Genomic DNA, 56,257 nt, shown 5'->3' with positions numbered 1-56,257 from the left:
CACCTCGTCGTGGCGGCCCGCCGGCGAGCGCGGCTGACCCGGCTACCGTCGAGACGTGATCCGCGACCTCACCGACGCCGAGGCCCGCGCCGCCCTGCTGAAGTGGGCGGCCGTCCCCGAGGGCACGATCCCCGCCTGGGTGGCGGAGATGGACTACGCGCCGCCGCCGGCCGTCACCAACGCGGTCTCCGCCGCGCTGCGGGCGGGCCGCACGGGCTACCCGCACCTCTCCCTCGACGGCGCCGAGGACGACGGCTCGGACACCTCCGCGCTGGCCCACGCCTTCCGCGGGTTCGCCGCGCGGCACTGGGGCTGGGACGTGCCGGCCGGGTCGCTCACCCTCACGCCCGACGTGATCACCGGCCTGCGCGTGGCCGTCGAGACCCTCGTGCCGCCCGGACCGGTCGTGCTGCCCACCCCCTGCTACCCGCCGTTCCGCGAGGTGCTGGCGCTGGCCGGCCGGGAGGTCGTCGCGCTGCCCACCGACCCCGACGCCGCCACCGCGGTGCTCGACCTCGACCGGATCGAGGCCGCCTTCGCCGCCGGCGCCCGCGGCCTCCTGCTCTGCTCGCCGCACAACCCGCTGGGCCGCCGCTGGACCCGCGCCGAGCTCGAGGCCGTGCGCGACCTCGCGGAGCGGTACGGCGCACGCGTCGTCGCCGACGAGGTGCACGCCCCGCTCGTGCTGCCCGCGCCCGGCGGCGCGGCGGCCGGGGCGAGGGGGGAGTTCACGCCGTACCTCGCCGTCGACCCCCGCGGCGTCACCGTGACGAGCGCGTCGAAGGCGTTCAACGTGCCGGGGCTCGCGTGCGCGCACCTCGTCACCCCCGACCCGGACGACGCCGCCGCCCTGCGCGGGGTGCTGCACTCGGCGAACCACGGGGTCTCGCGCCTCGGCGTCGCCGCCGGTGTCGCCGCGTGGAGCGACGCCGACGACTGGCTCGCCGCGCTCGTCGACCGGCTGGCCGCCCAGCGCGCGCTGCTCGGCGACCTGCTCGCCACCCACCTGCCGCGGGCGCGGACGCGGCCGCTCGAGGCGACGTACCTGGCGTGGCTCGACCTGCGGGCGTACGGCGTGGCCGACCCCGCCGCCGCGGCCGCCGAGCACGGCGCCCGGCCGGCGCCCGGCCACGACTACGAACCCGGGCTCGACGGGCACGTGCGCCTCAACCTCGCGACGACCCCCGAACGGCTCGAGGCCCTCGTGGAGCGGATCGCGCGGGCGCTGACGTGACCGCGCCCGGCCTCCCGGGCGAGGTGCGGCGCGGCGCGGACGCCTTCCGCACCGTGCGCGCGGACCGCACGACGGTCCACGCCTTCTCGTTCGGGCCGCACTACGACCCCGCGAACCTCGGGTTCGGCCCGATGGTCTGCCACAACGACGACCGGGTCGCGCCGGGCGGCGGCTACCCCGACCACCCGCACAGCGACCTCGAGATCGTCACGTGGGTGCTCGACGGCGAGCTCACCCACACCGACACCGTCGACGGCTCCCGCGCCGCGCTGGGTGCCGGCACCGTCCAGGTCACCAGCGCCGGCTCCGGCATCCGGCACAGCGAGCTCGTCGACCCCGCGGCCGGCCCCACCCGGTTCCTGCAAGTGTGGCTGCGCCCCGACGAGCCGGGCCGCGCGCCCCGCACCACCCGCACCACCGCCGTCCTCGACGCCGACGGCTTCACGCCGCTGGCCGGCGCGGACGGGCTCCCGCTCGGCACCCGCGGCGCCACGTTGCTCGTCGCGCGGCCGCGGGCCGGCGCACCGCTCCGGCTGCCCGACGCCCCCTTGCTCCACGTGTACGTCGCCCGCGGCGCCGTCACGCTGCCCGAGCACGCCGCCGAGCGCACCGCCCGACACGGGGCCGGGGGGTACGACGCACCCGCGGCGCCAGTCTGGGGGGAGGGAGACGCCTGGCGCCTGCGGGACGCCGGCGAGCAGGTCGTCGTCCCCCGGGACGACGGGACCGAGCTCGTCGTCTGGGCGTTCGACGCCGAGGGCTGACCGGATGGCCGGCCGGCCCCGACCGGTCCGGCTCCCTCCCGGCGGCCACCCCGGCGGCCGCCCCGGCGGCTAGGCCGGCGGCACGCGGTCGCTGCGCAGGTGCTCGTAGATCACGGACGTCTGCACGTCGGCGATCTCGGCGCGCGAGGTCAGCCGGTCGATGACGAACGCGTAGAGGTGGTCGTTGTCGGGGACGGCCACGTGCACCATGAAGTCCGCGCCGCCCGAGGTCACGAACACCCCGACCGTCTCCGGCAGGGCGCTCACCCAGTCGCGGAACGCCTCGATGTTCGCCCGCGACGGCGGGCGGATCCGGACGGCGATGAGGGCCTGCACCGGCCGGCCGATGCTCGCGAGGTCCACGTCGAGGCGCGCGCCCCGCACCACACCGCGCCGCTGCAGCCCCCGGGCGCGGTCGTGCACCGTCGTCGCCGAGACGCCGACCTCGGCGGCGATGTCGCGCAGGCTCCGGCGTGCATCCGTCGCCCAGGCGGCCAGGATCGCCCGGTCCAGCTCGTTCATGTCAGCCACGAGGGCCATTCTCCCTGACGATGTCCGGAGTGGTTGCGGTCTCGTCGCGCGACTTCCTAGCGTCACCGGCGCCCCGCCCGACGACCGACCAGGAGACGACCGTGACCGAGACCGCCACCGCACCGATCGGCGCTGCGCCACCGATCGGCGCCGCCCCGCCGATCGGATTCGGTCCGCACGAGATCGACACCGCGGCCCCGACCCGCGACGTACCGCTGAAGTGGGTGGTCGTCGTGGACGAGACGCTGCCGCCCGGCCGGGCCGTGAACGCCGCGGTCTGCGTCGCCGGGGCGACGGTGGACCGGGTGCCCGGCCTGCTGGGGCCGGCCGTCGACGACGCCGACGGCTCGGCGCACCCGGGGCTGCCGTGGCTGGGCTGCACGGTCCTCGGTGCCGCGCCCGAGCAGCTCGCGGCGGTGCGTGCCCGCGCGGCGGCCCGCGAGGACGTCGCGCTCGTCGACATGCCGACGCAGGCGCAGCACACCCGGGTGTACGACGACTACCTCTTCGCCGTGGGGCGCACCCCGTCGGCGCAGCTCGGCTACCACGCCGTGAGCCTCGTGGGCCCGCGGAGAGTCGTCGACCGCCTCACGAAGGGTCTGCGTCTGCTCCCGTGACCGCCGCCGACGGGTCCTCGGCCCCGTCGGCCTCGGCGAGCCGCTGGTGGAGCCGCTCGCGCACCTCGTCGGGGCTGAGCTGGCCCCGGGCCCGCGCGTCGCGCGCGATGACGACACCGGTGGCGGTCACACCGGCCAGCCCGGCGAGACCGAGCACCTTCCACAGCTTCACGGGACCTCCTGGGGGTAGCGGACGGACGGCGCCATCCTGCCCCGAGGGACCCACGCTCAGCCGAGGGCGGCCGGGTCCATCCACATGACCTCCCAGATGGTGCCGTCGAGGTCGCGGAACGACCAGCCGAACATCGGGCCCTGCTCCTGGGGGTCGCTGGCCGGCGTCGCGCCGAGGGCGAACGCCCGCTCCACGAGCGCGCGCACGTCGTCGGCGCTGTTCGCGGAGAGGCAGTAGAGGGCGCCCGTGCCGCCGGCGGGCGGCGTCGTGCCGTGGAAGGAGTGGAAGTAGCCGGTCTCCAGGAACATGACGGCGGTCAGCGGGTTGAGCTGCACCGACGTGGCGTTGGCGTCGCTGAACGCCTCGTTGATCGTGAACCCGAGCTCGCTCCAGAACGCCCGGGTCGCCGCGGGGTCGGCGACGGGGAGGTTGACGAAGAGCATGCGGTCGGTGGCCTGCTGGGTGGTGGTCACGGTGGTTCCTCTCGGTGGCGGCCCCCTGCGGGCCGGTCACGTGGTCCGACCGGGCGGCCCGCCGCGAATCATCGCCCGTCCGACCGATGATTTCCGGGGCCGGCCGGGGTCATGATGGGAGTCCGACGTCGCCAGACCACCAGGAGCGCCCCGGTGACCATCTCCACCCCGACCGCCACGTCCGCCCCCGCGGAGCCCGTCACGACGGAGCCCGCGACCGCGGAGCCCGGCGAGCTCGACGACTTCGACGCACTCACGGAGCGCTACCGCCGCGAGCTGCTGGCCCACTGCTACCGCATGAGCGGCTCGACCCACGAGGCGGAGGACCTGGTGCAGGAGACCTTCCTGCGCGCCTGGAAGGCCTCGCGCAGCTTCGAGGGCCGCAGCTCGGTGCGCACCTGGCTCTACCGCATCGCCACCAACGTCTGCCTGACCAACCTGGAGAACAAGCCGAAGCGCCCGCTGCCCAGCGCCCTCGGCACCCCCGAGGCCACCGTCGGCGAGCTGGACCCCAATCCCGAGGTGCCCTGGCTCGAGCCGGTCCCGGACGCCGCGGTGGTCGTGGCCGAGCGCGACTCGATCCGCCTCGCCTTCGTCGCCGCCCTGCAGCACCTCCCGGCCCGGCAGCGGGCCGTGCTCATCCTGCGCGACGTGCTGCGCTGGAGCGCCAAGGAGACCGCCGAGGCGCTCGAGACCACCGTGGCCGCCGTCAACTCCGCCCTCCAGCGCGCCCACGCGCAGATGACCCAGCAGGGTCTGACCGACGAGACCGTCGAGGAGTCGCTCAACCCGGCGCAGCAACGGCTGCTCGACCGCTACGTCGACGCGTTCTGGCGCAAGGACATGACGGAGATCGTCAACCTCCTCACCACCGAGGCCAGCTGGGAGATGCCGCCCTTCACCGGGTGGTACGTCGGGGCCGACGTCATCGCGACCCTCATCGGCACCAAGTGCCCGGGCGGCACCTACGACATGCCGATGGTGCGCACCCAGGCCAACGGCGGCGCCCCCGCGTTCGGCCTCTACATGCGCACGCCCGCCGGTCACTTCGAGCCGTTCCACCTGCAGGTGCTCGACCTCGACGGCGACCGCGTGCGCCACGTCAGCGCGTTCTTCGACCAGCGCCTCTTCGAGACGTTCGGGCTGCCCGCCACGCTGCCGGCCGACCACGACCCCCGTCCGCTCGACCCCGCGGGCGTCGCAGGCGTGTCGTGACCGCCGGCGACCTCGTCGTCCCCGGCGAGGTCGAGCTCCTGGAGCGGGCGCTGGCCTGGACGTGCGGGCACCTGGCCCGCGTCCGGCCCGATCGGCTGGGCGCGCCGACGCCGTGCGTCGGGTGGGACCTCGCGGCCCTGCTGGCCCACATGGAGGACGCGCTCGACGCGTTCGCCGAGGCGGCGGCGGGGTTCGTCGTACCGGTCCCGGACCCGCGGTCCGCCGGCCACCCCGTGCCCCGCGTGCCCCTGCTGCAGGCCAAGGCCGCGGCGCTGCTGGGGGCCTGGGCGCGACCGACGCCGCGTGCCGTGCGCACGGGTTCGGTCGCCCTGCCCACCTCCGTGCTCGTCGCCACCGCGGCGCTGGAGGTGGCGGTGCACGGGTGGGACGTGGCGGTCGCGCTGGACCCAGCACCGCCGCCCGCAATGCCCGCCGCCCTGGCCCGGGACCTGCTCGGCGTGGCCGGCGCGACCGTCGTGGCCCAGGACCGCCCGGCCCGCTTCGCCGCGCCCGTGCCGCCACCGCTCGCGGCGACGCCCGGCGAGCGGCTGCTCTGCTTCCTCGGGCGCCACCCGCAGGGCTGAGCGGCGCTCGGCTCGGGGCCCCTGGACCGGCTCACCGACCACCCCGGAGGATCGGGGCATGCAGACGAGCGCCAGCACCGTGATCCGCAGGCCGATCGACGAGGTGTGGGCGGCCCTGGCCGACCACCGGCGCATCTCCGGCTGGGCGCCGGGCCTGCGCGTGAGCGTCGACGACACCGAGGCCACCGCTCCCGGTGAGGTCGGCGCCGTACGGCGCATCGAGGGCGGCCCCGGCCCCGCGATCGTCGAGCGGATCACCGCGTTCGTGCCGGGCCGCCGCCTGGGCTACGAGGCCGTCAGCGGCATCCCGTTCCGCGACTACGCCGGCACCGTCGAGCTCACCGTGCGGGGCCTCGACACGACCGAGGTGCGCTGGGCGCTCTCCGCCACGCGCCGCGTGCCCGTCCTCGAGCCGCTCGCGCTGGCGGCCGTCAACCGCGTGCTGCTCACCCTGTTCTCCCGGGCCACCCGGCGCGGCTGAGCCACCCGGATGCCGTCCGGGCTGCGCCTGGGGGCCCTGCTCGCCTCGTCGCTGGTGGTGCAGGCCGTCGTCTTCCTCGCCCGGCCGGCGAGCACGTACGCCGCCATCGCCGTCGACGTGCCCGCCGCGGCGCTCGGGGCGATCGGGGCCGCGTTCGCGCTGGCGCCGCTGCTGCTCGCCGTACCCCTGGGGTCGGTCGCCGACCGGGTCGGCGAGGGCACGCTGCAGCTGGTCGGCGGGGTCGTGCTCGTGGGCGCCTGCCTCGTGCTGCTCGGGGCGCCGGCCGGGCCGGGGACCCTCGTCGGGGGCAACGCCCTCCTCGGCGCCGGTCACCTCGCGTGCGTCGTGGGGCAGCAGACGCACGTGGCCCACCAGTTCGAGCCGTCGCGGCTCGACGCCGCGTTCGGCTACTACACGTTCGCGGCGTCCCTGGGCCAGGCGCTCGGTCCGCTGCTCATCGCCGGGGTCGGCGGCGCCGCGCTGACGCCGGACACCGACCGGATCTTCGCCGCCGCGGCGCTGCTCGCCCTCCCGCTGGTCCTGCTCGCCCCGGTGCTCGGCCTGCGTCGCCGCCCGTCCGGCGGGGGCCCGGCCGCCGGCGGTGGCGGCGGTCTCGGCGGACTGCTGCGGATGCCCGGGCTCACCCGCGCGCTGGCGACGAGCGCCGTCGTGATCGCCGCGATCGACCTGACCCTCGTCTACCTGCCCGCCCTGGGCGCCGAGCGGGGCCTGGGCGCCGGCACGGTCGGGGCGATGCTCACGGTGCGGGCCGTCTTCTCGATGCTCTCCCGCGTCGGTCTCGGGCGGCTGACGGGCCGCTTCGGTCGCGGGCCCGTGCTGCTGACGAGCATCGTCGCGTCGGCGGGCGGCCTGGCGCTGCTCGCCGCACCGCTCCCCGTGCCGGCGATGTTCGTGGTGCTGGCGGTGGTCGGGCTGGGGCTCGGGGTCGGGCAGCCGCTGACCATGTCCTGGCTGACCCGGCGCGCGCCCGCGGCGCAGCGGGCCCAGGCGGTGACCCTGCGGCTCGCCGGGAACCGCGTCGGGCAGGTCGTCGTGCCGTCCGTGCTCGGCGCGGCGGCGGTCGGTGGCGCCTCCGTCGCGCTCCTGGCGGTGGCCCTGCTGCTCGCCGCGCTGCTGCCCGTGCTGCGCGGGCAGGACCTGGACTAGCGACCTCAGTCCCGCAGCGGGTGCGCCACCTCGTCGGCGCGCATGCGGAACAGGACGACGGCGGCGACCGAGAGCCCCACCGGCAGCAGCCCCGCCGCGACGAACACCGTGGTCAGCCCCACCAGCGTCGCGAGCGGGCCGGCCAGCGCCATCGAGACCGGCATGAGGGCGAGCGACACGAAGAAGTCGAGGCTCGAGACGCGGCCCAGCAGGTGGGGCGGCACCCTGCGCTGCAGGAGCGTGCCCCAGATGACCATCGGAGCGCCGAAGAGCGCGCCGAGCACGAACCCGCAGGCCACGAGCTGCCACACCGCGGTCGCCAGCGCCATGCCGACGAACGGGACGCAGGCGACGCCCCACACCACGTTCATCGTCGTCAGGTAGCGCCGCGGCATCGGGAACGCGGCCATCGTCATCGACCCCAGCGCGCCGCCGATGCCGAACGCGGCGAGCACCGCGGCGTGGTCCCCCGCGTCGCCGCCGAGGCCGTCCTTGACGAGGAACGGCACCAGCACCTCGAGCGGGCCCATCACCAGCAGCGTCATCAGCGAGGCGAAGACCAGCGTGCCGAGCAGCCAGGGCGTGCGCACCATGTAGGCGAAGCCCTCGCGCACGTCGCCGAGCGCCTGGCCCAGCAGCCGCTCCTCGACGGGCTCCTCGACCGACCCCTCGGGGCCGTCGACGCCCTCGGGGGCGAGCAGGCGTCGTACCGCCGTGCGGGGCACGGTCAGCAGCACCAGCAGCCCCACCGCGACGCTCGCCGCGCCGACGCCGAACGCGGCGGACGGCGCGGCCGCGCCGATGACGAGGCCCGCGACGGCCGGGCCGCCGGCCTGCTGCACGAGCGGGCGCACGACGCCCTCGAAGCCGTTGACCGCCATGAGGTGCTGCTCGGGCACGAGAGCGGGCAGCCACGCCGAGTACGCCGGGTAGTAGAACGCCATGCCCATCCCGGTCGCGAACGCGGCGACCGCGAGGTGCCACAGCGCGGCGACGTCGGTGGCGGCGAGCACGGCGACCACCCCGATGCCCACCAGCTCGACGAGCGCGACCACGACGAGCACGTCCTTCTGCGGCACCCGGTCGGCCACCACCCCGCCGAGCAGCGCGGGCAGCAGGATCCCGGCGGCCGACGCGCCGCTGACCAGCGACAGCGCGCCCGGGCCGCCGCCGAGCCGGATGACCTCCCAGACCAGGGCCACCGCCCACGTGCCGCTCGCGAAGGTGGAGAAGACGAGGGCGAGGGCCAGGCGCCGGTACGCCGGGATCCCGAACGGCGCGAGCGCCCGGCCGAGACCGGCGCGCGGCTGGGACGCGGGACTCTCGGTGACGGTGTCGCGCTCGGGGTCCACCCGCCCATCCTCGCCGCCCCGGGTGGCGGACCGCACCCCGATTTGCCGGCCGTGATGAGGTGGGCCCGTGCGCACCCCCCTGCCGGACTACCTGACCGAGGTGCTCGACACCTGCGGCGACGACACCAGCGGCGAGCTCGCGTCGTACATCCCCGAGCTCGCCCACGCCGACCCCGACCGGCTGGCCCTGTCGCTGTGCACGGTCGACGGCACCGGGTACGCCGTGGGGGACGCCGCCGAGGTCGCCTTCACGATCCAGTCGATCTCGAAGCCGTTCGCCTACGCCCTCGCGCTCGCCGACCACGGGCTGGAGGAGGTGTCGACGAAGGTCGGTGTCGAGCCCTCCGGCGAGGCGTTCAACGAGCTGTCCCTCGAGGAGGAGTCCGGGCGGCCGCTCAACCCCATGATCAACGCGGGCGCGATCACCGTGCACTCCCTGCTCGAGGCCGAGCGCCTGCGGCGCGGCTTCGCCGCCTTCGCGGGCCGTGACCTCGAGGTCGACGAGCAGGTGCGCTCCTCCGAGCTCGAGTCGGCGGACCGCAACCGGGCGATCGCCTACATGCTGCGCAACCACGGCATCGTCGAGACCGACCCGCAGGACGTCGTGGCGGGCTACACCGAGCAGTGCTCGCTGCTCGTCACCGTCTCCGACCTCGCCACGATGGCCGCGACGCTCGCCAACGGGGGCGTGCAGCCCGTCACCGGCGAGCAGGTCGTGCCGCGCTGGGTGGCCCGCCAGGTGCTGAGCGTGATGGCGACGTGCGGCATGTACGACGCCGCCGGCGACTGGTTCACCACCGTGGGCATCCCGGCCAAGTCGGGCGTGTCGGGCGGCCTCATCGGCTCCCTGCCCGGCCGGGCCGGCATCGCGGTGCTCTCGCCGCGCCTCGACAAGCACGGCAACTCGGTGCGCGGGGTGCAGGTCTTCGAGCGGCTGTCGGTCGACATGGGCATGCACCTCATGGAGGTGCCGCCGCCCGCGCGCTCGCTGGTGCGCGAGCGCACCACGCTGCCCGGCGGCGAGGACGAGGGCGAGATCTACGAGCTGCAGGGCTCGGTCGACTTCGTCGGCATGGAGCGGCTGCTGCGCGACCTCTCCGACGAGTCGCCCCGCACCTCCGCCGTCGTGCTCGACCTGACCCGGGTGCACGAGGTGCGCGAGGTCGGCCGGCGCATGCTGCTCGAGGGCGCCCGCCGCCTCCACCTCGACGGCCACACCGTCAGCTTCGTGGACCCCGACGGCCTCCTCGCCGAGCTGCCGCAGGGCGCGGGCGACCACGCCGGCGACGAGGACGCCCACGGCGGGGTCGACGGGCACGAGTCGGTCGACGACGACCCGCTGATCGACGTCGGCGGCGGCATCAACGCGCAGGTGCACCGGCGGCGCTGAGCCGCCGCGTGCCCGCCGGCTGCGAGGATGCCCGGGTGAGCGGATACAGCCTCAGCCTGTCCGGCGCGGTCGAGCTGACGCGCACCGGTGACCTCTGGCTCTTCCGGGGGTCCTCCGGCGCCGACCGCGCCATCCGGGCCGTCACCAACGCCCCCGTGAACCACGTCGGCATGGCCGTCGTGCTCGACGACATGCCGCCGCTGATGTGGCACGCCGAGCTCGGCAAGGGGCTGCCCGACGTGTGGACGGGCTCGCACCACCGCGGCGTGCAGCTGCACGACCTGCGCGACGCCGTCGTGCAGTGGTGCGAGCGCTACTCCCAGCACGCGTGGCTGCGCCAGCTCGACGTGCCGGACGCCGGGCCGAGCGGCGTGACGGCCGAGCAGGAGGCCGCCGTGCTCCGCACGATCGCGCGCCTCGACGGCACCCCGTTCCCCGCGACGGCACGGCTGGCGGGGCGCTGGGCCCGCGGCCGGGTACGGCGCACCGCACCCGTCGAGGAGACCTACTGCGCCGAGGTGGTCGCCGCGACGTACCAGGCGATGGGGCTGCTCGACGGCGAGCGGCCGACGAACTACTACGACCCCGGCAAGTTCTGGTCGGGCGACCACCTCGAGCTGCGTCACGGCGCCCGGCTGGGCGAGGAGATCGCGGTCCGGGTCTGAGCCCCGGTCGCGCGCGAACCCGGGCTCAGACCCGCAGCACCAGCACGGCCACGTCGTCCTCGCGGACGTCGAGCCCGTCGACGAGCAGGTCGCACAACGCGTCGGCGCCGAGGTGCTGCCGCCCGGTCAGCGCGGCCCGGAGCCGGTCGGTGCCCACGTCGAGGGTCTCGCCGCGGCGCTCGACCAGGCCGTCGGTGTAGAGCACGAGCGCCGAGCCCGGCTCGAGCAGCAGCACGTGGTCGGCCCGCGGCACGGACGGGTCCACGCCGAGCAGCAGCTCGCCGCCGGTGTCGAGCAGCGACGTGGAGCCGTCGGGGTGCAGCACCACCGGCGGCGGGTGGCCCGCGCGCGACCACCGGACGGTCCAGCGGCCCGTGCCGACCTGCGAGGGGGCCTGGTCGACGTGCGCCACGACCGCCGTCGCGACGGCCGCCACGCCGAGGCGCTCCAGGGCGCGGTCGAGCACCTCCAGCACGCGCCCCGGGCTGTCCTCCACCGCGAACGCCACGCCCCGCACGATGTTGCGGGCCTGCGCCATCGTCACGGCGGCCTCGCTGTCGTGGCCCGCGATGTCGCCGACGGTCAGCACGAGCGAGTGGTCGTCGTGGGGGAAGGCATCGAACCAGTCCCCGCCGATCTGCGCCGTCTCGGTGGCGGGCACGTAGCGGGCCGCGACCTCCGTCCCCGGTACGGCGGCGGGCGGCGTCAGCAGGCTGCGCTGCAGGGCGAGCGAGAGGTGGCGCTCCTGCTCGTGGCGCGCCCGCTCGCTCGCGAGGAGCTCGATGCGGGTGAGGCCCTCGGTGACCACCGTGGCCAGCAGCTGGAGGTAGTCGCGGTACTCCGCGTCGTACGCCAGCCGCGGCGTCAGCCGGCACACCAGCACCGCGTCGTCGTTCTCGGTGCCGAGCGACAGCCACGCCACGCGCTCGCCGTCCACCTCCGCGACGACGGTCCCGCCCTCGGCGGCCGGCGCGTCGGCGGGAGGTACGTCGGGCAGCCCGCCCTCGCCCGGTCCCTCCTCCGACGCGTCGCCCAGGAGCCGCACGTCGGCGTCGGGCAGGTCGGGGGTGCCCGCCAGCAGCTTGCGCGCCACCCGGCGCAGCTCGTCGCGCGACTCGACCCCGACCAGCGCCGTCGTCAGGCGGGTGAGGGTGCCGAGCCGCCGCTCGGTCAGCACGTGCGGGGTGATCTCGACGACGATGTCGAGCACGCCCTCGACGCCGCCGGGACCCGTGACGGGCGAGTAGGAGTAGACGAACCAGCAGTCCTCGAGGAAGCCGTGGCGGTGCAGCGGCACGTGCGCCTCGTCGATGCGGAACGACGGCCCGCCGCCGCGCACCCCCTCCATGAGGGGCCCGATGTCGTGCCAGGCCTCCGGGAAGACCTCCACGGCCGGCACGCCCAGGGCCGCCGGGTGCTTGTCACCGATCAGCTCGACGTACGCGTCGTTGTAGAGGCAGGCGAACTCCTCGCCCCACAGCAGGATGCACGCGAACCGCGTCGAGAGCACCAGGTCGAGGGCGCTGCGCAGGTCCGGGGACCACCCCGCGGGGTCGCCGAGCGGGGTGGCCGCCCAGTCGCGCTCCGCGTAGAGCGCGCGGAGGCCCGCGCTCGGGATCTCGGTGGTCACTGGTGCAATCTAGGCGTAGGCACCTCGTCGCGTCCCCCGTCCGTCAACCGGAGGCCCATCCATGACTGCTCGGTCCCCCCTCGTGCTGCTCCACGGCGTCACCATGAGCGGCCTCGTCTGGCGCGAGGTGCTGCCGCTCCTGGCGGAGCACCACGACGTCCGCACGCCCACGACGATGGGCCACCGCGGCGGCCGGGTGCCGGGCCGGGTGCCCGTCACCATCACCGACCTCGTCGACGACTGCGAGCGGTGGCTCGACCAGGAGGGCCTGGACGCGCCGCACCTCGCCGGCAACTCCCTGGGCGGCTGGATGGCGCTCGAGCTGGCGCGGCGCGGTCGGGCGGCGTCGGTCTGCGCGATCTCGCCGGGCGGCTTCTGGCCGCCGGCCACCTCCGAGGGCGGCGGTCGGCCGCCGAGCGCGGCGCGGGTGCTGCGGCGCTCGGCCGAGCTGGCCCGCCGTACCCGCCACGTCTCCCCGCTCGCCCTGCAGCTGCCCGTCGTGCGGCAGCGCGCCCTCGCAGGCGTCGCCACCCGCGGCTCCCGCGTGCCCGCCGACCTCGCCGTCGAGATCACCCGCGACCTCGTCGCCTGCACCGTGCTCGAGGACGCCCTCGCCACCACCGAGCACGTCGCGGAGATGGACCCGCTCCCCTGCCCCGTCCGTCTCGTCTGGGCGGGCGAGGACCGGCTCTTCCCGCCGCACCGCAACGGCCGCCGCGCCCAGGAGCTGCTGCCCGCGGCCGAGTACGTCGAGCTGCCCGGCCTCGGGCACGTCCCCATGCTCGACGACCCCGCCGCCGTCGCCGAGCAGGTGCTGACCTCGACCGGGGCGCTGGCGAGCGAGGCGTAAGCGCCGCGCTCCCGGGGCTCGACGTGCCGCGGTCGAGCTACCGGTGGTTGAGGTGGCCGCGCCAGCGGCCCTCGAAACCATCCGGAGCTGCCGGGCTCCGGTGGTCGAGGTGGCCGCGCCAGCGGCCCTCGAAACCATCCGGAGCTACCGGGCGTGGTTTCGAGGGGTGCTAGCGCACCCACCTCAACCACCGAGGTGACGCGCACCCACCTCAACCAGCGGGTGCGGGCAGCGCCGGGAACGGCAGCGCCACGCGCACGAACCGCGGGCGGTACAGCAGCGGGTCGGCCAGCACGTCGCCGACGTCGGTGCTGTTGCGGCTGTAGGACACGACGACGGTGCCCGGCTGGGGGAAGAGGTCGGGGTGGGCCAGCGGCATGTAGCGCAAGCGGCCGTCGGCGACGTCGGACGGCAGCTGCGCGACGGGGGCCGTGGCGGTGAACGGGCCCTGCGGGGCGGGCGCCGTCCAGAACACGAGGTCCTGGCCGAGCACCTCGTCGCGCTTGGAGAACGCGTACCAGACCCCGTCGCGCTCGAACACGCTCAGCGTCTGCGACACCCCGCCCACGGAGCCGACGAGCTCGGCGGCCGTCGAGGCGTCCGCCTGCCACGCGAGGCCGTCCCAGTAGGTCCACCGCGCCGGGTCGCCGACGGCGTCGGCGCGCACCCGCGCCACCCGGAGCGCGAACCCGGTGCCGGGGGGCGGGTCGGCGGGGCGCGACGTGCCCCAGAGGTAGAGCCACCCGTCGGCCGCCAGCGACGCGGCCGCGCCCCACATCGGGCTCGTGGTGTCGGCGTCGTCGGCGCCCACGTCGGTGCGCGAGACCAGCTGGGGCGTGCCACCGAGGGGCACCACGAACACCGCCACGGCCGGGCCGAGCGCCTCGAAGCCGAAGGGGTCGTCGGCGTCCACGGTGTGCACGCGCTGGGCCGTGACGGTCACGAGGTCGTAGCCGGGCTCCGCGACCGCCACCACCGACATCGGCCAGTAGCCGACGCGGTCGCCGCGGTCCGGGACGATCGCGCCGTCGTCGCGCGGCAGCACGACGCGCAGGCAGCCGGGCTCCACGAGCAGCATCGAGTTGCGCACGAACCGGGCGCCGTCGCCCTGGTCCCCGCGCAGGGTGTCGCCGAACATCCACACGGTGCGCCCGTCCTGCAGGGTGGCGCTCGCCCCGACGTCGCCGCCCTGGAAGGCCGGGGTGCCGCGCAGCGCGGCGATGCGGTTCAGCCCGTCCACGTCCTGCACCTCGCCGGACGCGACGCACTCGGTCGTCGCCGCCAGGCTCGGCAGCGGCGTGGCCAGCGCCGCCTCGTCGGCCCGCGACCACACGGTCAGCACCAGGGTCGTCGACGTCACCAGCACCAGGGCCAGCGCGGCGAGCTGCGCCCGCCACGCCCGCGGGACGGGTACGGCGCCCACCCCGCCCGTCGTGCCCCCCACGCCCGTCCCGCGCGAGTGCGCGCCCGAGCCGGGCCGCGCGACCGCCCACCGCGCGGCCAGCAGCAGGCCCCACGCCAGCAGGACCGTGCCGCCGAGCACGACGACGGGGCGCGCGAGGTCGGCCCCGTCGAGCCCGGTCGCGGCGGCGGCGTCGGCCCCCGCGCCGACGACGGTCCACCCGCTGATGCCCGCCCACGGCTCGGCGAGCAGCAGCGGGCCGCCGAGCAGCACGAGCGGCAGGGGCAGCACGAGCACCAGGAGCGCGGCGACCAGCAGCCCCCGCAGCCCGGCGAGCGCCTCGCACAGGAGCGTGGCGCCGCCGGCGGCGACGACCACGGCCCCGATGACGAGCGCGAGCGTCCCGCCCCGCGCGTCGGCGAGCACGGCGACGACGGCAGCGGCGGCGAGGGCCGCCGTACCGATCCCGGCCTGGCGGGCCAGGCCGCGCCGCAGGGTGCGGGCGAACGGGCCCCACGCCAGCGAGACGACGAGCACGAGCAGGAACCCGGCCAGCGCCCCCAGCAGCGCGAGGTCGGCGGGGGCGAGGCCGCCGACGTGGGGGCCGCCGCCGGGCACGACCTCCACGGTGCGACCGCGCTGCTCCTCCACGGAGCGCACCAGGGCGACCAGCGCGTCGTCGCGGTCGGGCGCGTGGTCGGGGGCCAGGCGCAGCGTGTCGCGCGTCCCGGCGAGGTCGATCTCGAGCGCGGCGACGGCGCGCCCGGCCTCGAGGGCGGCGCGCGCCGCCGCGGGGTTCTCGGTGGCGCCGGCCCGCACGGGGTGGCCCTCGAGCGCCTCGACCTCGGCGACCAGCTGGGCCGTGACCACGTCGGGCCCGACCAGCAGCACGGGAGCGTCGTGGAGCGCGTCGTCGGAGGCGACCACCGCGCCCACGACCCAGCCGACCGCGACGAGCAGCAGGCCGACGACCAGCGCGACGGTCCCGCCGTGCCCCGCCCGCCGACCTCTGCTCACCGCGTCATCGTGACGTACGGCGCCACGCGCCGCCGCCGCGCGGGATCAGCGCCCCGGCGGGTTCCAGGGCGCGCCGCCCGGGCCGGGCACGGGAGCGGGGCGCTCGTCACGCCGCCGCACGTTCACCGCCGCGAGCGCCAGCACGGAGCCGGCGACCAGGAGGGACCCGCCGGTGACCACGAGGGTCACCTGGCCGCCGCTCTCGTCGGTGCCGGTGCAGCGCTGCGTGACGGTGCCCTCGGGCGGCGGCGCGGGCGTCACGCACTTCTGCTGCGTCTCGGCGTCGAGGTCGGAGTTCAGCTGACCGAACGCGAGCGCGAGCACCACGGCGGCCACGACGAAGCAGAGGCCGCTCAGCACGGCGAGGAGGGTCTTCACGACCCGCATCATGGGCGGGACGGGCGGAAGCGAAACCCCGGGGACGCGAAAGACCCCCGGTCGGAATCCCGACCGGGGGTCTTGCCACACGTGCGCGAGGGGGGAGTTGAACCCCCACGTCCTTTCGGACACACGGACCTGAACCGTGCGCGTCTGCCTATTCCGCCACTCGCGCGTGAAGCCCGGCAACGTTATCCCAGCCCTGCCGCCTTTCCCAAACCGGGCGGCGGCGGCCCCGCCCGGCGGCCCTCGGCGAGGCCGCCGGCAGCACCCCGACCGGCCCCCGGGCCGTCCCCGGAAGCACCCCGACCCCCACCCGATGGCGTAGGTGGACGCACCCCCCATGGTTACGATCGGGCACAGCCCGCGCCCGGTGGGCCGGTCGCGGGTGCCCGCAGACCAGCACGGACGAGACACGACGGCCCCGACGGGGCGCAGGGAGGAGGGTGGATGAGCGGCGGCGGCTTCCAGCGCTTCGAGAACCGGCTCGAGTCGGCGATCTCCGGCGTGTTCGCCCGCGCCTTCCGCAGCGCCGTGCAGCCCGTGGAGATCTCCGCGGCGCTCCAGCGCGAGGTCGACAACAACGCGCAGATCCTCAGCCGCGACCGCCGACTGGTGCCCAACGACTTCCACGTCGAGCTCTCCCGCTCCGACCTGGACCGGCTCGCGCCGTACTCCTCGACGCTGGCCCAGGAGATGGCGGACTCGCTGCGCGACCACGCCGAGCAGCAGTCCTACGTCTTCCCCGGCCCGGTCAGCATCGACTTCGAGCTGGCCGACGACCTGCCGACCGGGCGCCTGCGGGTGCGCAGCCGCGCGCAGGCGAAGGTGACGAGCAACGCGACGAACACCCAGCTGGGGCGGGCGTCGGCGTACCTCGAGGTCAACGGCACCCACCACCCGCTCGCGCCGCCCGGCCTGGTGATCGGCCGCGGCACCGACGCCGACGTCCGTATCAACGACCCCGGCGTCAGCCGGCGGCACATCGAGTTCCGCGTCGCCACCGGCCGCGCCGAGGACGGCAGCCCCCTGCTCGTCTCCGTGCACGACCTGGGCTCCACCAACGGCATGCTGGTGGACGGCCGCAAGCTCGCGCAGTCGCCGGTCGACGACGGCACGCAGGTGCGGATCGGCAACACGACGATGACGGTCCGACTGGTCACGGAGGACGCCTGGTGAGCGAGCTGACCCTGCTGCTGATCCGGTTCGGCTACCTGGCGATCCTCTGGATCTTCGTGCTCGCCGCGGTGTCCGTGGTGCGCGCCGACATGTTCGGCGCCCGCATGCCGGCCGCCGCCGGCGCCACGAAGGCCAAGAAGGCGCCGAAGCAGCAGCCCCCCAAGCGGCGCGGCGCGCCGACCCACGTGCTCGTGGTGCAGGGCGCCAACTCCGGGGAGCGCGCGGAGCTCGACGGCCGCCCCATCCTCATCGGCCGCGGCTCCGACGCCGCGATCCGCCTCGACGACGACTACGTCTCCACCCGCCACGCACGGATCGCGCAGTCGGGCGACCAGTGGTTCGTCGAGGACCTCGGCTCCACGAACGGCACGTACGTCGGCTCCGCGCGGATCTCCCAGCCGACGACGCTCACCCTCGGCGCGCAGGTCCGCATCGGCAAGACGATCCTCGAGCTGCGGAAGTAGGCCCCCCGTGACCACTCCCCCCAGCGGTCCGGGCCGTCCCGGCGACGACGAGCGCACCCGCGAGGTGCCGGTCCTGCGCCCCGACGAGCAGCCCTTCGCCCCCGAGCCCCTCGACGACGCCACCCGCCCCAGCCAGCGGGTGCGGCTCGGCGCCGACGGTGTCGACGGCGCCGGCCACGGCGGCCACGGCGGCCACGGCGGCCACGGCGGCCACGGCGGCCACGGCGACTACCCCGACTACACCGAGATCAGCCCGATGGAGACGACCGGCGAGGTGCCGATGGTGCCGGGCGACCCGGTCGGCCTCCACCTCGACTTCGCCGCCGTCTCCGACGTGGGGCGCGTGCGCAAGGACAACCAGGACTCGGGGTACGCCGGCGCCCGGCTCCTCGCTGTCTGCGACGGCGTGGGCGGCGCGGCCCGCGGCGACATCGCCTCCAGCACGGCGGTCGCGCAGCTGCGCCGGCTCGACGAGACGGCGGCCTCCGACGACCTCCTCGGCCAGGTCGCGGGCGGCCTGCTGCGCGCCCACACCCGCATCGGCGAGCTCGTCGACGACGACCCCGACCTCAACGGCACGAGCACCACGGCGACGGTCGCGCTCTTCGACGGCGCCCGCATCGGCGTGGCCCACGTGGGTGACTCCCGCGCGTACCTCTACCGCTCCGGCGAGATCACGCAGCTGACGAAGGACCACACCTTCGTGCAGAGCCTCATCGACGAGGGCCGCATCACCGAGGACGAGGCGCGCACGCACCCGCACCGCAACCTCATCCTCAAGGCCCTCGACGGGGTGCACGAGACCGACCCCGACCTGTTCACCGTCGACGTGGCCCAGGGCGACCGGCTGCTGCTGTGCAGCGACGGCGCCTGCGGCGTGCTCGACGACGCCCGGCTCGCCGACATCCTCGGCACGGGTACGCCGGACTTCGCCGCCGTGGAGCTGGTCCGCGCCAGCCTCGAGGCGGGGAGCACCGACAACGTGACCTGCATCGTCGCCGACGTGACGACGCAGGCGGTCGACACCGAGCCCCAGCTCGTGGGCGCAGCGGCCGAGCTGCCGCGCCGGGCCCTCGCCGGCGGCGCCGCGGGCATCACCGGCCTGTTCCGCGGCCACCGCTCCGGCGACACCGGCGAGATCGAGCCCGTCCCGGCCGACCTGCCGGAGTCGGTCGGCTTCGTCATCCCGTCCGACCCCATCGACCCGGAGGCGGCGCGCTACGCACCCCTGCCCCCACGTCGGTTCGTGTGGGTCAAGCGCCTCTTCCTCACCCTCGTCGCCCTGGGCCTCCTCGCGGCGGCGGCGGGCGCGGCGTACGCCTGGAGCCAGCGGCAGTACTACGTCGGCGAGCACGAGGGGAAGGTCGCGATCCACCGCGGCCTGACCACCGACCTGCTGGGCATCCCGCTCTCGGAGCCCTACGAGACGAGCGACGTCGAGGTCGCCGACCTCAGCGACTCCGTCGCGTCCCGGCTCGAGGAGGGCATCGCCGCCGACGACCTCGCCGACGCCGAGGAGCGGGTCGCCGCGTTCGCCGCCGACGCCGCCGACGCCGCCGAGGCGGACGAGCCCGACTCCGAGCCGACCGACCCGACGCCCGGCGCCCCGACGGCGCCGTCGACCCCGTCGGCCCCCGGCGACGACGCCACGAAGCCGCCGACGACGCAGACGGACGAGACCGGCACCACCGACACCGCGGCGGGCGCGGGGAGCGCGGCGCTCCTCGGCGCCGGGACCGGGCGATGAGCGACAGCGGCGCCACCCCGGCCTTCGTGCACCGTCCCCGCCGGGGGGCGGAGCTCTTCCTGCTCCTGCTGTCGCTGTCCGTCGGGGCGGGTGCGTACGCCGCGGTCGGCCTCGGCATCGAGGGCACCATCCCGGCCGACATGGTCGGCTACACCGGCTGGCTGGCGGCCCTCATGATCGCGGCGCACGTGGCGATCCGGATGACGGCGCAGTACGCCGACCCGGTCCTCCTGCCCGTCGTCGCGGCGCTGAACGGCCTGGGCCTGGCGGTCATCCACCGCCTCGACCTGGCCGACGACTCCGGCTTCGCGCGCCAGCAGCTCATCTGGATGACGCTGGGCGTGGCTCTGTTCATCGCGACGATCACCCTGCTGCGCGACCACCGGCTCCTGCAGCGCTACACCTACACCTCGGGCCTCGTCGCCATCGCGCTCCTGCTGCTGCCGCTGCTGCCGTTCATCGGCACGACCATCAACGGCGCCCGCATCTGGATCAACGTCCTCGGCTTCAGCTTCCAGCCCGGCGAGATCGCCAAGATCCTGCTCGTCGTCACGTTCTCGGGCTACCTGGTGCTGCACCGCGACGCCCTGGCGCTGGCGGGCCGGCGGGTGCTGTTCGTCGACCTGCCCCGCGGGCGCGACCTCGGCCCGATCCTCGGCATGTGGCTCATCAGCCTCGGCATCCTCGTCTTCCAGCGCGACCTCGGCTCGTCGCTGCTGTTCTTCGGCCTCTTCCTCGCGCTGCTGTACGTCGCGACCGAGCGCGCGGGCTGGCTGCTCGTCGGCGGCACGCTCTTCGCCGCGGGCGCCTTCTTCGGCTACCAGGCGTTCGGCCACGTGCGGAACCGCTTCGAGATCTGGCTGCACCCCTTCGACTACGTCGACCGCACGCCGGGCTCCTACCAGCTGGTCGAGTCGATGTTCGGCATGGCGTGGGGCGGGCTGCTGGGCCGCGGCTTCGGCGAGGGCCGGCCCGACCGGATCCCCTACGCGGAGTCCGACTTCATCCTCGGCGCCATCGGCGAGGAGCTCGGCCTGACCGGCGTCATGGCCGTCATCCTCATGTTCGGCGTCATCGTCGAGCGCGGCCTGCGCACCGCGCTGGTCTGCCGCGACGGGTTCGGCAAGCTGGTCGCCACCGGGCTGGCCGGCATCGTCGCCCTCCAGGTCTTCGTCGTCATCGGCGGCGTCACGACGCTCATCCCGCTCACCGGCCTCACCACGCCGTTCCTGTCGTACGGCGGGTCCTCCCTCGTCGCGAACTGGGTGCTCATCGCCCTGCTGCTGCGCATCTCCGACCAGGCGCGGCGCCCGCTGCCGAGCATGGAGGACGCGTACGACGGGCCCGACGCGGGCGCGGACGAGGCCACGCAGGTCGTGAAGGTGGTCAAGGCATGAACAAGCCGATCCGCACCGTGGGCGTCTTCTGCCTGCTCCTCTTCGTCGCGCTGCTCGCGCAGGCCACCAACCTGCAGTTCTTCCGCGCCGAGTCGCTCAACGACCGCGCCGGCAACGGCCGGGTGCTCGAGGCCCGCTTCGCCGCCCAGCGCGGCTCGATCGTCGCGGGCGACCTCGCGATCGCGGAGAGCGTGCCGGTCGACGACCGCTACCGCTTCCAGCGGCAGTACCCGGTGCCGCTGCCGTACGCGCACCTCACCGGCTGGTTCTACTACGGCAACCAGACGATCCTCGAGCGCTCTGAGAACGCGGTGCTCTCCGGCGACGACCCCAGCCTGTTCGTCAACCAGCTGGGCGACATCGTCGCCAACCGCGACCCCGCGGGCAGCAACGTGGGCCTGACGATCGACCCGGACGTGCAGCAGGTGGCCTACGAGGAGCTCCTCGAGCTCGGCGAGGACGTGCAGGGTGCCGTCGTGGCGCTGGAGCCCAGCACCGGGCGCATCCTCGCGTCGGTCTCCCTGCCGTCGTTCGACCCCAACGACCTGGCCCTGCGCGACGTCGCCCAGGTCGACGCGAACTACCAGGCGCTGCAGGACGCCGAGGACGACCCGCTCCAGAACCGGGCCATCGGCACGACGCTGCCGCCCGGCTCGACGTTCAAGCTCGTCACCGCCGCGGCGGCGCTGGAGGCCGACCCCGACCTCGACGTCGACTCGCAGGTGCCCGGCGGCGACTCCTACACGCTGCCCGGCACCCGGACGTCGATCGGCAACGGCGGACGCAGCTGCGGCACCGACACGATCCCGTTCACGCAGGCCCTCGAGCAGTCGTGCAACACCACGTTCCTCCGGATGGCGGTCGACGTCGGCCAGGAGCAGATGACCGAGACGGCCGAGGCCTTCGGGTTCAACGCGGTCGAGCTCGAGGACCTGCCGGGGGCGGTGGAGTCGGCGTACCCCGACAACGCCTCCGACGACCTGCTCGCGAAGTCGGGCATCGGTCAGCAGGACGTGCGCGCCACCCCGCTGCAGATGGCGATGGTGGCCGCGACGATCGCGAACGACGGGGTGCCCATGCGGCCCTACGTCGTCGACCAGATCACCTCCCCCGACCTCGAGGTGCTCTCGCGCACCGACCCCGAGGAGCTGGACCGGGCGACGAGCGAGCGCACCGCGAGCGTGCTGCGCGAGATGATGGTGAACACCGTCGAGGACGGCACGGCCGGTCCGGCGCGCATCGACGGCGTGGAGGTCGGGGGCAAGACAGGTACGGCGGAGAACTGCGACGGGTGCCGCCCGTACGCGTGGTTCGTGTCGTACGCCGAACGGGACGGCGAGCAGGTGGCGGTCGCGGTGATGCTGCAGGACGTCTCCGCCACCGGGGACATCGCGGGAGGCCGGCTCGGCGGCCCGATCGCGAAGGCCGTCATGGAGCAGGCCCTGGGAGTGGGAGACGAATGAGCGACCAGACGACGACCGAGCGCTTCGCGGACGACGCGCGCCGCTACCGGCTGGAGTCGCGCATCGCGACCGGCGGGATGGGCGAGGTCTGGCGGGCCGAGGACACGGTGCTGGGCCGCACGGTGGCGGTGAAGCTGCTGAAGGCCGAGTACGCCGACGACCCGTCGTTCCGCGGCCGGTTCGAGACCGAGGCCCGCAACGCGGCGGCGCTGCACCACCCCAACGTGGCGGGCGTCTTCGACTTCGGCCAGGCCGCGCCGACGGACGGCTCGTCGACCCCGCGCCCCTACCTGGTGATGGAGCTCGTCGAGGGCCAGCCGCTCTCCGCGCTGCTGCGCCCGGGCCAGCCGATGGACCCGGCGATCGCGACCGACATCCTGGCGCAGGCCGCCGACGGCATCGGGGCCGCGCACCGCGCCGGCATCGTGCACCGCGACATCAAGCCCGCGAACCTGCTCGTGACCCGCGACCGCACGGTGAAGATCACCGACTTCGGCATCGCGCGGGCCGGCGACACCGTCTCGCTCACCCAGACCGGCATGGTCATGGGCACGCCGCAGTACATCTCGCCCGAGCAGGCCCAGGGCCAGAACGCCGGCCCGGCGGCGGACGTCTACTCGCTCGGCGTCGTCGCCTTCGAGTGCCTCGCCGGCCGCCGCCCCTTCGTGGCCGAGACCGCGGTCGCGACCGCGCTGGCCCACCTGCGCGACCCCGTGCCGGACCTGCCGGGCGACGTGCCCCCCGGGCTCGCGAACGTGGTGCGCCGCTCGCTGGCGAAGGCCCCCGGTGACCGGTTCGAGGACGGTACGGCGTTCGCCCGCGCCCTGCGCGACCCCTCCGCCCTGCCCGGGACGGCCGCGGCCGTCGGCGCGGCGGACGACAGCACCCAGGTGCTCACCGGGGTCGGCGCTCCCGTGCCGCCCCCCTCGCAGCCGGTCGCCGCCGCGGCCCCCGTGGTGCCGGTCGCCGCCACCACCGTGGAGCGCGAGGAGGAGGAGCCCAAGCGGAGGAGCGCCCTGCCGTGGGTCGCGGCCGCCCTGGCCCTGCTGCTCGTCGGGTTGCTCATCTGGCTGGCCGTCGCCACGAGCGGCGGCGACGACGAGGACCCGCTGGACACCCCGACCACGCCGGTGACCACGTCCGCGCCGCCCTCCACGGAGCCCACCACCGAGGAGCCCACCACCGAGCCCACCACCGAGGAGCCGACGAGCGAGGCGCCTCCGGAGCCCGAGACGTTCGACCTCGACGCGCAGGACTACGTGGGTCGCGACATCGACGACGTGGCCTCCGACCTCGAGGGCCGGGGCCTGCGGGTCGTCCGCGACGAGCGCGACAACTCCGGCGGCGAGATCGAGGGCACCGTCACCGACGTCACCCCGACGACGAACCTCGAGGCCGGCGACACCGTCACCGTGCGCTACTGGGGCCCCGAGCCGGAGCCCGAGCCGACCGAGGAGCCGGACGAGGGGAACGGGAACGGCAACGGTGCGGGGAACGGCAACGGGAACGGCAACGGCAACGGGGGCACCCAGACGACCGCCCCGACCACGGCTGCGCCCTGAGCGATGACCACGACAGGCCTGATGGACGACCGCCCGCCGCCGGCGGGTGCGGAGGGAGAGGGATGACCGACGCGGAGAGCCCCACCCTGGTGGGTGGGCGCTACGAGCTCGGCGGGCTGCTGGGCCGAGGCGGGATGGCGGAGGTCCGCAAGGGCACCGACACCCGGCTGGGCCGGGTCGTGGCGGTGAAGCGGCTGCGCACCGACCTCGCCAGCGACGCCACCTTCCAGGCCCGCTTCCGGCGGGAGGCCCAGTCCTCGGCCTCGCTCAACCACCCCTCCATCGTCGCGGTCTACGACACCGGCGAGGAGATGTCGCCCGACGGCATCGCCCAGCCCTACATCGTCATGGAGTTCGTCGCCGGCCGCACGCTGCGCGACGTGCTGCGCGAGGGCCGCAAGATCCTGCCCGAGCGGGCGCTCGAGATCACCAGCGGCGTGCTGTCCGCCCTCGACTACAGCCACCGCGCCGGCATCATCCACCGCGACATCAAGCCGGGGAACGTCATGCTCACCCCGAGCGGCGACGTCAAGGTCATGGACTTCGGCATCGCCCGCGCCGTCTCCGAGGCGTCCTCGACGATGACGCAGACGGCCGCGGTGGTCGGCACGGCCCAGTACCTCTCCCCCGAGCAGGCCCGCGGCGAGACCGTGGACTCGCGCTCGGACGTCTACTCCGCCGGCTGCCTCGTCTACGAGCTGCTGACCGGCCGGCCCCCGTTCGTCGGGGACAGCCCGGTGGCCGTCGCCTACCAGCACGTGCGGGAGCAGGCGGCGCTCCCGTCGGAGATCGACCCCTCCCTCGCGCCCGAGATCGACCAGATCGTCATGAAGTCGCTCGCGAAGCGCGTCGAGGACCGCTACCAGAGCGCGGCGGCCATGCGCAGCGACATCGAGCGCTACCTCGCCGGTCGCCCGGTGCAGGCGCCCGTGATCACGGACGAGCCGGAAGGCGCCGTCGCCGCCGCGCCGGTGGGGGCCGTGACCGCGGCGCCGCCCACCCGTCGTACCCCCGACGAGGTCGAGGACGACCGCGGCCGGCGCAAGGGTCCGTGGGTCGCCGCGATCGCGGTGCTGCTCGCCCTGCTCGTGGGCGTCGCCGTCTACGTCGTCGCGACCACCGACCTGTTCGAGGACCCGCCGGAGGACCTGCGGGTGCCCAACGTGGTGTCGATGACCGAGGACGAGGCGCGCACCGAGCTCGCCGACGCCGGCTTCACCGTCGCCGACCAGAGCCGCCAGGAGAACAGCACGGAGCCCGAGGGCACCGTCATCGCCCAGGACCCTCCGGGCGACACCTACGAGCCGGCGGACGCGGTGGTGACCCTCACCGTCTCGGCGGGGCCGGCGACCATCGCCATCCCCGACGTCGTCAACGACCCCTTCGAGCGGGCCTCCGCCCAGCTGCAGGACCTCGGCTTCACCGTGGAGCGCGAGGACGTCGACAACGACGCGCCCGCCGGCACCGTGGTGGCGATGGACCCGCAGGGCGGCGACGGCGGCATGTACGACCCCACGAGGACCACGGTCACGCTGTCGGTCTCGCGCGGCCCCGTCGCGGTGCCGGACGTCGAGGGCCTGCAGAAGGGCGAGGCCGAGCAGGCCATCATCGAGGCCGGGTTCCGGCCCGAGGGGGTCGCGCAGACGGACCCCAGCCGGGCGCCCGGCGAGGTGCTGCGGCAGATCCCCGTGGCCGACGGTCGCACCCTGCCGCAGGACAGCCCCGTCGTGTTCTTCTACAACGACTACGTCGCGCCCGCGCCACCGCCGACGACGACCACCCCGCCGACGGCGCCCGCGCCGTCGGGCGAGCCCACGGACCCGGGGCTGGGCGGGATCCTGCCCTGACGCCGGTACGGCGCCGCGCCGCCGCTCAGGTCAGCGGCTGGGCGTGGTCGAGGTCGAGGAGGCCCTGGTACTCCGGCGCCTCGATGGAGGACTCCTCCTCCAGGTCCCAGCCCAGCGAGACGGCCGGGTTGGCGGCGAGGTCGCGGTAGCCCTCCACCTCGGGGTCCTCGTCCAGCGCCAGGCGCAGGTCGTCGACGTCACCGACGGCCGAGATCTCGTAGGGCTGGGGGTACGGGATGCCCTGCAGCAGGATCGCGTTGCCCTCGCACTTGATGCCGGTCGTGCTGATGATGCGCTGGCCCTGGATCGTGACGGCCTCCGCGCCGCCCGCCCACAGCGCGTTGACCACGCTCTGGATGTCCTGCTGGTGCACGACGAAGTAGTTGGGATCCAGGCCGGACCCCTCGCGCACCGACTCCGGGCTGTCGCTCAGCGTCACCGTCAGGCCCTCGCCGGAGGTCGCCGTCAGGCCGGCGGGGCCCCGCAGGCGCTCGGCCTCGACGGCCCGGTCGTCGACGTCGGAGTCGCCGAGGCCCTCGGAGAGCCGGGCGATCTCCTCGTTCAGCTCGTTCACCCGGGCCGTCAGCGCCTCCGCCTGGGCGCCCTCCGCCTGCACGACGGAGGAGAGGTCACGGTAGCGGCCCGGGCGCAGGTCCGTGCCGTCGCTGCTGAGCGCGCTGGCCACGAAGAGGGTGCCGCTCAGCAGCAGGACGACCGGCGTACCCCAGCGCCAGCCGCCGCGACCCCCTGCCCGCGGGGACGCCGGGGCGTCAGGGCTCGGGTTCGGGCTGCTCGACACGACCACTACGCTAGCCCGCGGCGTGCGAACCTGCACCGCCCCGTCTGCGTCGAGGAGAAGTCGTGAGCAAGTCCGAGCCCGAGAAGAAGGCCGGCAGGTCGGGCGACCCGGCGAAGGCAGCTGCGGGCGCCACGCGCGCCACGAAGCGCCGCTCCGGTGGCGACGGCGACGAGGCCGTGACCCGCCTGGGCCGCCTCGGTCGCGGCGCTCGCCCGCGCGACGACCTCGCGGGGCTCGACGTGCGCCAGGAGCGGCTCATCACGCCGCGCTTCGTCCTGATGGTGGCGCTGGTGCTCGCGGGCATCGCCTACATCGTGCTCACCTGGCGCTCGCTGGGCGCCAACCCGCCGGCCGACTGGTCGGGCTACCGGGTCCTGCAGGAGGACGGCACGTCCACCACGGAGGGCCCCCGCAAGTGGGTGTGGGAGCTCGGCCTGTGGAACTACGCGATCGGGTTCGGCGCGATCCTGGTCGGCCTCATCATCGGTGCGCACCGCTCGACGCCGCTGGGCCGGGGCAACGGCGTGGTCGTCGGCATGCTGGCCTGCTTCGGCATCGGCCTGCTGTGGATCTGCACGTTCTACCTCTTCGCCGACAACATCACCGACGTCTGGGTGCTCGGCGCCCTCGGCCAGTGGAACCTGGTCGTGGGCATCGCCTTCATGGCGGTGGGCTTCTCCTACGCCACGAAGTGGGAGTGACCCCGCCCCACCCCTGAACGCCACGACGGACGCCGCCCCCGAGGGGTCGGCGTCCGTCGCTGTTTTTCGCGGGCGTCCCGGGTGAATCCCACCGTGGTGGTTTTCCACACTGTGGATAACCCCTGTGGAGAACTACACGCGTGTCATTCCCGTGGCGCTGGCGGGAGCGGGCCTCAGCCGTAGGTGAGCCCGTAGTAGGCCAGCGCGTCGGTGACGGGCTGCACGTAGGACGACTTCCCGCTCTCGAACCCGCCGTTGTAGGTGCAGCGCTGGGCGCTCGGGCCGCCGGAGGTGAGGCCGACGGCGTACCCGCCCGCCGTGTAGGTGCCGCCCGAGTCGCCGCCCTCGGTGCAGACGGTGGAGCGCATGAGGCCGCTGACCTGCGCCACCGTGCGGCCCTGGGCGTCGGAGTAGGTGACGGTGTTGCCGTAGCTGGCGATCTGGCCGCAGGTCACGCCGGTCGTGGAGCCCGACTTGCACAGCTGCGTGCCGACGGCCGGCTTGGAGGCGCCGTAGGGGGCGTCGAGCGTGCGGCCCGAGCCGTACGGGTTGACCGTGCGGGCCACCGTGTCCTCGGCGTCGATGCGCAGGGCACCGATGTCGCGGTCGGGGAGTCCGTCGTAGCTCGTGAAGGCCGAGCCGGCCGAGACGCCGATGCGGCTGCCGCCGGAGGTGAAGGAGCCGCCGCCCTCGTTGCAGTGGCCCGCCCAGATCATGTAGCGCGTCCCCGCGGAGCTCCGGGCCGGGAAGCCGGCCGAGCAGCGACCGCCCGACGAGGTGTAGACGGCGTCGCCGCCGCGCACCGTGAGCTGCGCCGACAGCGCGGGGGCCTCGACGACGCGCACGGCTCCGGCGTGCCGCGCGACCAGGGCGACGACCTCGGGCGAGGTGTCCCCGGAGCGACCCACGACGAGCCGGTCGCCCGGCACGTCGACCTCGAGCGAGGCGACCCCCGTCAGGTCGGCGGCGGCGAACCGCTCCTGCAGCGCGGTGAGGGCCTCCTCGCCGTTCGCCGCGGGCGCCACGACCGCACCGGCCGCGCGGGCGGCCCGCGCGTCGGCCGAGGTGCTCGCAGCACGCACGACGAGCCGGCCGCTGCCGTCGAGGAACTCGCCGTCGAAGTCGTGCCCCGCCGCCCGCAGCCGCGCGAGCGTGTTGTTCGAGGCGGCCTGGCGCTCCAGCAGGGTCTCCTGCTGGGCGACGGAGCGGCCGCTGGTCCGGGCCATCAGCGCGACCTGGGCGGCGTCGAACCGGGGCGTGACGACCTCGGCCGCGACGGGGGCGGGGGCCGTCGTGCGGGGCGTCAGCGCGTCGTCCGCGCTGGGCGGGGCGGCCGGGCTGGTCGGGCTGGCCGTCGCGGGGACGCCGAGCGCGGTGGGGACGGCCAGGGCGCCGGCTGCGACCAGCAGCCCGAGCGCGCGGGCACGGGGGCGTGCGTGCATGGAGGGGTCCTCTCCCGAGAGTGCTGCGGGGTCGCAGCGGAGGAGAGCAAGGTAGAGGCGCGCACGGTCCCGACGGATCCCCCGCGAGGTCACAGGTCTTCGCAGTGCACGAACCTGCAGGTGCGGCGCCGCCGCCCGCCTCAGACCAGCTCGGCGACGCGGAGCGCCACCAGGCCCAGCAGCGCGGCGAGGATGAGGAGGAGGCCCGCGGCCTGCCACCAGGCGCGTCGTACGCGCGGGGCGAGCACGATGACCGCGGCGGCGGCGACCCCGCCGAGGAAGCCGCCGAGGTGGCCCTGCCAGGAGATGCCGTTGCCGGCGGCGACGGTGATGAGCACGTTGATGCCGAGCCAGGCGGCGAGCGGTCGGGGGTCGGCGCGCAGCTTGAGCATCAGCAGGAGCAGCGCCCCCATGAGCCCGAAGACCGCGCCGGAGGCGCCGAGGGTCGAGGAGTACGGCTCCGCCAGCCACAGCACGGCGACCGACCCGGCGAGCAGCGACACGACGTACAGCGCGAGGAACCGCGCCCGTCCCATCACCTGCTCGACCTGGGGGCCGAGGAAGTAGAGCGCCAGCATGTTGAAGGCCAGGTGCAGCGGCGCGACGTGCGCGAACCCGCTGGTCAGCAGCTGCCACCACGCGCCGGTGGCGACGCCGTCGGCCCACGTGCCGGGGCACGCGGCCACGACCGAGACGTTGGGGAAGAACCGGCCGTCACCGGTCTCGCAGATGCCCCGCGGGGTGAGGGTCAGCAGGCGGCCCAGCGTGCCGTTGATCCCGCCGGTGGCCAGCAGCGCGACGAACACGCCGACGTTGGCCACGATGAGCGCGATCGAGGTGATCGCGGGGTTGCCGGGGCGGGTGCCGCCGTACGGCGTCGTGGGCGCCCGCACGGTACGGCGACCCTCGGCCACGCAGGCCGGGCAGTGGAAGCCGACGGCGGCGTCGTTCATGCACTCGGGGCAGATGGGGCGCCCGCAGCGCTGGCAGGAGATGTGCGTCTCCCGACCGGGGTGGCGGTAGCAGACCGGCACCCCGGCCGGGAGGGACGAGCTCACGACCGGGTGATCTCCACGGATTCGATGACCACGGGCTCGACGGGGCGGTCGCCCGCGGCCGTCGGCGTGGTGCCGATCGCGTCGACGACGTCGCGCGACGCCTGGTCGGCCACCTCGCCGAAGATCGTGTGCTTGCGGTTCAGCCACGGCGTGCGGTCCACCGTGATGAAGAACTGCGAGCCGTTCGTGCCCTTGCCCATGCGCGTGCCGGCGTTGGCCATCGCGAGGAGGTAGGGCTTGTCGAAGACGAGCTCGGGGTGGATCTCGTCGTCGAAGGTGTAGCCGGGGCCGCCCGTGCCGGTGCCCAGCGGGCAGCCGCCCTGGATCATGAAGTTCTCGATGACCCGGTGGAAGCCGAGGCCGTCGTAGTACTTCACGCCGCTGCGGCCGGCGTCGTCGGAGAACTCCTTGGTGCCCTCCGCGAGACCGACGAAGTTGTCCACGGTCTTGGGCGCGTGGTTCGGGAACAGCGTGATCACGATGTCCCCGCGGTTCGTCTTCAGCGTGGCCTTGAGGTCAGCCATGTCAGCCTTTCGGTCGAGTCTCGCCGGCACGGTCGCGTGCCGCCCCAGGAATCCTCGCACGCACGGCCAATGGTTCCCCGGGGGGTACGACGGGGTACCGGTCCTCTCGTGCGGTGTCCCGCGACACCGCTTGCCACGACATGGTCGAATGAAGGCCACACGCGACGAGAGGAAGGAACCAGATGGGCTTCCGCAAGAAGAAGACGTTCCTGGAGCAGGCGAAGGAGCAGGCGAGCGACTTCGCCGAGACCGTGCGCCCGCAGCTCGAGGCCGCCATCACCACGGCCAAGGAGAAGTCGGCCCCGGTCGTGGCCGACGCCCGTGAGAAGGCGGCTCCGCACGTGACCGCGGGCAAGGCGAAGGCGGCCACCACGGCTGCTGCCGCTGCGGCCGCCGCTGCCCCGCACGTCGCCAAGGGCAAGGCCAAGCTCGACGAGGGTCGCGACATCGCGGCCGCGAAGGCGCTCGCCAGCCTGCAGGCCGCCGAGGTCAAGGTCGCCGCGCTCCAGTCCGACCCGCCCCAGGCGGAGAAGAAGCACCGCCTGCGCAAGCTGGTGCTGCTCCTGCTCGTCGCCGGCGGCGCCACGTTCGTGGCGAAGAAGCTGTCCGGCTCGGGCAGCGACAACTGGCAGTCGACCTACACCCCGCCCCCGCCGCCGGCTCCCCCGGCGACCACGGGTGACGAGGGTGCCGGCGCCTCGCCCGACGAGGCGCTCGCCGACGCCGGCGAGGCCCCCCACCGGGCCACCACGCCGGACGAGCCGCTCGAGGTCGTCGACATCAACGACGACCGCGCCTGAGGCTCCCCCGCGCGAACGACGACGGCGCCCGTCCTGCTCCGGCAGGGCGGGCGCCGCTTCGTCGTGGGGGTGCCGCGGCCCGGTGCCGCGGGCCCGGTGTCGGCGGGTACGGCGGTGCTAGGCCACGGGCGCGCCGCGCGGGGCGGCGAGCTCGGCGGCGTACTCCTTCTTCACCCGCGCCGTCGCCTTGTGCTCGGCCCAGAAGGACAGCAGCGGGACGGTGCCGCAGGCGAGGACCAGCACGGTGAAGCCGGGCTCCCACAGCGCCTTGCGGGCCAGCAGGAACGCCGTGACGAGGAAGATCATGTAGAGCCAGCCGTGCGCGACGCCGAGCTGGTGGGTGATCACCTCGCCCACCTCCTGGGCGCCCGAGCCGGGTGTCACCCACGCGGGCGTGCTGGGGATGAAGCCCCACATCTCGGTGCCGTCGAAGTTCGCCAGCGGCACGCCGACGAGGATCAGCACGACGAGCAGGACACCGACGATCGTCGCCATGACGCGGTAGCGGAGCAGGGTTCCTCTCACGGGCTCGACGGTACTGCCCGCGTCGCCGCGTCCTCGTCCCGGTCCCGCTCCGGGTCCTCCCCGTCGGCCATCCCGTCGGGCGCCGCGCCGGAGGGCACGAGGCCCACCGTTCGGCCCGCGGCGCGGTCGACCTCGTCCTTCACGAAGCGCCACCACACGAACGCGGCGAAGAGGGCGAAGATCCACCACTCCACGGCGTAGAGCAGGTTGCGCAGTCCGGTGTCGCCGGCGACGGACGGCACCTCCTCGGGGCTGACCGCGGCCAGCCCGTCGGTGCCGGTGTTCTCGGGCGCCGGGGTGCTCGCGCCGAGCGGGATCTCCCCCGCGGCGTCGACGACGCCGTACCCGTCGTACAGGCTCGCGTCCACCAGCCGCACGACGTCGGCCATCCGCAGCTGGGGCAGCACGCGGTCGGTGGGGTCGTCGTCGGTGGCCCCCGTGCCCTCGCCGGGCTGCAGCCACGCCACGGCCCGCACGGCGCCGCTCGGCTCCGCGGGCAGGGAGTCGGCGTCGTCGGTCCAGCCGCGGACGAGGGGCAGCACGGCGCCGTCGCCGCCGTCGGTCTCGACGGGCGTCACCACCCACCAGCCCTCGGTGTCGTCGCGCTCGCGGTCGGAGACGAGGAAGGTGGTGCCGGCCTGCCAGGTGCCGGTCACGCTCACGGGGACGCCGACGTCGGAGCCGGGGAACGGGGTGCCGGGGTCGAGGACGTCGTCGAGCGCGACGGGCTCGCGCTGGGTGACCTCGCGGGCGGCCAGCTCGCGGTGGCCCTGCCACGCGTCGTACTGCCACAGGCCCAGGCCGGTCGCCACCGACACCGCGGCCAGTCCCAGCAGGTGCACCGGCAGCACCCGCGCGCGGAGCGCGGGAGGGACGGAGCGGCCGGACACACCTCCAGGGTACGGACCGTTGGTCCCGTCCTCCCGCGGCGGTAGGGGGTGATCTGCAAGAATGACCCCTTGTGGAACCAGGAGTGGCGGGCGACGGGAGTCCGGACCGTCGTGCCCTCGTCGTGGAGGACGATGCAGACATCCGCTCCCTCATCGACCTGACCCTCTCCGCGCAGGGGTTCGTGATCCGCACCGCGGCCACCGGCCGCGACGGGCTGCAGCTGGCGCGGGAGTGGGAGCCCGACCTCATCACCCTCGACCTGGGTCTGCCCGGCATCGACGGGCTCGAGGTCTGCCGCCGCGTGCGCGAGTTCTCCGACGCCTACCTCATCGTCGTCTCGGCGCGCCAGGACGAGGTGGACCGCCTCATGGCGCTGCAGACGGGCGCCGACGACTTCCTCGTTAAGCCCTTCAGCCCGCGCGAGCTGCAGGCCCGCGTGACGGCGATGTTCCGCCGTCCCCGCAGCGGGGCGATGCCCGTCGCGGAGGAGCCCGCGGCCGCCGCCGGCGCCGAGACCGTCGTGCTCGGCGGGGCGCCCGTGCCCGCGGACCACGAGGTCCTGCGCCACGGCCCCGTCGCGATCGACGTCGACGGCCGCCGCGCCTTCGTGCTGGACGAGGAGGTCGACCTCACCCGCACCGAGTTCGACCTGCTCACCCACCTCATGCGCACCCCGGCGCGCGTGTGGACCCGCGAGGCGCTGCTGCGCACCGTGTGGGGCAACGACTGGGTCGGCGACGCCCACCTCGTCGAGGTCCACATCGGCAACCTGCGCCGCAAGCTCACCCAGGCCTCGGGCGACCGCGCCCTCATCCACACCGTGCGGGGCGTCGGCTACCGCATGGGCGGGGCCGTCTGACGCTGGGGCACCGCCCCACCCGCCGTTCGTGGTGCCAGCGCCACGGAAGGTCTGGCGCTGCTACCACGAGCCGGGACCCCCCGACGTACGACGACGGGCGGGGGACCACCGGCCCCCCGCCCGTCGCGCACCTCGCCGTGGCTCACGCCTGGGCGAGGATGTCCTCCATCAGCTGCTTGGGCGCGGTGAAGCCCTGGGTGAGGGCGTCGTGCACCATCTGCAGCGCGATGTAGCTGGCGCCGTGCTCGACGGCGAGCTTCTTCTCGGCCTCGGACCACGCGGGCAGCACCCACGGCTTGCCGGCGGCCTCGGCCGTCTTCGCCACGTGGGCGATGTCGGCGAAGTCCTCCGCGCTGCGCGTGTAGGAGCCGCGCCCGCGGCGCAGCGACAGGTCGGTCGGGCCGATGAAGACGCCGTCGACGGTGTCGAGCGCCAGGATCGCCTCGACGTCGTCGAACGCGCCGGCGTCCTCGATCATCGGGAAGACCAGGGTGGTGGCGTCGGCGTTGCGGTACCACTCGTCGGAGTACCCGCCGTACCCGACGGTGCGGCCGCCCGCCGCGCTGCGGTCGCCCAGCGGCGGGAACTTGGCGTAGCCGGTGACCAGCTTCGCGTGCTCCACGTTCTCCACGTGCGGGATGATCACGCCGTCGGCGCCGAAGTCGAGCGCCTGCTGGATCGGGCCGCGCTCGGGCACGAGCACCTTGGCGAGCACGGTGAGGCCGAGGCCCTTGACGAAGGGGATGAAGCGCTCGAGCGTCTCGAGGTCGAACGGGCCGTGCTCGATGTCGAGGATGACGAAGTCGTAGCCCAGCTTCGCGACGATCTCGGCGACGGCGGTGGTGGAGTCGGAGAGCCAGGCGCCCAGCTGCGGGGTCGTGGTCATGGGGATCGGTGTCCTTTCGAGACGGTGGGGAAGCAGGGCCGCGCGCTCAGGCGCCGACCCGGTAGCGACGGTTCGCGAGGCTGGGGTTGCTGGCCCGCACCACCTCGGTGCGGCCGGGGTCGACCTCGAAGACCGCGACGTCGACGGTCTCGGCCAGCTCCGCGATCGTCGAGCCCATCGGGTCGACGGCGAGGGCGGAGCCGATGCCGAGCGGCGGGGCCTGCGAGACGCCCGCGACGAAGACGGTGTTCTCGATGGCGCGCGCCAGGAGCAGGGTCTTCCAGTGGAACTCCTTGCGGGGGCCGGGCACCCACGAGGCCGGGTAGAGCAGCACCTGGGCGCCCGCGTCGACCACGCGGCGCGCGGACTCGGGGAAGCGGAGGTCGTAGCAGGTGAGGATGCCGACCTCGATCCCGCCGACCGTGAAGGTCTCGGGGGCGTCCAGGTCGCCGGGGCGGATGTGGTCCGACTCCTTGAACCCGAACGCGTCGTAGAGGTGCTGCTTGCGGTACGCCGCGACCCGCTCGCCGTCGGGGCCGAGGGCCAGCAGGGTGTTGTAGGCCCGGTCGGCGTCCGGCGACGTCTCGACGAGGCCGAAGACGACCGCGACGCCGAGCTCGGCCGCCAGTCGGGCGACCTCGCCGGCGAAGGGCCCGTCGAGCGGCTCGGCGTTCTCCACGAAGGCGGGCGAGAGCTGCGGCAGCTCGAACATGGCCCACTCGGGGTAGACGAGGAGGTCGGCGCCGCGGGCGACCGCGAGCTCGCCGAGGCGGCGCATCTCCGCGAGGTTCGCCTCCTTGTCCTCTCCTGACAGCATCTGGCAGAGCGCGATCTTCATGCGGGGTGCTCCTCTCGGGGGCGGGTCGGGGTGTCGGCCGGCGCGGCACGCCAGGCCTCGTCCCCGTCGGTGTGGCTGTGGAGGCCCTGCGCCCACAGGGCGTCCTGGTAGGCGGGCATCCACGGGCGGTCGGGGTCGGCGGGGCGGGAGTACGCCGCCGTGAGGACGTCGATGAACCGCGAGGTCACCGGGGTGGTGCGGTCGGGGTGCCAGGTGAGCGACACCACGGCGTCGAGCTGCGGCTCCACCAGCGGCCGGTAGACGACCTTGGGCAGCCGCAGCGCCGTCAGCGAGCGCGGCACGAACGAGACGCCGGCGCCGGCCGACACCATCCCGACGTGGTCGAGGTATGACCCCGCCGCGACCGGGCCGCGCGGGCTGAAGCCGGCCCGCATGCAGGCCACCACGAGCGCGTCGTGGTTCTCCGGCGCCGCGTGCCGGGGGATGGTGATGATCTGCTCGTTGCGCAGGTCGGCGATGGCGACCTCGTCGTTGGCCGCGAGCGGGTGGTCGTCGGGGAGCGCGAGCAGGTAGGGCTCGCGGAACAGCTCGCGGCTCTCGAAGCCCTTGTCGCGGTGCTGGGTGAGCAGAAGCGCGACGTCCTGCCGGCCGCCCTCGAGCTCCTCCAGGATCTGCACGGTCGTGGAGTAGGTGATGGGCACCTCGACCCGCGGCGAGGCGTCGCGGAACTCCCGGATGACCGTGGGCAGGTGGCCGTAGACGAGCGCGCGGGTCATGGCCACCCGCACCCGCCCGAGCTCGCCGGCGTGCAGCTCGTTGAGCAGCCCCTCGAGGTCGTGCACCTGCTCGAGCACGGCGCGGCAGCGCAGGTAGAACTCCTGCCCGGCCGCGGTGACGGTGAAGGGACGGGTCGAGCGGTCGAGCAGCTGCAGGCCCAGGTCGGTCTCGAGCCGGATGATCTGCTGGCTCAGCGCCGGCTGGCTGATGAAGAGGCGCTCCGCGGCCGTGCGGAAGCTCTGCGCGTCGACGAGCGACACGTACATCTCGAGCCGTCGGGTCTCCACGTCAGCCGGCCAGCCGCGCGGAGCGCCGTCGGGCCTGCAGCTCGGGGTCGGGCACGGGCGCGGCGGCGATGAGGCGCCGCGTGTACTCCTCGCGGGGGGAGTCCAGCACCTGCGCGGTGGACCCCTGCTCGACGACCCGGCCCTTCTGCAGCACCACCACCGTGCTGGCCAGCTGCTCCACGACGGAGAGGTCGTGGGTGATGAAGAGGCAGGAGAAGCCGTGCTCGCGCTGCAGGTCGGTGAACAGGTCGAGCACCGAGGCCTGCACCGAGACGTCGAGCGCCGAGGTGGGCTCGTCGGCCACGAGGAGGCGGGGGTCGGTCGCCATCGCGCGGGCGATGCCGACGCGCTGGCGCTGGCCGCCGGAGAGCTCGTGGGGGAAGCGGTCCACCCACTCCTTCGGCAGCCGCACCTGGTCGAGCAGCTCCTCGGCCCGGCGCCGGCAGGCGCGGCGGTCGGTGAGCTTGCCCGTCCACCGCAGCGGGTCGGTGACGACCTGCCCGATGGTGCGGCGCGGGTCGAGGGAGGACGCGGGGTCCTGGAACACCATCGAGACGTTCTCGCGGATGTGCTGCAGGTCGGCCTTGCCGCCGGCGCTGACGTCGCGGCCCGCGACGCTCATCCGCCCCTCGGCGACCGGGAGCAGGCCCATCGCGAGCCGACCGATCGTCGACTTGCCCGACCCGGACTCGCCGACCAGCCCGACGATCTCGCCGGGTGCGACGGTGAGGTCGAGGTCCTGGCCGGCGCGGAAGCCCGGCTTGCGCCACGACCCGGGGTACTCGATGGCGACACCGTGCAGCTCGAGCACCGGCGCGGCCTCCCGGTCCACGACGGCGGTGGTCGTCGTACCCGACCCGAGCCGGGGCACGGCCTCGAGCAGCGCGCGGGTGTACTCGTGGCGGGGGCGGGCGAAGAGCTCGCGCGCCGGCGCCTGCTCGACGACGCGGCCGTCGCGCATGACGACGACCTTGTCGGCGACGTCGGCGACGACGCCCATGTCGTGGGTGATGACGAGGACGCTCATCCCGGTGCGCTGCTGGAGCTCGCGCACGAGGTCGAGGATCTCGGCCTGCACCGTCACGTCGAGCGCGGTGGTCGGCTCGTCGGCGATGAGCAGCTGGGGCTCGGAGGCCATCGCCATCGCGATCATGGCGCGCTGGCGCTGGCCGCCCGAGAGCTGGTGGGGGTAGTGGCTGACCTTGAGCTCGGGGTCGGGCATGTGCACCTGGCGCAGCAGCTCGACGGCGCGCTCGCGGGCCGCGGCCTTGTCGACGTCGCGGTGGCTGCGGATGGCCTCCACGAGGTGGTGGCCGATCGTGTAGACCGGGTTCAGCGCCGTCATGGGCTCCTGGAAGATCACGGCCACGTCGCTGCCGCGCACCTCCCGCAGCCGCTTCTCCGAGGCGCCGACGAGCTCCTCGCCGGACAGCCGGATCGACCCGGTACGGCGGGCACCCTCCGGCAGCAGGTCGAGCACCGCCATCGCGGTGACCGACTTGCCGGAGCCCGACTCGCCGACGAGGGCGACGGTCTCGCCGGGGGCGACGGAGAAGGTGATGCCGTGGGTGACGGCCTTCCAGCGCTTGGGGCCGCCGAACTCGACACCGACGTCGGTGATCTCGAGCAGCGCGGTGGTGGGCGGGCTCTTCTCGAGCACGGGCTGGGTCATCGCATGTTCCTCGACTTCGGGTCGAGCCCCGAGCGCAGCGCGTCGCCGACCAGGCCGAAGGCCAGGATGGTGAGCACGACGAACGCCCCGGGCACGAGCAGGACGTGCGGGTCGCTGGACAGGTAGCGCTGGCCCTGGGCCACCATCGAGCCCCACGACGGCGTGGGGGGCACGACGCCGAGGCCGAGGTAGCTGAGGCCCGACTCGAGCAGGATCGCGGTGGCGATGGTGAGCGAGACCTGCACGATGAGCGGCGCCGAGATGTTCGGCAGGATCACGCCGAGCAGCCGGGTGCGGGTCGGGGCGCCGAACGCGGTGGCGGCCTCGACGTACTCCAGCCGCTTGACCGAGATGACCTGGCCGTAGGCGATGCGGGCGAAGGTCGGGGCGAACAGCACGCCCATGGCGACGATGAGGGTGAGGGTGCCCGGGCCCCGCAGCGTGACGGCGAGGAGCACCAGGATGATCGGCGGGAACGCCAGCAGCACGTCGACGAGCACCCGCATGGTGAGCACCTCGACGAGGCCGCCGAAGTAGCCGCCGAGCAGGCCGATGAGGGTGCCGAGCACCATCGCCAGCGCCGTGGCGCCGAGCGCGATGAGCAGCTCGACCCGGGCGCCGTGGATGACGCGGCTGAGGATGTCGCGGCCCAGCTCGTCGGTGCCGAGCAGGTGGGTGCCGGCGCCCGGCGACTGCAGCCGGTTGGCCACGTCCTGGGTCAGCGGGTCGTGCGGGGAGATGAGCGGGGCGAGCAGCAGCACGAGGAGCATGAGGCCCACGTAGGCCAGGGCCACGGCCCGCAGCGGGGTCAGCGCGTGACGGAGACGGGTCAGCACGGCTCATCGCCTCACTCTCGGGTCGAGCACGCCGTAGAGGACGTCGACGACGATGTTGATGGACACGAACAGGACGGCGATCGTGATGACGATGCCCTGCACGACGGGGTAGTCGCGGGCGGTCACCGCCTCGACCAGCAGGCTGCTCAGCCCGGGGTAGTTGAAGACCCGCTCGACGAGCACGGTCGAGCCGAGCAGGGTGCCCACGCCGATGCCGACGGTGGTGACGACCGGGGTGAGGGAGTTGCGCAGCACGTAGCGCCGGAAGACGGTACGGCGCGACAGCCCGAGCGAGCGGGCCGTGCGCACCCAGTCCTGGTGCAGCATCTCGAGCACCGCGGAGCGGGTCATGCGGGCCACCGTGGAGGCGAACCCGACGGCCAGCGCCACCGCGGGCAGCACCAGGACCTGCGCGTGCCGGTTCGGGTCGGCGCCCCACTCGGCGTACCCGCCGGCGGGCAGCCAGCCCAGGTTGAGGGCGAACACGAGGATCAGCACGGCGCCGAACACGAAGACCGGCAGGGCCACGCCGATGGACGTGAGCACCGAGGTGAGCGAGTCGAACCAACCGCCCTTGCGGGCCGCGAGCGCGCCCCACGGCACGCCGACGACGACCGCGATGAGGGTGGCGAGGCCGACGAGCTCGAGGGTGCGCGGCAGCCGCTCGCCGATGGCCTCGGCGACGGGCTGCTGGTTGCGGAAGGACTCGCCGAGGTCGCCCGTGAGGGCACCGGAGAGGAACTGCCAGTACTGCGTCAGCAGGGGCTCGTCGAGCCCGAGCTGCGCCCGGACCCGGGCGACGGCCTCGGGGGTGGCCGACCCGCCGTCACCCTGCGAGAGCAGGAGCAGCGCGGGGTCGCCGGGCACCAGGTGCAGCGCGAGGAAGATGAGGGTCAGGACCAGCAGGACGAGGCCGACCCCCATCCCGATCCTGCGCAGGACGTACGTGTACACGGTGTTCCTCTCCGGTGCCGGCTCAGCGGTCGAGCGAGACGTTCGCCAGCGTGTAGCCGCTGAAGAACGTGTGGAAGCCGGGCAGGTTGGCGAAGCCCTCGACGTCGTCGGCGTAGGCCCACGCCTGGTCGCGGGTGTTGATGGACGCGAACGGCACCTCGGTGGCGAAGAGGGCGAACGCGTCCTCGTACGCCGCGGTGCGCGCGGCGTCGTCGGTGGCCCGCAGGCCGGCCTCCAGCGCCTCCGCCAGCTCCGGGCTCTGGTAGCCGTAGCTGCGGTTGAAGTTGTCCGGGCCCTGCACGAAGTTCGTCAGGTAGGAGGGGTCCGTGACGATGCCGACCTCGCCGGAGACGGCCAGGTCGTAGTCGCCGGCGGCGCCCTTCTCCAGACGGCCCGACCAGTCGGGGGCGTCGAGGGTGACGTCGATGCCGACGGCCTGCAGGTCCTGCTGGACCGAGAGGGCGTTGTCCTGGAGGAACGTGTACTGCGACGTCGCGAGCAGCGTGGCCTCGAACCCGTCGGGGTAGCCGGCCTCGGCCAGCAGCTCCTTCGCCCGGTCGGGGTCGTAGCTCCACAGCTCGTCGCCGACGCCCTCGAGGGCGGGGTCGGAGAGCGCGACGCCGTACAGCGGCTCGCCGTTGCTCTGGAAGGCGGCGGTCAGCGCGTTGTCGCGGTTGACCGCGTGCGCGACGGCCTGGCGCACCAGCGGGTCGGCGAACGGGCCCTCGGTGGTGTTGAACTGCACGTACTGGAACGGGCCCGGCTGGGCGTCGAGCTCGACGCCGTCGGTGTCGCCGACGCGGTCGAAGTTCTCCCAGGTGACGTAGTCGATCATGTCGACGTCGCCGCTCACCATCGCGTTGGCGCGGGCGTCGCCGTCGGCGTAGTAGGTGACGTCGATGCCCTCGAGCGCGACGTCCTCGGCGTCGTAGAAGTCGTCGAACTTCGCGAAGGTCATGCCCACGCCCGCCTGGGTGTCCTCGAGGACGAACGGGCCGGCGCCGACCGTGTTCGGGGTGTCCGGGTTGAGGCTCGCGTCCGGCACGATCGCGGCGGTGGGGACCGCCAGGTACTCCAGGAACGCGTTGTTCGGCGCCGACAGCGTGATGGTGACCTTGGTGTCCCCCTCGACGGTGATGTCCGCGACGTCCTGCAGGCCCGCGATGAGCGTCGAGCCGGTCTCGGGGTTCGCGTAGTACTCCAGCGAGCTCTTCACGTTCTGCGCCGTCAGCGGCGTGCCGTCGGAGAACGTCAGGCCCTCGTGGAGGGTGAAGACGTACGTCGTGGGGTCGGGGGTCTCGACCGACTCGGCGAGCGCCGGGACGACCGCGCCCTCCTCGTCGAGGGTCATGAGGCCGCGGTGGACGAGCGTCAGCACGAAGTTGGTGGCCGAGCCCTGCCACACGCCCGTGGTCAGCGTGACGGGCTCGGCGGAGAGACCGAACCGCAGGGTGTCGGCGTCGCCGGCGCTGCTGCCGCCGCCGCAGGCGGCGAGGGTCATCGAGGCGACGGCAGCGGCCGTGAGGGCCGCGGTGCGGGGTCGGGCCGAGGCGCGGAGCCGCGAGGTGAGGGAGGTGCGCATGAGGGTCCTCTCGAGATGTCCACGCCGGTGGGAGCACCGGCGGGGTCCGGACGAGTACCGCCTCGAACCGAGCAACGGGCGGGGGTCTCGGAGGATCATGCGCAGCCGACAACATACGTGTCTAATACGTCTGTTGGGGATCAACATAAGTGCCCGCTTATGTAACACGCCCGCCACACGGCCGTGACGGCGGTGACGCACGACGGGCCACGACACGTCCCGACCGTGTCCACGGGGTTAACCGCGCAGGTCAGCGGCGTGATGCAGTTCTCGGCCAGCCGGGCGGCCACGGCCGTGTGGCCGCCGTCACGAGCCGTGTGACCCGGGCCTCGGGCGGGGGTCGGCTGGACGGCCGTGGACGGCCGGCCGGGGGCCGGGACGCCCCCGAGGTCTCAGATGACGGACGTCGGGTCGGGCGGCGGCACGGCCCCGGCGGCGCCCGAGGTGTCCTTGAGGCGGACCCCCGACTCCCCCAGCTGGCGCGCCCCGACGACGAGCGCGGCGACGGTGCGGGCCGCCGTACCGTGGTCGAGGCCGTCGGGCGGGTGGATGTTCGAGACGCAGTTGCGCTCCGAGTCGCGCCGCCCCGGCCGGGGCCGGTGGGTGAGGTAGACGCCGAGGCTGCTGGGCACCGACAGGCCGGGCCGCTCCCCCACGACGACGAGCAGCGTGCCGACGCGCAGGCGGGCGCCCACGTGGTCGCCGAGCGCGACGCGGGCGTCGGTCGCGACGACGAGCGGGGCCCAGGTCAGGGACGACGGGAGCGCCTCGCGCAGCGCCGCGACGAACGCCGGGGCGTGGTCGGTGAGCGCCTGGCCCGACAGGCCGTCGGCGAGCACGACCCCGATGTCGGCCCCCTCGCCCTCGGCCACCTCCGGCAGCCCGGAGAGGTCCGCGGGCTCGCGGCCGAGGTCGGGGCGGCGCAGGTACTCCCCCCGGTCGCCGGCGCGGCTGCGCACGACGTACGGCGTGCCCAGGCCGCGCGCCTCGAGGTCGCCGACGAGCGCGTCGACGTCGACGGGCACGTGCACGGCGTCGCGGGCGCGGGCGTGGGCGGCGCGGAAGGCGAGCACGTCGCGCAGCGCGAGGGTGTCGCCGGTGCGGCCCAGCCCGATGCGCGACGACGTCGTGCGGCGCATCGCGGCCCAGAAGTCCTCGTCGCTCACGCGCCCGCCCCCAGCGTGCGCAGCGCGGAGGTGCGCGGGTCGACGGGCAGCACCCGTCCGGACTCCGACATCAGGCCCACCCTCTCCAGCCAGGCGTCGAACTCGGGCGCGGGCCGCGCGCCGACGAGGTCGCGGGCGTAGAGCGCGTCGTGGAACGACAGGCTCTGGTAGCCCAGCATCACGTCGTCCGCGCCCGGCACGCAGATGACGAAGCCGACGCGGGCGGCGGCCAGCATCGTCAGGAGCACGTCCATGTCGTCCTGGTCGACCTCGGCGTGGTTGGTGTAGCAGACGTCGACACCCATCTGCAGGCCGAGCAGCTTGGCGCAGAAGTGGTCCTCGAGACCGGCGCGCACGACCTGCTTGCCGTCGTACAGGTACTCGGGGCCGATGAACCCGACGACGGTGTTGACGAGGAAGGGGTCGTAGGCGCGGGCCACGGCGTACGCGCGGGTCTCCAGGGTCTGCTGGTCGACGGGGCGCCCGCCGGTGCCGAGGTGGGCGCCGGCGCTGAGGGCCGAGCCCTGCCCGGTCTCGAAGTACATGACGTTCTGCCCGACCGTGCCGCGCCGCAGCGACCGCGCGGCCTCGTCCGCCTCCTGCAGCATCGCCAGCGTGACGCCGAAGCCCTCGTTGGCGCCCTGCGTGCCGGCGATGGACTGGAAGACGAGGTCGACCGGGGCGCCGGCCTCGACGAGGTCGATCGCCGTGGTCACGTGGGTGAGCACGCACGACTGGGTGGGGATGTCGTAGCGCTGCCGCACGTCGTCGAGCAGGTGCAGCAGGTCGCGCACCGCCCGCGGGGAGTCGGTGGCCGGGTTGATGCCGATGACCGCGTCGCCCGAGCCGAGCAGCAGCCCGTCGAGGGTGGCCGCCGCGATGCCGCGGGGGTCGTCGGTGGGGTGGTTGGGCTGCAGCCGCGTCGAGAGCCGGCCCGGCAGGCCGACGGTGGTGCGGAACGCCGTGGTGACCTGCACGGCCCGCGCCACCACGACGAGGTCTTGGTTGCGCATCAGCTTGCTGACCGCCGCCACCATCTCGGGCGTCAGCGCCCAGCGCACGGCGGCGAGCCGCTCGGCGGCGTCGGGCAGCGTGACGACCTCGAGCAGCCAGTCGCGCAGGCCACCGACGGTGAGGTGGGAGATCGCCGCGAACGCCGTGGCGTCGTGCTGGTCGAGGATGAGCCGCGTGACGTCGTCGGTCTCCCCCGGCACGAGCAGCTCGGTGAGGAAGAGGTCGAGCGGGACGTCGGCGAGCGCCCACTGCGCGGCGGCGCGCTCGGCATCCGTCGCGGCGGCGCAGCCGGCCAGCTCGTCACCGGAGCGGCGCGGCGACGCCTTCGCCATCAGCTCGACCAGGTGGTCGAAGCGGTAGGTCGTCGACCCGAGGGTCTGTCGGAACACGGTCACGCTCCCGGACGGTAGGCCGGTCGCGTCACCCGCGTGTTACACGCGGCCGTCGGGGCGCCCACCATGCGCGGATCCATGCGCGGGGCGGCGCCGGGCTTATGCAGGGCGCGCCGGCGTCTCGTGGTGGCAGCGCCACGGAATTCCTGGCGCTGCCACCACGAACCGGGGCGGGGGGGCGCGTCGTACGGTCTGCCGGTGCCGTCGCCCGACCCCTCCGCCCGTCCGCACGCCGTCTTCGACTTCGACGGGGTCGTCGTGCGCCACGACTCGACCGTCGAGCTGCTGCGCCGGCGGCTGCGCACCCGGCCGTGGCTGCTGCCGGTGGCGGCCGGGCCGCTGGTCGGGTACGCCGTCACCTCCGTCGCGCCCCCGCTGCGGGCGCCCGCGTCCCGGGTGGTGGTGCGGGCCGCGTTGGTCGGCGCGCGGCGGGCCGACGTCGAGGACCGGGCCCGGCGCCTCGGTGCCGAGCTGGCCACGGACCCCGCGTGGCGGGTCGACGCCGCCGTCGACGCGATGCGGGCGCACCTGGCCGACGGCGACGTCACGGTCGTCTCCGCGGGCCTGGCCGTGACCGTGCGGGCCTTCCTCGACGCCCTGGGGCTGCCCGAGGTGCGGGTCGTGGCGTCGCGCATCGCGGGCGGGCTCGGCGGGTCGCTGCTGACCGACCACACGTACGGCGCGCACAAGGTGGTGCGGGCCGCCGCGGCCGGTCTCACGGCGTGGGACCACGCCTACACCGACGCCGCCTCCGACTTCCCGCTGCTCGAGCGGGCCCGGCACCGGCACCTCGTGAACGCGCGGGGCGCCGTCGTGGCCGCCGCGCGGCTGCGCTGGCCCGACGTCGAGGTGCTCACCTGGTGACGTCGGCCTCCACCTCGAAGACCGCCCGGTCCGAGCGGTAGAGGTCGCGGGCGAGCTCGACGCACCGGCCGTCGGCGTCGAGCGCCGCGCGCACCAGGCGCGTGCCCGGCGTCGCCGCCACCGCGTCGAGGAGGGCGCACGACTCGTCGTCGAGCACCACGGAGGCGAGCGTGGCCCGGGCCGTGGTGACGACCGTGCCGTAGGCGTCGGCGAGCAGCTCCCACAGCGACCCGGTGAGGTCGCGCTCGAGCAGCCCGGGCGTCAGCGCGACGGGGAAGGCCGAGGACTCCAGGGCGATCGCGTCGCGGTCGGCGCTGCGGCGGCGTCGGACGAGGTGCACGGGGTCGCCGGCCTCGATGTCGAGGGCGGCGGCGGTCTCGACGTCGGCCTCGGCGACGGTGGCGCTGAGGACGACGGCGGTCGGCACCCGCCCGCCCCGCTCGACCTCGCGGCTGAAGCTGCCGACGCGGAACACGTGCCGCTTCTCGGCGACGAAGGTGCCGCGCGGGGGCCGGCGGTAGACGTAGCCCTCGTTCGCGAGCACCGTCAGCGCCTGCCGTGCGGTCATCCGGGAGACCCCGAAGGTCTCGCCGAGCTCGCGCTCCGAGGGCAGCAGCGTGTGGGGCGCCAGCTCCTCGCGCAGCACGCGCTCGCGCAGCTCGTCGGCGATGCCGACGTACCGGGGAGCGGGCCGCGGCGAGGGTCGTGGGGGCACGGTCGGCAACGTAGCACTTGCGCCGGTCATGGCCTAGGGCGCATGGTATATACCAACTGAGCCGCCTCACCCCCTCCAACCACCTGCTCCCGGGAGACGCCCGTGCACCACGTGCTCGCGATCGACCAAGGCACGTCCGGCACCAAGGCCGTGGTCGTCGACCCGGCGGGCACCGTGCTGGCCGCCGTCGAGGTCGGCCACCCGCCGCGCCACCTGCCCGACGGGGGCGTCGAGCACGACCCCGAGGCGCTGTGGTCGGCCGTCGTCACGACCGGCCGGCGAGCACTGGCCGAGGCGGCCCTGCCGGACGGCGCCGTCGCCGCGGTCGCGCTGGCCAACCAGGGCGAGACCGTCCTGGCCTGGGACCGGGCGACGGGCCGGCCGCTCACCCCCGCCGTGGTCTGGCAGGACCGGCGGGCCGCGGGCATCACCGACGACCTGCGGGCGCGGGGGCACGGCGACGAGGTGTCCCGCCGTACCGGCCTGGTGCTCGACCCCTACTTCTCCGCGCCGAAGATGCGCTGGCTGCGCGAGCACCTGACGACCGAGGGCGTGGTGACCACCACCGACGCCTGGCTGGTGCACCGCCTGTGCGGGGCGTTCGTCACCGACGTCTCCACGGCCGGGCGCTCGCTGCTGACGACGCTCGCCGACCCGACGGTGTGGGACGCCGAGCTGCTCGGGCTGTTCGACCTCGCCGACGAGCCGCTGCCGGCCATCGTCGCCAGCGACGACGTCGTGGGCACCACCGAGGCGTTCGGCGCCCCGCTCGCGGTGACCGGCCTCGTCGTCGACCAGCAGGCGGCGCTGCTCGCCCAGGGCGGCTGGGAGGCCGGCGCCGCCAAGTGCACCTTCGGCACCGGTGCGTTCCTCCTCGTGCAGACGGGCACCACGCCGGTCGCCTCCGCGGGCGGGCTCGTGACCTGCCCCGCGTGGCGGCTGCGCGACGAGACCCGCTTCTGCCTCGACGGGCAGGTCTACACGGCCGCCTCGGCGGTCGACTGGCTCGCCGGGCTCGGCGTGCTCGCCGGCGCGGCGGAGGTCGACGCCGTGGCCGCGCCCGACGCGGGCGGCGTGCAGTTCGTGCCGGCCCTCACCGGGCTCGCCGCCCCGTGGTGGCGGCCCGGCGCCACCGCCTCGCTCACCGGCCTGCGGCTCGGCACGGGCCGCGGCGAGGTCGTGCGCGCCGTCGTCGAGGGCGTCGCGGCCTCGGTCGTGCACCTCCTCGACGTCGTACGGCGCGACGGCGCCGTCGTCGACCGGCTGCGGGTCGACGGGGGGCTCACCCGCTCCGCCGTGCTGCTGCAGGCCCTCGCCGACCGCGCACAGGTGCCCGTCGAGGTGCACCCGTCGGCCCACGCCACCGCCCTCGGCGCGGCGGTCGCCGCCCGCCTCGCCCTCGACCCGACCCTCACGCCCGCGGCGGCGCTGCCGCCCGTCGTACCCCGGTCCGTCGTCACCCCCGCCTGGTCCCCCGACCGCGCCACCGCGGAGCAGGAGCGCTGGGTCGCCGCCGCGGCCGCGGTCGCCGCGGCCCCCGCCCCGCACCAGCAGGAGCAGCCATGAGCACCCCGTCCCCCGCGCCCCGTCGCGTCGACGTCGCCGTCATCGGCGGCGGTGTCGTCGGGTCCGCCATCGCCCGCCGGCTGGCCGGCGCCGACCTGGGCGTCGCCCTCGTCGAGGCCCGCGCCGACGTGGGCGACGGCACCAGCAAGGCCAACACGGCGATCCTCCACACCGGCTTCGACGCGAGCCCCGGGACGCTCGAGTCGCGGCTGGTGGCGCAGGGCTACCACTTGCTGGGCGACTACGCCGCCGCCACCGGCATCCCCGTCGAGCGCACGGGCGCCCTCCTCGTCGCCTGGACCGAGGAGGAGCTCGCGGCGCTGCCCGGCCTGCGGGAGAAGGCGGAGCGGAACGGGTACGACGCGTGCGAGCTCGTCGACGCCGACGCCGTCTACGCCCGGGTGCCCGACCTGGGCCCCGGCGCGCTCGGCGGCCTGACCGTGCCGGGCGAGTCGATCATCTGCACCTGGTCGACGACGATCGCGCTCGCCACCGACGCGGTGGCCCGGGGCGCCGCGGTGCTGCTCGAGCACCGGGTGGAGTCCGTCGAGACGGTGGCGCCCGACGCGCAGGCGCCCGACGGCGCGACGCTGCTGCGCACGAGCGGCGGCGACGTGCTGGCGACGTGGGTCGTCAACGCCGCGGGCCTGCACGCGGACACGATCGACGCGCTCTTCGGCCACGACCGCTTCACGGTGACGCCGCGGCGCGGCGAGCTCTTCGTCTTCGACAAGCTGGCGCGCCCGCTGGCGCCGCTCATCGTGCTGCCCGTGCCGTCCTCGCTCGGCAAGGGCGTGCTGGTGAGCCCGACGGTCTACGGCAACGTCATGCTCGGCCCGACGGCCGAGGACCTCGACGACAAGACGGCGACCGGCACCTCCGAGGCCGGCTTCGCGTTCCTGCGCGGCAAGGGCGAGCGCATCCTGCCCGCGCTCTTCGACGAGGAGGTCACGGCGACGTACGCCGGCCTGCGGGCCGCCGTACCGGGCGGGGACTACCTCGTGGAGCGCGACGACGAGCGGCGCTACGTGCTGGTCGGCGGCATCCGCTCGACGGGCCTGACCTCGAGCCTGGCGCTGGCCGAGCACGTCGCTGGCCTGCTGGCCGACGGGGGCGTCGACGTGCGCGAGCGCGACGACCTGCCCGCGCCGCCGCGGATCCCGAACATCGGGGAGGCCGGGCTGCGCCCGTACGCCGACGCCGCCGCGATCGCCGCGGACCCGGCGTACGGCCGCGTCGTCTGCTTCTGCGAGCGGGTGACGGCGGGCGAGGTGCGCGACGCGTTCGCCTCGCCGCTCCCGCCGCGCGACCTGGACGGCCTGCGCCGTCGCACGCGGTTGATGAACGGGCGGTGCCAGGGCTTCTACTGCGGCGCCGAGGCCGCCGCCGCGCTCGAGACCTGCGGCGCGAGCCTCGCCGACGCCCGCCCGACCGAGGGGACCGACCGATGAGCGCCACCACCCCGCCCACCCACGTGAGCGTGGCGATCGTCGGCGGTGGGCCCGCGGGCCTGACCGCCGCGGCGGAGCTGGCGCGTGCCCTCGGCGGGCCGGGGGACGCGGGCTCCGTGCTCGTGCTCGACCGGGAGCGGGAGGCCGGGGGCATCCCGCGCCACAGCGACCACACGGGCTACGGGATGCGCGACCTGCACCGGGTCGTCCGGGGCCCGGCGTACGCCCGCACCCTCGTCGAGCAGGCCACGGCCGCGGGCGCCGTCATCGAGACGGGCGCGATGGTGACGGGCTGGGCCGGGGAGCGGACGCTCGAGGTGACCGCGCCGACCGGTCGCCGCACGGTGACGGCCGACGCCGTCGTGCTCGCCACCGGGGCGCGCGAGCGGGCGCGCCCGGCGCGCTGGATCCCCGGCGACCGGCCCGACGGCGTCATGACGACGGGGCAGCTGCAGAACCTGGTGCACCTGCACCACCGCCGGGTCGGCGAGCGGGCGGTCGTGCTCGGCGGCGAGCTCGTCAGCTGGTCGGCGGTGCTGACGCTGCGGGAGGCGGGCTGCCGCACGGTCGCGATGGTGACGGAGCACCCCCGCTCGGAGTCCTACGCCGCGTTCCGCCTCGCCGGCCGGGTCGGCCTGCGGGTGCCGGTGCTGGCGCGCAGCCGCGTGGTCGCGATCGAGGGGCGGGGCCGGTTGACGGGCGTCGTCGTGGAGGACGCGGACGGCGAGCGGTGCACCGTGCCGTGCGACCTGGTCGTCACGACGGGCGACTGGATCCCCGACCACGAGCTCGCGCGGCTGCACGGCCTCGAGCTCGACCGCGGCACCCGGGGCCCGGTCGTCGACGCCGCGCTGCGCACCTCGGCGCCCGGGGTGTTCGCGGCGGGCAACCTGCTCCACCCCGTCGACACCGCGGACGTCGCGGCTCTCGACGGTCGGCACGTGGCCACCGCGGTGCTCGACTGGCTGGGGGCCGGGGCGACCGCCTCCCCCGGGGTGCGGCTGCGGGTCGACGCGCCCCTGCGCTGGATCGCGCCGCAGGTCGTCGACCCGGCGGGCCCGCCGCCCGCCCGCGGCCGCCTGCTGCTGTGGACCGACGAGCACGTCGCCCGTCCGCGGGTGGAGGTCGTGCAGGACGGCGCCGTCGTCACCCGCCGCCGGCTGGCATGGCCCGCCGCACCGGGCCGGGTGTTCCGGGTGCCCAGCGCGGTGCTTGACGGGGTGCGCCGCGAGGGCGGCGACGTCACGCTGCGCCTGGGCTGAAGGACCCCCGGACGCGCCAGGAGCGCCGTACCGAGGTACGGCGCTCCCGTTGCTGGTGGTGCCGATGTTCCACGTGGAACGTCGCTCACCCGGTGCTCCCCCGAGGGAGCGGCTCGATCAGAGCAGGAAGATCAGCAGGATGACCACGGCGATCACGAGCGCGGCAATGGCGATGGTACGAGTGTTCATGAGGGACCTCCGTATGTCGTTGTGCCTCTTCCAGCCGGCACCGGGGGGTGCCGACCGCTGTAACGGCTGAGCCTGGTGGTGCTGAGAAAAACGCAGCCGGTTCTCAGGCACGGTAACCCGAAGGTGTGCGGTTCATGCGTCCCGCCGCGCGACGGGGGCCGCTAGCGTTCGGCTGTGGCCGCTCCCCGACGACGCCGTCGCCCCACTGACGCCGAGCGGGAGGAGTGGTCGAACAGCGAGTACCCGGTCGTGCGCAACGTCCGACTGGAGCTGGAGGACGCCGCGCTCTTCGCCGGGCGTTGCGGCCTGCAGCTGCACTCCGTGGACATCCCGGAGGGGTTCTTGGCACGGCTCCCCGAGCTCACCAACCTCGACCTCGTCTACATGCCCTGGACCGACGTGGACCTGCTTGCGGAGTGCCCGGGGCTGCGTGAGCTCTGGCTGGGGAACATGCGACGCGTCACCTCGCTCGACGGCCTCCGTCACCTCGGGCTCCTGCGGTTCCTGGGCATCCGTGGGCTCTCGAGCCTGGAGGAGCTGCCGTCGTTCGCCACGCTGCAGTCGCTGCTCCTGCTGGACATGGCGAGCCTGAAGCGCCTGACCTCACTTCTCTCGGTGTTCGACGCGCCGGCACTGCGGGCCCTGTTCCTCATGGGGGTGGTCCCGATGACCATGGAGGCGGCCCGGCTGGCGAACCAGCACCCCAGCCTGCGGGAGTTCACCTGGTGGTCGGAGGGCGTGCCGGAACGTGTGGCCGCTCCCGTCATCGACGCGGTCCATCTCCCGCTCATGACGGGGACGACCCACCACGGCTGGTTGGCGGCGCAGCCCGAGGTGCTCCCCCGGGAGGAGCCCGAGGCCCGCCCGTAGACGCCCCAGCGTCCTGCGACACCGTCCCGTTACCCCCACGCGGGCATGCTCGAAGGAGACGCCGGACGGCGTCGCACCCCGAGAGGAACCCCCGTGCGCGTACTCGTCACCGGCTCGACCGGATACGTCGGCTCCCGGCTCGTGCCGGCGCTGCTCGAGGCGGGGCACCACGTCGTCGCGGCGGCCCGCACGCCGGCGCGCGTCGCCGACTACCCGTGGGGCGAGGACGTCGAGGTGCGGGAGTTCGACGTCGAGGACCCGGCGGCGATCGCCGGAGCGGTCGACGGCATGGACGCCGTCGTCTACCTCATCCACTCGATGGGCGGCGGGGACTTCGTCGCGAAGGACCGCGAGGCCGGGCGCCTCGTGGCGGCGGCCTGCGACCGGGCGGGCGTCGGTCGCATCGTCTACCTGTCCGGCCTGGTGCCCGACGACGAGCTGTCGGACCACCTGGCGTCGCGGCTGGAGGTCGAGGAGATCTTCCTCGACGCGGCCACCCCCACGACCGTGCTCCGCGCCGCCATGGTCATCGGCGCCGGCTCCACGTCGTACGAGCTGCTGGCCCGCCTGACCTACCGCGTGCCCGTCACGCCGGTGCCGTCGTGGATGCGCAGCCGGGTGCAGCCGGTGGCGGTCGACGACGTGCTGGCGACCATCGCCGCGGCGCTCGAGGGCGAGCCGCGCAACCGGCACTACGACCTGGGCGGGGACGAGGTGCTCAGCTATCCCGACCTCGTCGCCCTCACCGCCCGCCTCGACAGCCGCTGGCGCCCACAGGTCGTCGTGCCGCTCGTGCCGGAGTGGCTGGTCGGCCGCGCCGCGTCGCTGCTGACCGGCCTCGACTCCTCCACCACCCGCTCGCTCGTCGAGAGCCTGCGCCACGACATGGTGTGCGCCGAGGACGACGTACGACGCGAGCTGCTGCCCCCGGACTTCCGCTTCACCAGCATCGAGGACAGCCTGCGCCGCGCCGCGCGCGGGCGGCCCGTCGGCACCCAGGTCGGCGAGGACCCGCTCGCCCCGGCCCCCACCGACCCCGCCTGAGTCTCGGGCGTTTCGACAGGCCGGGCCGGGGCAGGGTCACCGGCCGTGAGCGACTGGGAGACCTACGTCCGTGCCCACCCCCGCCTCGTCGGCCCCGACACCTCGGTGTCGACCGGCGAGCCCTACGCGTGGGACCGCGGCGGCATCGACGCCCTCCCCGTGCTGTCGGGACTGCTGACGACCGCCACCGTGACGCCGGTCGTCGTCGGCAGCAAGGACGCCGAGCTGCTCGCGTGGGACGGGCCCACGGGCCGTCGCGGCTGGCTGTGCCGCCCGCCGCAGGGCGAGCTGCCGATCGACGTGCTGCCGCTGCACCAGGAGCTGTGGCGCGCCTGGGGCGGCATCATCAACGTGTTCGGGGCGCCGACCACGCGAACACGTACGGCGGGGACGACACGTGGTGGAGCGACAACCACCGCGAGGTGCTGACCGCGTCCACCGCCGCCGACGAGCGGACGTTCCCCGAGTCCGTCGATCTCTACTCGTGGGCCTGGGAGGACGAGGGCCTGCCGGTGCCGATCGACCCCACCGAGTTCGCCCTCGTCGCGAAGGAGGCGAACGGCAGCATGACGGCCGCGCACCGCCGTACCGGGGAGGTCGTGATGTTCGCCCCCGACCACGCGTACGAGGGCGTGAGCGAGCGCGAGGGGTGCCCGCCGTACTCGCTCTACACGATCGACGGCGGCGCCGACCTCGCCGCGTGGATCGAGCTCGCCGCGGGGCAGTGGGTGGCCTGACCGGGGCCCACCCGTGACCCTGACCCGCACTGGTCAGGATCCGAGAAGCCCCGGGGCGCCGTCGTCACTAGCGTCGTCCTCGTCGACCGGCGGCGGGCGCCGGCGCACGGGAGGAGACACACGATGAGCGTGGACGAGAAGACCCAGGGCGGCTTCAGCGAGGCCGAGCGCGAGGCGATGCGCGCGCGTGCCGAGGAGCTGCGCAACGAGGGCCGCGGCGGCAAGAAGAAGGCCGACGAGGCGCAGAAGTGCCTCGACGCCATCGCGGCGATGGACGACGCCGACCGCGTGCTGGCCGAGCGGGTGCACGCGATCGTCGCCGAGGTCGCGCCGCAGCTGGACGCGAAGACCTGGTACGGCATGCCGGCCTACGCCCGCGACGGCAAGGTCGTCGTCTTCTTCCAGGGGGCGGCGAAGTTCGGGGCGCGCTACGCGACCCTCGGCTTCAACGACACCGCCGCGCTCGACGACGGCACGATGTGGCCGACCGCGTTCGCGCTGCGCGACATCACCGACGACGACGCGGCCCGCATCACCGAGCTGGTGCGGCGCGCGGTGGGCTGAGCCCTCCTGATCTGGGCGACGTCGGCTCAGTAGGAGTGGTCGCGCCGCATCGCGCGCGGCCGGCCGTCGGGGTCGTGCACCGCGGCGAGGAGCAGGCGGGCCAGCGGGCGCGCCCGCCGCGACGGCTCCTGGAGCGGCAGGCGGCGCAGGTGCCCGACGGGGCGCTCCCCCACCCGGCCGGTGGCGTGCCAGGCGTCGAGCCGCTCGGCGTGCTGCGCGAACTGCTCGAACATGCCCTCGGCGCTCTTGCAGTCGGCGACCTCGTCGAGCTCGTCGGTGGCCAGCGCGTCCTCGTCGCCCTCGGCGCCCGACGCCGGCCGGGTGCGCAGGCGCCCGAGGTGCTCGGCGGCCAGCCGCAGGCGCAGCGTCGCCGCGTGCGTGGGGTCGAGCACCGCGGCGGTCAGCTCGGAGTCGTGGGTCCACGAGCGGCGGTTGAAGTTGTCGGAGCCGGTCGTGGCCCACGTGTCGTCGATGATGCAGACCTTCGCGTGCACGTAGACGGGGGTGCCGGCGCGGTTCTCGATCGAGTACGCCGCCACGCGGCCCGGCGCGACGTCGTACAGGCGCTGGAGGGCGCGGTGGCGCGCGAGCCGCTGCGCGGCGCGGTTGAGGCCGTCCTTGTCGGGGTGGCGCGGCACGACCACGACGACGCGCAGCCCGGGCTGGGCCAGGAGCTGCTGCTCGAGGGCGGCGACGACGTCGTTGCCGCGGGGCTCGTTGTCGTCGCTGCGGCGGCGCCACGGCACGTTGTGCTGGGTGCGGTGGCTCCAGAAGAACTGGTCCTCGACGTAGATGAGGTCGCGCGCCTGCCGGATGGCCTTGGTGTAGCCGCGCGCCACGCTCCGCTCCCCCTGCCGGGCGAACGCGTAGCCGCGCCCCGGGCCGAGGTAGGGGTAGGTGCGGAGGAGCTGCACGGTCACGTCGCCCGCCGGCGGCGGGGCGGGCCGCTGGGCGGGCAGGCGGCTCGGGTCGGTCTCGACGCGTCGTACGGCGTCCGCGAGCCGTCGCCACGGGGCGCGGGTGAGGAGCGCGGGGTCGTCCCAGCGCTCGCGGAAGGTGGTCTCGACGTCGCGGACCACCGGGCCGCGCAGCTCGAGCTGCACGTCGTGCCACGGCGCGCGCTCGCCGTACTCCTCGGTCAGCGGACGTGCCTGCGGGTCGCCCTCGTGGTGCTGGTCGTCGCGGCGGTTGCGGGCCAGGTCGATGCCGCCGACGAAGGCGACGTCGCGCGAGGGGTCGTCGGCGTGGCGCACGACGACGAACTTCTGGTGGTGCGACCCGCCCGGGCGCACCCGCATGTCGAGGGAGACCTCGGCGCCGCGGCGGCTGAGCTGCTCGCCGAGGTGGCGGTTGTTCTTGGCGAAGAACCCGGCCTGGTCGGTGTGGGAGCGCCACACCAGCCCGCGCACGTCGACGCCGCGCTGCTCGGCGCGGCCGATGACCTCGACGACCTCGCTGCCGGGCTCGCCGGTCAGGCGCAGGTCGGCGTCGCCCATCCAGTCGGTGAAGAGCACGAGGTCGCCCGCGCGCGTCGCCTCGAGCACGCGGTGGAGGGCCTGGAAGTAGGACGCCCCGTCGATGTGGGCGAGCGTCCGGTTGCCGGTCGACCAGGCGACGTCACCCTCGGGCGTGGCCGCGTGCTCGTCGGCCGACACGCCGTCGGGGAGGTCGATGCGCGTGTCGGGGTTGCCGCGCTCCGTCCGCGTGAGCAACCACGCCGCCTCGTCCACCACGCCGTCAGTATGGGTGCGCCAGGTGTCGCGGAGGTGTCGCGGGCAGCGGTGGGCCAGCGCGGTGGTGTGGTACGGCGGGCACCCCCGGTTGGCAGCCCCCTCCATCCTGTCGTCATGGCTGGGGTGACGGAGCGCGACGTGGTGGTCGTCGGGGCGGGCATCGCCGGGGTCGCGTGCGCGCGGGCGCTGACGGAGGCCGGCGTACCCGTCGTCGTGGTCGACCGCGGCATGCGGATCGGTGGCCGGATGGCGTCGCGTCGCGTGGACGACCGCCCGGTCGACCTGGGCGCGTCGTACTTCACGGTGCCCGACGACGACCCCGCCTTCGCCGCGGTGGTCGAGGAGTGGCGCGCGGCCGGCCTGGCGCGGGAGTGGACGAGCCGGTTCCACGCGCTCGACGACGGCCGGCTGGAGGCGAAGGACGGACCCGTGCGCTGGGGCGCGGCGGGCGCGCTGCGGTCGCTGGTGGAGCACCTGGCCGGGCCCCTCGACGTACGGCGCGCCGCGGTCTCGTCGGTGGCCGTGGGCGACGCGGGGGTCGTGGTGGACGGCGAGCCCGCGCGGGCCGTCGTGCTGGCGATGCCGGACCCGCAGGCGCGGCGGCTGCTGGACCCCTCCCTCGACGACGTGGCCGCCCGGCTCGACCGGGAGTGGGAGCCGGTGCTGGCGCTGGTCGCGACATGGCCGGAGCGGACGTGGGACGTCGACGGCGTCTTCGTCAACGGCGACCCGGTGCTGTCGTTCGTGGCCGACGACGGGCAGCGGCGCGGGGACGGCGCGCCCGTGCTCGTCGCGCACTCGACGCCGGAGTTCGCGTCGCGGCACCTCGAGGACCCCGACGCGGCCGTGCCGGAGATGGTGGCGACGCTGCGGGCGGCGCTGTCGCTGGGCGAGCCCGCGTCGGTGCAGGTCAAGCGGTGGGGACTGGCGCGGCCGACGGGCGAGCGAGACGAGCCGTTCCTGCTGGACCCGCGGGGTGTCGGGGTGTGCGGCGACGGGTGGGGGCCGAAGCCGAGGGTGGCGACCGCGTGGCGCTCCGGGCACGAGCTCGGGCGGGCGTTGGCGGAGCGGCTCGGGGGCTGATCGTCCGCCTGGGGGCTGCTCCCAACGGAGTCGCGGTGCCAGCGGTAGTGAATCGCTACCGCTCATACCGCAGGCGCGGCGACGCCGCCAACCGCTGCCAACCGCTTCTAGGTCGCGGTGTCAGCGGTAGTCGTCCACTACCGCTCCTACCGCGACCCGCGGGTCTTTGCCGGGCCCCTCCGCGATCTTTTTTGTCTTTCTGACCAGAACCCTTGCCAGGTCATTAATTGTCGTACAGACTATTAGTCATGAGCGACACCGAGACCCTCCTCCGCCAGGTCGAGGCGGCCACCACCGCCACGGACCTCTTCGGCCCGCCGAGCGCCGACTCAGGTGCGCGGCGGAGGGCGCGCCGTACGTTCCGCGTGCTGGCGCTCCGCCTCCACCCCGACCGCCTCGCCGCAGCGGCGCCCGGCACCGACCGGGACCGGGCGGCCGCCGCCTTCGCGAAGGCCACCGAGCTGCACGAGGCGTGGGGCCGCGAGGCCGAGGGGGACACGACGGACGCCCTCCGGGGCCAGCGCGGCACCTACCCCGTCGGCCCCCTGGTCGCCCGCGGCACGGTCGCGAACCTGCACGCCGTGCCCGGCCAGGACGCGGTCGTGAAGATCGCCCGCCGCCCGGCGTCGTCGCG

Annotated in this window: 56 protein-coding genes and 1 tRNA gene (2 of these 57 only partly in view); 32 read left to right on the top strand and 25 right to left on the bottom strand. The window is 74.8% G+C overall.

The features are described from left to right. The 3 genes in view from ACOACO_RS03170 to ACOACO_RS03160 are tightly spaced (at most 18 nt apart) and all read left to right on the top strand, a layout consistent with a single transcriptional unit that may run on beyond the window. Positions 1 to 37 carry the end of a DUF4232 domain-containing protein gene (locus ACOACO_RS03170; RefSeq protein ID WP_420294798.1) on the top strand. The gene continues 671 nt to the left of window position 1, outside the view, so only the last 37 of its 708 coding nucleotides appear in the window; the start codon falls outside the window, past its left edge; it ends in the stop codon at positions 35 to 37. Positions 38 to 55: 18 nt separating this feature from the next. Further along, positions 56 to 1,234: a MalY/PatB family protein gene (locus tag ACOACO_RS03165; RefSeq protein WP_420294797.1), complete on the top strand. Its 1,179-nt coding sequence runs from the start codon at positions 56 to 58 to the stop codon at positions 1,232 to 1,234. Further along, positions 1,231 to 1,998, top strand: coding sequence for a pirin family protein (locus ACOACO_RS03160; protein WP_420294796.1), 768 nt, complete (start codon positions 1,231 to 1,233; stop codon positions 1,996 to 1,998). Before ACOACO_RS03165 ends, ACOACO_RS03160 begins: the two co-directional genes overlap by 4 nt. Before the next feature lie 69 nt (positions 1,999 to 2,067). Here the strand turns inward: ACOACO_RS03160 and ACOACO_RS03155 are convergent, their stop codons facing one another. Continuing rightward, positions 2,068 to 2,520: an Lrp/AsnC family transcriptional regulator gene (locus tag ACOACO_RS03155; RefSeq protein ID WP_420296289.1), complete on the bottom strand. Its 453-nt coding sequence runs from the start codon at positions 2,518 to 2,520 to the stop codon at positions 2,068 to 2,070. Positions 2,521 to 2,630: 110 nt separating this feature from the next. Between ACOACO_RS03155 and ACOACO_RS03150 the strand changes: the two genes are divergently transcribed. Beyond that, a complete protein-coding gene (locus ACOACO_RS03150) occupies positions 2,631 to 3,146 on the top strand; it encodes a DUF2000 domain-containing protein (RefSeq protein ID WP_420294795.1) in 516 nt (171 codons plus the stop codon). On the opposite strand, the gene ACOACO_RS03145 is transcribed toward ACOACO_RS03150, so the two are convergent. Both ACOACO_RS03145 and ACOACO_RS03140 read right to left on the bottom strand, forming a co-directional pair. Continuing rightward, on the bottom strand, positions 3,118 to 3,318 hold the full coding sequence (locus ACOACO_RS03145; protein ID WP_420294794.1) for a hypothetical protein: 201 nt from the start codon (positions 3,316 to 3,318) through the stop codon (positions 3,118 to 3,120). The genes ACOACO_RS03150 and ACOACO_RS03145 overlap by 29 nt on opposite strands. 56 nt (positions 3,319 to 3,374) lie before the next feature. Further along, positions 3,375 to 3,791: a VOC family protein gene (locus tag ACOACO_RS03140; RefSeq protein WP_420294793.1), complete on the bottom strand. Its 417-nt coding sequence runs from the start codon at positions 3,789 to 3,791 to the stop codon at positions 3,375 to 3,377. A 153-nt stretch (positions 3,792 to 3,944) separates the two neighbouring features. Here ACOACO_RS03140 and ACOACO_RS03135 point away from each other — a divergent pair, with 153 nt between their 5' ends. The 4 genes from ACOACO_RS03135 to ACOACO_RS03120 are packed head-to-tail and all read left to right on the top strand — an operon-like array spanning position 3,945 to position 7,238. Further along, a complete protein-coding gene (locus ACOACO_RS03135) occupies positions 3,945 to 5,006 on the top strand; it encodes a sigma-70 family RNA polymerase sigma factor (protein ID WP_420294792.1) in 1,062 nt (353 codons plus the stop codon). Beyond that, entirely contained in the window at positions 5,003 to 5,590 is a 588-nt protein-coding gene (locus ACOACO_RS03130; RefSeq protein ID WP_420294791.1) for a TIGR03086 family metal-binding protein, read from the top strand. Before ACOACO_RS03135 ends, ACOACO_RS03130 begins: the two co-directional genes overlap by 4 nt. A 58-nt stretch (positions 5,591 to 5,648) precedes the next feature. Beyond that, on the top strand, positions 5,649 to 6,071 hold the full coding sequence (locus tag ACOACO_RS03125) for an SRPBCC family protein (protein WP_420294790.1): 423 nt from the start codon (positions 5,649 to 5,651) through the stop codon (positions 6,069 to 6,071). A 9-nt stretch (positions 6,072 to 6,080) separates the two neighbouring features. Then, positions 6,081 to 7,238, top strand: a complete 1,158-nt coding sequence (locus ACOACO_RS03120) for an MFS transporter (protein ID WP_420294789.1) — start codon at positions 6,081 to 6,083, stop codon at positions 7,236 to 7,238. 5 nt (positions 7,239 to 7,243) lie between these two features. Here ACOACO_RS03120 and ACOACO_RS03115 read toward each other — a convergent pair whose 3' ends face one another. Then, on the bottom strand, positions 7,244 to 8,590 hold the full coding sequence (locus ACOACO_RS03115) for an MFS transporter (RefSeq protein WP_420294788.1): 1,347 nt from the start codon (positions 8,588 to 8,590) through the stop codon (positions 7,244 to 7,246). 67 nt (positions 8,591 to 8,657) lie between these two features. On the opposite strand from ACOACO_RS03115, the gene ACOACO_RS03110 reads away from it, so the two are divergent. Continuing rightward, positions 8,658 to 9,980: a glutaminase gene (locus tag ACOACO_RS03110; protein ID WP_420294787.1), complete on the top strand. Its 1,323-nt coding sequence runs from the start codon at positions 8,658 to 8,660 to the stop codon at positions 9,978 to 9,980. A 35-nt stretch (positions 9,981 to 10,015) separates the two neighbouring features. Continuing rightward, entirely contained in the window at positions 10,016 to 10,645 is a 630-nt protein-coding gene (locus ACOACO_RS03105; protein ID WP_420294786.1) for a hypothetical protein, read from the top strand. 25 nt (positions 10,646 to 10,670) lie between these two features. Here ACOACO_RS03105 and ACOACO_RS03100 read toward each other — a convergent pair whose 3' ends face one another. Continuing rightward, complete coding sequence (locus ACOACO_RS03100) at positions 10,671 to 12,275, bottom strand: PP2C family protein-serine/threonine phosphatase (protein ID WP_420294785.1); 1,605 nt, start codon at positions 12,273 to 12,275, stop codon at positions 10,671 to 10,673. 61 nt (positions 12,276 to 12,336) lie between these two features. Here ACOACO_RS03100 and ACOACO_RS03095 point away from each other — a divergent pair, with 61 nt between their 5' ends. Beyond that, positions 12,337 to 13,125: an alpha/beta fold hydrolase gene (locus ACOACO_RS03095; RefSeq protein ID WP_420294784.1), complete on the top strand. Its 789-nt coding sequence runs from the start codon at positions 12,337 to 12,339 to the stop codon at positions 13,123 to 13,125. 211 nt (positions 13,126 to 13,336) lie between these two features. On the opposite strand, the gene ACOACO_RS03090 is transcribed toward ACOACO_RS03095, so the two are convergent. The 3 genes from ACOACO_RS03090 to ACOACO_RS03080 all read right to left on the bottom strand — a co-directional run bounded on the left by ACOACO_RS03090 (position 13,337) and on the right by ACOACO_RS03080 (position 16,097). Next, positions 13,337 to 15,544, bottom strand: a complete 2,208-nt coding sequence (locus tag ACOACO_RS03090) for a hypothetical protein (protein WP_420294783.1) — start codon at positions 15,542 to 15,544, stop codon at positions 13,337 to 13,339. Between the two features lie 45 nt (positions 15,545 to 15,589). Then, positions 15,590 to 15,922, bottom strand: coding sequence for a hypothetical protein (locus tag ACOACO_RS03085; protein ID WP_420294782.1), 333 nt, complete (start codon positions 15,920 to 15,922; stop codon positions 15,590 to 15,592). A gap of 91 nt (positions 15,923 to 16,013) precedes the next feature. Next, positions 16,014 to 16,097: transfer RNA gene (locus ACOACO_RS03080), tRNA-Leu, on the bottom strand. Between the two features lie 275 nt (positions 16,098 to 16,372). Between ACOACO_RS03080 and ACOACO_RS03075 the strand changes: the two genes are divergently transcribed. The 7 genes from ACOACO_RS03075 to pknB all read left to right on the top strand — a co-directional run bounded on the left by ACOACO_RS03075 (position 16,373) and on the right by pknB (position 25,581). Next, entirely contained in the window at positions 16,373 to 17,101 is a 729-nt protein-coding gene (locus ACOACO_RS03075) for an FhaA domain-containing protein (RefSeq protein ID WP_420294781.1), read from the top strand. After that, positions 17,098 to 17,565 (top strand): FHA domain-containing protein FhaB/FipA, encoded by a 468-nt coding sequence (locus ACOACO_RS03070; protein WP_420294780.1) that lies wholly within the window; start codon positions 17,098 to 17,100, stop codon positions 17,563 to 17,565. The genes ACOACO_RS03075 and ACOACO_RS03070 overlap by 4 nt, the downstream gene beginning before the upstream one ends. A 7-nt stretch (positions 17,566 to 17,572) precedes the next feature. Next, positions 17,573 to 19,312, top strand: a complete 1,740-nt coding sequence (locus ACOACO_RS03065; protein WP_420294779.1) for a PP2C family protein-serine/threonine phosphatase — start codon at positions 17,573 to 17,575, stop codon at positions 19,310 to 19,312. Next, a complete protein-coding gene (locus ACOACO_RS03060) occupies positions 19,309 to 20,709 on the top strand; it encodes an FtsW/RodA/SpoVE family cell cycle protein (RefSeq protein WP_420294778.1) in 1,401 nt (466 codons plus the stop codon). The genes ACOACO_RS03065 and ACOACO_RS03060 overlap by 4 nt, the downstream gene beginning before the upstream one ends. Next, on the top strand, positions 20,706 to 22,172 hold the full coding sequence (locus tag ACOACO_RS03055) for a peptidoglycan D,D-transpeptidase FtsI family protein (RefSeq protein ID WP_420294777.1): 1,467 nt from the start codon (positions 20,706 to 20,708) through the stop codon (positions 22,170 to 22,172). Before ACOACO_RS03060 ends, ACOACO_RS03055 begins: the two co-directional genes overlap by 4 nt. After that, the gene (locus ACOACO_RS03050; RefSeq protein ID WP_420294776.1) at positions 22,169 to 23,734 is read left to right on the top strand and encodes a serine/threonine-protein kinase; all 1,566 of its coding nucleotides are present in this window, start codon (positions 22,169 to 22,171) and stop codon (positions 23,732 to 23,734) included. Before ACOACO_RS03055 ends, ACOACO_RS03050 begins: the two co-directional genes overlap by 4 nt. 62 nt (positions 23,735 to 23,796) lie before the next feature. Continuing rightward, positions 23,797 to 25,581 carry a Stk1 family PASTA domain-containing Ser/Thr kinase gene (gene pknB, locus ACOACO_RS03045; RefSeq protein ID WP_420294775.1) on the top strand — a complete coding sequence of 595 codons (1,785 nt, stop codon included), beginning with the start codon at positions 23,797 to 23,799 and terminating at the stop codon, positions 25,579 to 25,581. A 25-nt stretch (positions 25,582 to 25,606) separates the two neighbouring features. On the opposite strand, the gene ACOACO_RS03040 is transcribed toward pknB, so the two are convergent. Then, a complete protein-coding gene (locus ACOACO_RS03040) occupies positions 25,607 to 26,380 on the bottom strand; it encodes a DUF881 domain-containing protein (RefSeq protein WP_420294774.1) in 774 nt (257 codons plus the stop codon). A 62-nt stretch (positions 26,381 to 26,442) separates the two neighbouring features. On the opposite strand from ACOACO_RS03040, the gene ACOACO_RS03035 reads away from it, so the two are divergent. After that, complete coding sequence (locus tag ACOACO_RS03035) at positions 26,443 to 27,081, top strand: cell division protein CrgA (RefSeq protein ID WP_420294773.1); 639 nt, start codon at positions 26,443 to 26,445, stop codon at positions 27,079 to 27,081. Between the two features lie 173 nt (positions 27,082 to 27,254). Here the strand turns inward: ACOACO_RS03035 and ACOACO_RS03030 are convergent, their stop codons facing one another. From ACOACO_RS03030 to ACOACO_RS03020, 3 genes are all read right to left on the bottom strand, one after another. Beyond that, complete coding sequence (locus ACOACO_RS03030) at positions 27,255 to 28,523, bottom strand: S1 family peptidase (protein WP_420294772.1); 1,269 nt, start codon at positions 28,521 to 28,523, stop codon at positions 27,255 to 27,257. A 140-nt stretch (positions 28,524 to 28,663) separates the two neighbouring features. After that, complete coding sequence (locus ACOACO_RS03025) at positions 28,664 to 29,581, bottom strand: rhomboid family intramembrane serine protease (RefSeq protein ID WP_420294771.1); 918 nt, start codon at positions 29,579 to 29,581, stop codon at positions 28,664 to 28,666. Next, positions 29,578 to 30,105: a peptidylprolyl isomerase gene (locus tag ACOACO_RS03020; RefSeq protein WP_277500494.1), complete on the bottom strand. Its 528-nt coding sequence runs from the start codon at positions 30,103 to 30,105 to the stop codon at positions 29,578 to 29,580. Before ACOACO_RS03020 ends, ACOACO_RS03025 begins: the two co-directional genes overlap by 4 nt. A 182-nt stretch (positions 30,106 to 30,287) precedes the next feature. On the opposite strand from ACOACO_RS03020, the gene ACOACO_RS03015 reads away from it, so the two are divergent. Continuing rightward, positions 30,288 to 30,905, top strand: a complete 618-nt coding sequence (locus tag ACOACO_RS03015; RefSeq protein ID WP_420294770.1) for a hypothetical protein — start codon at positions 30,288 to 30,290, stop codon at positions 30,903 to 30,905. Positions 30,906 to 31,022: 117 nt separating this feature from the next. On the opposite strand, the gene ACOACO_RS03010 is transcribed toward ACOACO_RS03015, so the two are convergent. Both ACOACO_RS03010 and ACOACO_RS03005 read right to left on the bottom strand, forming a co-directional pair. Further along, positions 31,023 to 31,430 carry a DUF3817 domain-containing protein gene (locus tag ACOACO_RS03010; RefSeq protein WP_420294769.1) on the bottom strand — a complete coding sequence of 136 codons (408 nt, stop codon included), beginning with the start codon at positions 31,428 to 31,430 and terminating at the stop codon, positions 31,023 to 31,025. After that, on the bottom strand, positions 31,427 to 32,320 hold the full coding sequence (locus ACOACO_RS03005; RefSeq protein ID WP_420294768.1) for an SURF1 family protein: 894 nt from the start codon (positions 32,318 to 32,320) through the stop codon (positions 31,427 to 31,429). Before ACOACO_RS03005 ends, ACOACO_RS03010 begins: the two co-directional genes overlap by 4 nt. 122 nt (positions 32,321 to 32,442) lie before the next feature. Here ACOACO_RS03005 and ACOACO_RS03000 point away from each other — a divergent pair, with 122 nt between their 5' ends. Continuing rightward, the gene (locus ACOACO_RS03000) at positions 32,443 to 33,180 is read left to right on the top strand and encodes a response regulator transcription factor (RefSeq protein ID WP_420294767.1); all 738 of its coding nucleotides are present in this window, start codon (positions 32,443 to 32,445) and stop codon (positions 33,178 to 33,180) included. 142 nt (positions 33,181 to 33,322) lie between these two features. On the opposite strand, the gene ACOACO_RS02995 is transcribed toward ACOACO_RS03000, so the two are convergent. The 9 genes from ACOACO_RS02995 to ACOACO_RS02955 all read right to left on the bottom strand — a co-directional run bounded on the left by ACOACO_RS02995 (position 33,323) and on the right by ACOACO_RS02955 (position 43,548). Continuing rightward, on the bottom strand, positions 33,323 to 34,066 hold the full coding sequence (locus ACOACO_RS02995; protein ID WP_420294766.1) for an HpcH/HpaI aldolase family protein: 744 nt from the start codon (positions 34,064 to 34,066) through the stop codon (positions 33,323 to 33,325). Positions 34,067 to 34,112: 46 nt separating this feature from the next. Next, entirely contained in the window at positions 34,113 to 34,904 is a 792-nt protein-coding gene (locus tag ACOACO_RS02990; RefSeq protein ID WP_420294765.1) for a carbon-nitrogen hydrolase family protein, read from the bottom strand. Further along, complete coding sequence (locus ACOACO_RS02985) at positions 34,901 to 35,929, bottom strand: LysR family transcriptional regulator (RefSeq protein ID WP_420294764.1); 1,029 nt, start codon at positions 35,927 to 35,929, stop codon at positions 34,901 to 34,903. Before ACOACO_RS02985 ends, ACOACO_RS02990 begins: the two co-directional genes overlap by 4 nt. 1 nt (position 35,930) lies before the next feature. Beyond that, a complete protein-coding gene (locus tag ACOACO_RS02980; protein ID WP_420294763.1) occupies positions 35,931 to 37,601 on the bottom strand; it encodes a dipeptide ABC transporter ATP-binding protein in 1,671 nt (556 codons plus the stop codon). Further along, positions 37,598 to 38,437, bottom strand: coding sequence for an ABC transporter permease (locus tag ACOACO_RS02975; RefSeq protein WP_420294762.1), 840 nt, complete (start codon positions 38,435 to 38,437; stop codon positions 37,598 to 37,600). The genes ACOACO_RS02980 and ACOACO_RS02975 overlap by 4 nt, the downstream gene beginning before the upstream one ends. Before the next feature lie 3 nt (positions 38,438 to 38,440). Then, a complete protein-coding gene (locus ACOACO_RS02970) occupies positions 38,441 to 39,391 on the bottom strand; it encodes an ABC transporter permease (protein WP_420294761.1) in 951 nt (316 codons plus the stop codon). Positions 39,392 to 39,413: 22 nt separating this feature from the next. Continuing rightward, positions 39,414 to 40,973, bottom strand: coding sequence for an ABC transporter substrate-binding protein (locus tag ACOACO_RS02965; protein ID WP_420294760.1), 1,560 nt, complete (start codon positions 40,971 to 40,973; stop codon positions 39,414 to 39,416). Between the two features lie 392 nt (positions 40,974 to 41,365). Beyond that, positions 41,366 to 42,139 (bottom strand): ethanolamine ammonia-lyase subunit EutC, encoded by a 774-nt coding sequence (gene eutC / locus ACOACO_RS02960; RefSeq protein ID WP_420294759.1) that lies wholly within the window; start codon positions 42,137 to 42,139, stop codon positions 41,366 to 41,368. After that, positions 42,136 to 43,548, bottom strand: coding sequence for an ethanolamine ammonia-lyase subunit EutB (locus tag ACOACO_RS02955; RefSeq protein WP_420294758.1), 1,413 nt, complete (start codon positions 43,546 to 43,548; stop codon positions 42,136 to 42,138). The genes eutC and ACOACO_RS02955 overlap by 4 nt, the downstream gene beginning before the upstream one ends. Positions 43,549 to 43,743: 195 nt before the next feature. Here ACOACO_RS02955 and ACOACO_RS02950 point away from each other — a divergent pair, with 195 nt between their 5' ends. Then, entirely contained in the window at positions 43,744 to 44,409 is a 666-nt protein-coding gene (locus tag ACOACO_RS02950) for a haloacid dehalogenase-like hydrolase (RefSeq protein ID WP_420294757.1), read from the top strand. Here ACOACO_RS02950 and ACOACO_RS02945 read toward each other — a convergent pair. Continuing rightward, positions 44,399 to 45,124, bottom strand: coding sequence for a GntR family transcriptional regulator (locus tag ACOACO_RS02945; RefSeq protein WP_420294756.1), 726 nt, complete (start codon positions 45,122 to 45,124; stop codon positions 44,399 to 44,401). The genes ACOACO_RS02950 and ACOACO_RS02945 overlap by 11 nt on opposite strands. Before the next feature lie 102 nt (positions 45,125 to 45,226). Here ACOACO_RS02945 and ACOACO_RS02940 point away from each other — a divergent pair, with 102 nt between their 5' ends. The 8 genes from ACOACO_RS02940 to ACOACO_RS02905 all read left to right on the top strand — a co-directional run bounded on the left by ACOACO_RS02940 (position 45,227) and on the right by ACOACO_RS02905 (position 52,807). Next, positions 45,227 to 46,690, top strand: coding sequence for an FGGY family carbohydrate kinase (locus ACOACO_RS02940; RefSeq protein ID WP_420294755.1), 1,464 nt, complete (start codon positions 45,227 to 45,229; stop codon positions 46,688 to 46,690). Then, positions 46,687 to 48,141 (top strand): NAD(P)/FAD-dependent oxidoreductase, encoded by a 1,455-nt coding sequence (locus ACOACO_RS02935; RefSeq protein WP_420294754.1) that lies wholly within the window; start codon positions 46,687 to 46,689, stop codon positions 48,139 to 48,141. Before ACOACO_RS02940 ends, ACOACO_RS02935 begins: the two co-directional genes overlap by 4 nt. Next, entirely contained in the window at positions 48,138 to 49,403 is a 1,266-nt protein-coding gene (locus ACOACO_RS02930) for an NAD(P)/FAD-dependent oxidoreductase (protein WP_420294753.1), read from the top strand. Before ACOACO_RS02935 ends, ACOACO_RS02930 begins: the two co-directional genes overlap by 4 nt. A 363-nt stretch (positions 49,404 to 49,766) precedes the next feature. Then, positions 49,767 to 50,462, top strand: coding sequence for a hypothetical protein (locus ACOACO_RS02925; protein WP_420294752.1), 696 nt, complete (start codon positions 49,767 to 49,769; stop codon positions 50,460 to 50,462). Positions 50,463 to 50,555: 93 nt separating this feature from the next. Continuing rightward, entirely contained in the window at positions 50,556 to 51,506 is a 951-nt protein-coding gene (locus ACOACO_RS02920; RefSeq protein WP_420294751.1) for an NAD(P)H-binding protein, read from the top strand. 45 nt (positions 51,507 to 51,551) lie between these two features. Beyond that, entirely contained in the window at positions 51,552 to 51,935 is a 384-nt protein-coding gene (locus ACOACO_RS02915) for a hypothetical protein (protein WP_420294750.1), read from the top strand. Continuing rightward, positions 51,929 to 52,243, top strand: a complete 315-nt coding sequence (locus tag ACOACO_RS02910) for a hypothetical protein (RefSeq protein WP_420294749.1) — start codon at positions 51,929 to 51,931, stop codon at positions 52,241 to 52,243. The genes ACOACO_RS02915 and ACOACO_RS02910 overlap by 7 nt, the downstream gene beginning before the upstream one ends. A 123-nt stretch (positions 52,244 to 52,366) precedes the next feature. Then, the gene (locus tag ACOACO_RS02905) at positions 52,367 to 52,807 is read left to right on the top strand and encodes an iron chaperone (protein WP_420294748.1); all 441 of its coding nucleotides are present in this window, start codon (positions 52,367 to 52,369) and stop codon (positions 52,805 to 52,807) included. A gap of 26 nt (positions 52,808 to 52,833) precedes the next feature. Here the strand turns inward: ACOACO_RS02905 and ACOACO_RS02900 are convergent, their stop codons facing one another. Beyond that, positions 52,834 to 54,540 carry a phospholipase D family protein gene (locus ACOACO_RS02900; protein WP_420294747.1) on the bottom strand — a complete coding sequence of 569 codons (1,707 nt, stop codon included), beginning with the start codon at positions 54,538 to 54,540 and terminating at the stop codon, positions 52,834 to 52,836. 114 nt (positions 54,541 to 54,654) lie between these two features. Between ACOACO_RS02900 and ACOACO_RS02895 the strand changes: the two genes are divergently transcribed. Together ACOACO_RS02895 and ACOACO_RS02890 are read left to right on the top strand one after the other, a co-directional pair. Next, positions 54,655 to 55,623, top strand: coding sequence for an NAD(P)/FAD-dependent oxidoreductase (locus ACOACO_RS02895; RefSeq protein WP_420294746.1), 969 nt, complete (start codon positions 54,655 to 54,657; stop codon positions 55,621 to 55,623). A gap of 248 nt (positions 55,624 to 55,871) precedes the next feature. Beyond that, positions 55,872 to 56,257: the start of a hypothetical protein gene (locus ACOACO_RS02890; protein ID WP_420294745.1), read on the top strand. It continues 661 nt past the right edge of the window; the window shows 386 of its 1,047 coding nt (coding positions 1–386); its start codon is at positions 55,872 to 55,874; its stop codon lies beyond the right edge, outside the window.

The sequence above is a fragment of the Nocardioides sp. CPCC 205120 genome, assembly GCF_048654585.1.
Lineage (GTDB): Bacteria > Actinomycetota > Actinomycetes > Propionibacteriales > Nocardioidaceae > Nocardioides.
The sequence above is the reverse complement of the archived record's forward strand: the minus strand, read 5'-3'. Positions and strand labels throughout refer to the sequence as shown.

Excerpts from the sequence above, each read along its gene's own strand:
- ACOACO_RS03155 (WP_420296289.1), bottom strand. The coding sequence starts at position 2,520 with ATGAACGAGCTGGACCGGGCGATCCTGGCCGCCTGGGCGACGGATGCA.
- ACOACO_RS03125 (WP_420294790.1), top strand. The coding sequence starts at position 5,649 with ATGCAGACGAGCGCCAGCACCGTGATCCGCAGGCCGATCGACGAGGTG.
- ACOACO_RS03120 (WP_420294789.1), top strand. The coding sequence starts at position 6,081 with ATGCCGTCCGGGCTGCGCCTGGGGGCCCTGCTCGCCTCGTCGCTGGTG.
- ACOACO_RS03095 (WP_420294784.1), top strand. The coding sequence starts at position 12,337 with ATGACTGCTCGGTCCCCCCTCGTGCTGCTCCACGGCGTCACCATGAGC.
- ACOACO_RS03075 (WP_420294781.1), top strand. The coding sequence starts at position 16,373 with ATGAGCGGCGGCGGCTTCCAGCGCTTCGAGAACCGGCTCGAGTCGGCG.
- ACOACO_RS03060 (WP_420294778.1), top strand. The coding sequence starts at position 19,309 with ATGAGCGACAGCGGCGCCACCCCGGCCTTCGTGCACCGTCCCCGCCGG.
- ACOACO_RS03055 (WP_420294777.1), top strand. The coding sequence starts at position 20,706 with ATGAACAAGCCGATCCGCACCGTGGGCGTCTTCTGCCTGCTCCTCTTC.
- ACOACO_RS03050 (WP_420294776.1), top strand. The coding sequence starts at position 22,169 with ATGAGCGACCAGACGACGACCGAGCGCTTCGCGGACGACGCGCGCCGC.
- pknB (WP_420294775.1), top strand. The coding sequence starts at position 23,797 with ATGACCGACGCGGAGAGCCCCACCCTGGTGGGTGGGCGCTACGAGCTC.
- ACOACO_RS03030 (WP_420294772.1), bottom strand. The coding sequence starts at position 28,523 with ATGCACGCACGCCCCCGTGCCCGCGCGCTCGGGCTGCTGGTCGCAGCC.
- ACOACO_RS03020 (WP_277500494.1), bottom strand. The coding sequence starts at position 30,105 with ATGGCTGACCTCAAGGCCACGCTGAAGACGAACCGCGGGGACATCGTG.
- ACOACO_RS03015 (WP_420294770.1), top strand. The coding sequence starts at position 30,288 with ATGGGCTTCCGCAAGAAGAAGACGTTCCTGGAGCAGGCGAAGGAGCAG.
- ACOACO_RS02995 (WP_420294766.1), bottom strand. The coding sequence starts at position 34,066 with ATGACCACGACCCCGCAGCTGGGCGCCTGGCTCTCCGACTCCACCACC.
- ACOACO_RS02990 (WP_420294765.1), bottom strand. The coding sequence starts at position 34,904 with ATGAAGATCGCGCTCTGCCAGATGCTGTCAGGAGAGGACAAGGAGGCG.
- ACOACO_RS02980 (WP_420294763.1), bottom strand. The coding sequence starts at position 37,601 with ATGACCCAGCCCGTGCTCGAGAAGAGCCCGCCCACCACCGCGCTGCTC.
- ACOACO_RS02965 (WP_420294760.1), bottom strand. The coding sequence starts at position 40,973 with ATGCGCACCTCCCTCACCTCGCGGCTCCGCGCCTCGGCCCGACCCCGC.
- ACOACO_RS02935 (WP_420294754.1), top strand. The coding sequence starts at position 46,687 with ATGAGCACCCCGTCCCCCGCGCCCCGTCGCGTCGACGTCGCCGTCATC.
- ACOACO_RS02930 (WP_420294753.1), top strand. The coding sequence starts at position 48,138 with ATGAGCGCCACCACCCCGCCCACCCACGTGAGCGTGGCGATCGTCGGC.
- ACOACO_RS02905 (WP_420294748.1), top strand. The coding sequence starts at position 52,367 with ATGAGCGTGGACGAGAAGACCCAGGGCGGCTTCAGCGAGGCCGAGCGC.
- ACOACO_RS02895 (WP_420294746.1), top strand. The coding sequence starts at position 54,655 with ATGGCTGGGGTGACGGAGCGCGACGTGGTGGTCGTCGGGGCGGGCATC.